At 34.8% G+C, this 45,419-nt stretch carries 39 protein-coding genes and 1 tRNA gene (1 of these 40 cut by a window edge); 22 read left to right on the top strand and 18 right to left on the bottom strand.

Annotated features, from left to right (window positions below; translation table 11 throughout):
* From ABJF08_RS10755 to ABJF08_RS10765, 3 genes are all read right to left on the bottom strand, one after another.
* Positions 1 to 1,594, bottom strand: partial view of a histidine kinase gene (locus ABJF08_RS10755; RefSeq protein WP_348116206.1) — the 5' portion only. 1,355 nt of this gene lie to the left of the window's left edge; only the first 1,594 of its 2,949 coding nucleotides appear in the window; the start codon lies at positions 1,592 to 1,594; its stop codon lies beyond the left edge, outside the window.
* The gene (locus ABJF08_RS10760) at positions 1,581 to 2,333 is read right to left on the bottom strand and encodes a LytTR family DNA-binding domain-containing protein (RefSeq protein ID WP_348116208.1); all 753 of its coding nucleotides are present in this window, start codon (positions 2,331 to 2,333) and stop codon (positions 1,581 to 1,583) included. Before ABJF08_RS10760 ends, ABJF08_RS10755 begins: the two co-directional genes overlap by 14 nt.
* A gap of 200 nt (positions 2,334 to 2,533) precedes the next feature.
* Entirely contained in the window at positions 2,534 to 2,944 is a 411-nt protein-coding gene (locus tag ABJF08_RS10765) for a DUF4293 domain-containing protein (RefSeq protein ID WP_104516039.1), read from the bottom strand.
* 199 nt (positions 2,945 to 3,143) lie between these two features.
* Between ABJF08_RS10765 and rho the strand changes: the two genes are divergently transcribed.
* The 4 genes from rho (at position 3,144) to ABJF08_RS10785 (ending at position 9,300) form a co-directional block, all read left to right on the top strand.
* The gene (gene rho / locus ABJF08_RS10770; RefSeq protein ID WP_348116209.1) at positions 3,144 to 4,889 is read left to right on the top strand and encodes a transcription termination factor Rho; all 1,746 of its coding nucleotides are present in this window, start codon (positions 3,144 to 3,146) and stop codon (positions 4,887 to 4,889) included.
* Between the two features lie 227 nt (positions 4,890 to 5,116).
* Positions 5,117 to 5,707 carry a hypothetical protein gene (locus ABJF08_RS10775; RefSeq protein ID WP_348116211.1) on the top strand — a complete coding sequence of 197 codons (591 nt, stop codon included), beginning with the start codon at positions 5,117 to 5,119 and terminating at the stop codon, positions 5,705 to 5,707.
* 169 nt (positions 5,708 to 5,876) lie between these two features.
* Positions 5,877 to 6,338, top strand: coding sequence for a PA2169 family four-helix-bundle protein (locus ABJF08_RS10780; RefSeq protein WP_348116212.1), 462 nt, complete (start codon positions 5,877 to 5,879; stop codon positions 6,336 to 6,338).
* A gap of 130 nt (positions 6,339 to 6,468) precedes the next feature.
* Entirely contained in the window at positions 6,469 to 9,300 is a 2,832-nt protein-coding gene (locus tag ABJF08_RS10785; protein ID WP_348116213.1) for a pitrilysin family protein, read from the top strand.
* 280 nt (positions 9,301 to 9,580) lie between these two features.
* Here the strand turns inward: ABJF08_RS10785 and ABJF08_RS10790 are convergent, their stop codons facing one another.
* Both ABJF08_RS10790 and ABJF08_RS10795 read right to left on the bottom strand, forming a co-directional pair.
* Positions 9,581 to 10,441, bottom strand: coding sequence for an OmpA family protein (locus ABJF08_RS10790; RefSeq protein WP_348116214.1), 861 nt, complete (start codon positions 10,439 to 10,441; stop codon positions 9,581 to 9,583).
* 279 nt (positions 10,442 to 10,720) lie between these two features.
* A complete protein-coding gene (locus tag ABJF08_RS10795; RefSeq protein ID WP_348116215.1) occupies positions 10,721 to 11,545 on the bottom strand; it encodes a hypothetical protein in 825 nt (274 codons plus the stop codon).
* 137 nt (positions 11,546 to 11,682) lie between these two features.
* Here ABJF08_RS10795 and acs point away from each other — a divergent pair, with 137 nt between their 5' ends.
* Together acs and ABJF08_RS10805 are read left to right on the top strand one after the other, a co-directional pair.
* Complete coding sequence (acs, locus tag ABJF08_RS10800; RefSeq protein WP_348116216.1) at positions 11,683 to 13,593, top strand: acetate--CoA ligase; 1,911 nt, start codon at positions 11,683 to 11,685, stop codon at positions 13,591 to 13,593.
* Between the two features lie 49 nt (positions 13,594 to 13,642).
* A complete protein-coding gene (locus ABJF08_RS10805) occupies positions 13,643 to 14,116 on the top strand; it encodes a nuclear transport factor 2 family protein (protein ID WP_348116217.1) in 474 nt (157 codons plus the stop codon).
* Between the two features lie 83 nt (positions 14,117 to 14,199).
* Here the strand turns inward: ABJF08_RS10805 and ABJF08_RS10810 are convergent, their stop codons facing one another.
* Complete coding sequence (locus tag ABJF08_RS10810; protein WP_348116218.1) at positions 14,200 to 15,120, bottom strand: mechanosensitive ion channel; 921 nt, start codon at positions 15,118 to 15,120, stop codon at positions 14,200 to 14,202.
* A 215-nt stretch (positions 15,121 to 15,335) separates the two neighbouring features.
* Between ABJF08_RS10810 and ABJF08_RS10815 the strand changes: the two genes are divergently transcribed.
* The 5 genes from ABJF08_RS10815 to ABJF08_RS10835 all read left to right on the top strand — a co-directional run bounded on the left by ABJF08_RS10815 (position 15,336) and on the right by ABJF08_RS10835 (position 19,545).
* Positions 15,336 to 15,968, top strand: coding sequence for a hypothetical protein (locus tag ABJF08_RS10815; protein ID WP_348116219.1), 633 nt, complete (start codon positions 15,336 to 15,338; stop codon positions 15,966 to 15,968).
* Between the two features lie 52 nt (positions 15,969 to 16,020).
* A complete protein-coding gene (gene era / locus ABJF08_RS10820) occupies positions 16,021 to 16,911 on the top strand; it encodes a GTPase Era (protein WP_348116220.1) in 891 nt (296 codons plus the stop codon).
* A gap of 182 nt (positions 16,912 to 17,093) precedes the next feature.
* Positions 17,094 to 17,654 (top strand): RNA polymerase sigma factor, encoded by a 561-nt coding sequence (locus ABJF08_RS10825; RefSeq protein ID WP_348116221.1) that lies wholly within the window; start codon positions 17,094 to 17,096, stop codon positions 17,652 to 17,654.
* A complete protein-coding gene (locus tag ABJF08_RS10830; protein ID WP_348116223.1) occupies positions 17,644 to 18,405 on the top strand; it encodes a hypothetical protein in 762 nt (253 codons plus the stop codon). Before ABJF08_RS10825 ends, ABJF08_RS10830 begins: the two co-directional genes overlap by 11 nt.
* Before the next feature lie 75 nt (positions 18,406 to 18,480).
* A complete protein-coding gene (locus tag ABJF08_RS10835) occupies positions 18,481 to 19,545 on the top strand; it encodes a hypothetical protein (RefSeq protein WP_348116225.1) in 1,065 nt (354 codons plus the stop codon).
* Positions 19,546 to 20,043: 498 nt separating this feature from the next.
* On the opposite strand, the gene rpsT is transcribed toward ABJF08_RS10835, so the two are convergent.
* The 3 genes from rpsT to proS all read right to left on the bottom strand — a co-directional run bounded on the left by rpsT (position 20,044) and on the right by proS (position 21,985).
* Positions 20,044 to 20,298 (bottom strand): 30S ribosomal protein S20, encoded by a 255-nt coding sequence (rpsT, locus tag ABJF08_RS10840; RefSeq protein ID WP_104516026.1) that lies wholly within the window; start codon positions 20,296 to 20,298, stop codon positions 20,044 to 20,046.
* 41 nt (positions 20,299 to 20,339) lie between these two features.
* Positions 20,340 to 20,411, bottom strand: a tRNA-Glu gene (locus ABJF08_RS10845).
* A 95-nt stretch (positions 20,412 to 20,506) separates the two neighbouring features.
* Complete coding sequence (gene proS / locus ABJF08_RS10850; RefSeq protein ID WP_348116227.1) at positions 20,507 to 21,985, bottom strand: proline--tRNA ligase; 1,479 nt, start codon at positions 21,983 to 21,985, stop codon at positions 20,507 to 20,509.
* Positions 21,986 to 22,093: 108 nt separating this feature from the next.
* On the opposite strand from proS, the gene ABJF08_RS10855 reads away from it, so the two are divergent.
* On the top strand, positions 22,094 to 23,200 hold the full coding sequence (locus ABJF08_RS10855; protein WP_348116229.1) for a hypothetical protein: 1,107 nt from the start codon (positions 22,094 to 22,096) through the stop codon (positions 23,198 to 23,200).
* 18 nt (positions 23,201 to 23,218) lie between these two features.
* Positions 23,219 to 24,748 carry an outer membrane protein transport protein gene (locus ABJF08_RS10860; protein ID WP_348116230.1) on the top strand — a complete coding sequence of 510 codons (1,530 nt, stop codon included), beginning with the start codon at positions 23,219 to 23,221 and terminating at the stop codon, positions 24,746 to 24,748.
* 396 nt (positions 24,749 to 25,144) lie between these two features.
* On the opposite strand, the gene ABJF08_RS10865 is transcribed toward ABJF08_RS10860, so the two are convergent.
* Positions 25,145 to 29,725, bottom strand: a complete 4,581-nt coding sequence (locus ABJF08_RS10865; protein ID WP_348116232.1) for a T9SS type B sorting domain-containing protein — start codon at positions 29,723 to 29,725, stop codon at positions 25,145 to 25,147.
* A 182-nt stretch (positions 29,726 to 29,907) separates the two neighbouring features.
* On the opposite strand from ABJF08_RS10865, the gene folE reads away from it, so the two are divergent.
* The 4 genes from folE (at position 29,908) to ABJF08_RS10885 (ending at position 34,119) form a co-directional block, all read left to right on the top strand.
* Positions 29,908 to 30,579 (top strand): GTP cyclohydrolase I FolE, encoded by a 672-nt coding sequence (folE, locus tag ABJF08_RS10870; protein ID WP_348116234.1) that lies wholly within the window; start codon positions 29,908 to 29,910, stop codon positions 30,577 to 30,579.
* Positions 30,580 to 30,729: 150 nt separating this feature from the next.
* The gene (cysS, locus tag ABJF08_RS10875) at positions 30,730 to 32,217 is read left to right on the top strand and encodes a cysteine--tRNA ligase (protein WP_348116235.1); all 1,488 of its coding nucleotides are present in this window, start codon (positions 30,730 to 30,732) and stop codon (positions 32,215 to 32,217) included.
* A gap of 104 nt (positions 32,218 to 32,321) precedes the next feature.
* On the top strand, positions 32,322 to 32,543 hold the full coding sequence (gene yidD / locus ABJF08_RS10880) for a membrane protein insertion efficiency factor YidD (protein WP_348116236.1): 222 nt from the start codon (positions 32,322 to 32,324) through the stop codon (positions 32,541 to 32,543).
* A 97-nt stretch (positions 32,544 to 32,640) separates the two neighbouring features.
* On the top strand, positions 32,641 to 34,119 hold the full coding sequence (locus ABJF08_RS10885; protein ID WP_348116238.1) for a sodium:solute symporter: 1,479 nt from the start codon (positions 32,641 to 32,643) through the stop codon (positions 34,117 to 34,119).
* Here ABJF08_RS10885 and ABJF08_RS10890 read toward each other — a convergent pair.
* The 3 genes from ABJF08_RS10890 to ABJF08_RS10900 all read right to left on the bottom strand — a co-directional run bounded on the left by ABJF08_RS10890 (position 34,094) and on the right by ABJF08_RS10900 (position 36,238).
* Positions 34,094 to 34,456: a CoA-binding protein gene (locus ABJF08_RS10890; protein WP_348116240.1), complete on the bottom strand. Its 363-nt coding sequence runs from the start codon at positions 34,454 to 34,456 to the stop codon at positions 34,094 to 34,096. The two genes, ABJF08_RS10885 and ABJF08_RS10890, sit on opposite strands and share 26 nt — an antisense overlap.
* 302 nt (positions 34,457 to 34,758) lie before the next feature.
* On the bottom strand, positions 34,759 to 35,040 hold the full coding sequence (locus tag ABJF08_RS10895) for a transposase (protein ID WP_348116242.1): 282 nt from the start codon (positions 35,038 to 35,040) through the stop codon (positions 34,759 to 34,761).
* A 190-nt stretch (positions 35,041 to 35,230) separates the two neighbouring features.
* Positions 35,231 to 36,238: a beta-ketoacyl-ACP synthase III gene (locus tag ABJF08_RS10900; RefSeq protein WP_104516016.1), complete on the bottom strand. Its 1,008-nt coding sequence runs from the start codon at positions 36,236 to 36,238 to the stop codon at positions 35,231 to 35,233.
* A gap of 71 nt (positions 36,239 to 36,309) precedes the next feature.
* Here ABJF08_RS10900 and ABJF08_RS10905 point away from each other — a divergent pair, with 71 nt between their 5' ends.
* The 5 genes from ABJF08_RS10905 to ABJF08_RS10925 all read left to right on the top strand — a co-directional run bounded on the left by ABJF08_RS10905 (position 36,310) and on the right by ABJF08_RS10925 (position 40,581).
* Positions 36,310 to 36,912: an alpha-ketoglutarate-dependent dioxygenase AlkB gene (locus tag ABJF08_RS10905; RefSeq protein ID WP_348116243.1), complete on the top strand. Its 603-nt coding sequence runs from the start codon at positions 36,310 to 36,312 to the stop codon at positions 36,910 to 36,912.
* A 125-nt stretch (positions 36,913 to 37,037) separates the two neighbouring features.
* Positions 37,038 to 37,337: a TIGR03643 family protein gene (locus ABJF08_RS10910; RefSeq protein WP_348116245.1), complete on the top strand. Its 300-nt coding sequence runs from the start codon at positions 37,038 to 37,040 to the stop codon at positions 37,335 to 37,337.
* Positions 37,338 to 37,417: 80 nt separating this feature from the next.
* Positions 37,418 to 38,368, top strand: a complete 951-nt coding sequence (locus ABJF08_RS10915) for an alpha/beta hydrolase (RefSeq protein WP_348116247.1) — start codon at positions 37,418 to 37,420, stop codon at positions 38,366 to 38,368.
* A 102-nt stretch (positions 38,369 to 38,470) separates the two neighbouring features.
* The gene (locus ABJF08_RS10920; protein WP_348116248.1) at positions 38,471 to 39,814 is read left to right on the top strand and encodes a DUF819 family protein; all 1,344 of its coding nucleotides are present in this window, start codon (positions 38,471 to 38,473) and stop codon (positions 39,812 to 39,814) included.
* A 56-nt stretch (positions 39,815 to 39,870) separates the two neighbouring features.
* Positions 39,871 to 40,581 carry a DUF4369 domain-containing protein gene (locus ABJF08_RS10925; RefSeq protein WP_348116250.1) on the top strand — a complete coding sequence of 237 codons (711 nt, stop codon included), beginning with the start codon at positions 39,871 to 39,873 and terminating at the stop codon, positions 40,579 to 40,581.
* On the opposite strand, the gene ABJF08_RS10930 is transcribed toward ABJF08_RS10925, so the two are convergent.
* The 5 genes from ABJF08_RS10930 to ABJF08_RS10950 all read right to left on the bottom strand — a co-directional run bounded on the left by ABJF08_RS10930 (position 40,576) and on the right by ABJF08_RS10950 (position 45,302).
* On the bottom strand, positions 40,576 to 40,839 hold the full coding sequence (locus ABJF08_RS10930) for a hypothetical protein (protein WP_348116251.1): 264 nt from the start codon (positions 40,837 to 40,839) through the stop codon (positions 40,576 to 40,578). The two genes, ABJF08_RS10925 and ABJF08_RS10930, sit on opposite strands and share 6 nt — an antisense overlap.
* Positions 40,840 to 40,985: 146 nt before the next feature.
* Positions 40,986 to 41,396, bottom strand: coding sequence for a 6-carboxytetrahydropterin synthase (locus tag ABJF08_RS10935; protein ID WP_348116253.1), 411 nt, complete (start codon positions 41,394 to 41,396; stop codon positions 40,986 to 40,988).
* The gene (gene idi, locus ABJF08_RS10940) at positions 41,393 to 41,905 is read right to left on the bottom strand and encodes an isopentenyl-diphosphate Delta-isomerase (RefSeq protein WP_348116261.1); all 513 of its coding nucleotides are present in this window, start codon (positions 41,903 to 41,905) and stop codon (positions 41,393 to 41,395) included. Before idi ends, ABJF08_RS10935 begins: the two co-directional genes overlap by 4 nt.
* Positions 41,906 to 42,057: 152 nt before the next feature.
* Positions 42,058 to 43,077: a LacI family DNA-binding transcriptional regulator gene (locus ABJF08_RS10945; RefSeq protein ID WP_348116255.1), complete on the bottom strand. Its 1,020-nt coding sequence runs from the start codon at positions 43,075 to 43,077 to the stop codon at positions 42,058 to 42,060.
* A 236-nt stretch (positions 43,078 to 43,313) separates the two neighbouring features.
* The gene (locus ABJF08_RS10950; RefSeq protein WP_348116256.1) at positions 43,314 to 45,302 is read right to left on the bottom strand and encodes an OmpA family protein; all 1,989 of its coding nucleotides are present in this window, start codon (positions 45,300 to 45,302) and stop codon (positions 43,314 to 43,316) included.
* Positions 45,303 to 45,419: the final 117 nt, after the last annotated feature.

Raw genomic sequence — 45,419 nt, forward strand, 5'->3', positions numbered from 1 at the left:
ATCTAGCATCACCTAATCTAGTTATATGTCGCAAGCGCTTTTCTTGCCACAACTCGTTTTTTACATAAGAGGTGAATACACCATTTTGATATGCATACAAGCCACTAAATATAGATGTGAAATAAGTTTTATCCTTTTGTTGTACGCTACCTACCACATGACCAGGGTTATTCACATCGGCCAGATTATCAAAATATGTGTACGATAACCGTTCTAACTTATCATAAACTCGTGAACCATGATAGAAATTAGTCTCTATTAAATTACCTGAATCTGTAAAATTAAATTCTAGAGTATGTAGTGGCATATACCTAACCAGCTCTGCCTTTTTATTAAACACATATAACCCAATAGAAGTATTTACCCAAACCTGTTCTTCACTCGTTTTTAAACCATAGAAAACAATGTTTGCAGCAGGTGTATCGTAATCTAATTCATAGAAAAAGTCTTTATGCTTAGGCAGTTGCTCTGGATGAGTTTTTGCAAATTCTGATTGCCATTCTTTAAACCTAGATGCTTCTATAGTAGTCTTTCCTATTTGTAAACCATCATTATACAGGTAAGCATTTTTTTCTTCTAGATGTGCTAGATCTATCACACTCTCGTGTGACACATTTTCAAAACGTAAGGCTTCATTTAAGTAAACTTCATACATTCCATGATCTAGTGTACCTATGAATAAGCGATCTACCTCTTGGTCATATTGTAAACTAGTTACTTGCGTGCTTTCGACTCCATAATCCTTGTTCTTATTATTAAAACTTCCGTTCTCCCATTTATATATCCCTCCATCGTTTTGATAAATACCCCATGCCGCTGCATAAAATAAATTATCAGCCACTGCATAATCCCAAAGGATAGAACTTTCTATTTCTAAGGCCTTGTTATAAACGCCTGGCTGTACAACGCTATCTAGACTTATTTTTTTATAGAATTCTTTACCGCTTAAAAACAATTGTCCACGATAGACTTGTGCCGCATAAAGCTGACTTTCATCTGTAATTTGAGACAGATTAAAGGTGGCACCATTTTCTTGAACCTTAAACACCCCTTGTAAATAACTTACCGCATACACCTCACTTTCTATCAAGAAAAAATCTTGAATTCTAAAACTATCCTCGCTGGATATTTTAGGTTTTAAGTTTTTAACTAGCTTACCGTTTTTAATATTTATAATCGCGATACCATCACTAGTTCCTACATACAAATAGGAGTCGTGAATCATTAATTGAGTCACCTCCAGATGTACTAATTGATCATTATATTCATACTCTTTAATGACACCTTTTCTATAAGTAGATAACCCTTTTCCATAACTACCTATCCACAAGGTACGATCCTTACTTTGTGCAACCGACCAAATGTTATTTTGTGCTAGTCCATCTTCTTTATAATAGGTTGTAAACTGATTATTATACTTGCGCACTAGCCCATTATCAGTACCTATCCACAAAGCACCGTCATCCGATTTAAAAAGGCAGCGCACCGCATTATTAGGCAACACATTTTGTTCTGTATAAGAAACAGATGGATGCCTTTGCCCTAAGACACTTATAGTAAAGAATAAAAAAATCAGACAATTAGATAGCTTCACTGATGCGGCTTAAGAATAATTTCAACTTACGTTCTGCTACTTTTAACGTGTCACCATTAATTAATGTTACCTCACGATCTGTTTTGGTAAATTTATGCACCGCGTTTAAATTAATAATGTGACCATGGTGGATTCTAAGAAAATAAGAATCTGGAAGACAATCTTCTATTCCTTTTAGCGAACTAGTAACCAACTTATTACTGCCATCTTTAAAGTACAACTGACTGTAATTACCTTCGGCAGCGATGTGTACTAACTCTTTAATAACTACAACTTCAAAACCTGTTGTAGTATTAAAAACAATACGTTTTTTCTCTTGTTGTCCTTCTATATACTCTGCAAAGACGTCAAATTTTTTGAGTATAGCTTTTTTATTCTCTTTAGACTTTTTATACCTCTCGATTGCCTCATGCAGCTGCACAGGGTCTACCGGTTTCAATAAATAATGTAACGCACTGCACTGAAAAGCTTTAATCGCATATTGATCAAAAGCAGTTACAAAAATGATTTCAAAATCTATATTCTCAAAATAATTAAACAATTCAAAACCGTCTTCTTCGGGCATTTGAATATCTAGAAACACTAGATCTACCTTATGCTCTCGTATAGCTTTAACACCTTCTTTTACAGAAGAGCAACTATCTTTAAGCTGGTATTGATCGCCCAGTTCTTTTTCTAATAAATTATGGAGCAATGACCTTCCGTGAGATTCGTCATCAATGATTATAACATTTATCATGCTTTAAATGTAGCAAAAAGAGGGATTAAACATTACTTATTACTGGTTGTTTATTTTAATCTAGAATCAGGATTCTTTAAAAAATGTTTATTTGAGATTCGCTTTCGCGAAAGCGGAACAGTAAAATTTACATGAAAAACAAAAACCTGCAAGGTGGCGCCCTGCAGGTTTTTTCACTAATATTACTAAGTTTATTGCGTTTATCTTAATCGATCAGCAGATTTTACAAGCTGTTCATCCTTTCTTATTGCCTTGTTAGCCAAGACAAGTAAAACGATAGATAGGATAGGAATGAACATCCCAATGCCTTTCTCAGAAACCGCCGTTTCTCCAGACATCATTAGCGCTCGATATACATAAACACCTAGTATAAAAAGGTTTAATAACAAATTTAAACGGTTAACCACTGTTTGTAACTGTCTGTTTTTAAATAAAAACATCGCAACTACCGACATTAACGCGCTCACTGTAAAGATACCAAAGTAAAGACTTTCATCCATACCTACAAACTCATTTCCTTCTCCATCATTAAAATGCTCTACTACCCAAATAAGTCCACCAGAGACTATTGCGGCTAAAAGTAAATAAATGGTCTGTATGCGTTGTATCATTACTGCTATTTTTCAAAAGCAAAGCAAAAATAGAACATAACAAGCAAAAAGAACAACAGATATTAATTTTTTAATGTATCATTGCAATGCTATTAAGGTAACTTACTCTTTATAGGTTATCTAGCAGTTTAAAATTTTTCTGATAAATTTTGAACTTTCTTTTCCCCCTGATAACAAATTATATATATCATAACGATACATGTTTCAAATAGCTGATTTAAAATCTAAAAAACTTCCTGAGTTACAGGAAATCGCAAAAGGATTAAACGTTCCTAAATTCAAACAACTACGTAAACTAGATCTGGTTTATAAAATACTAGATCTACAAGCAGCAAATCCAGACGTTGTAAAAAGCCTAGATATTGAAACAACACCAGCTCCTGTAAAAGAAGAAGCTAAAGAAAAGGTTGAAAAAGTTGTAAAGGAAAAGCCAGCTGCCAAAAAGCCTGCTGTAAAGAAAGAACGCAAACCTAGAGTCTCTAAGAAAGAAACAAAAAAAGAAACAAAATCTGAAGAAAAAGAAGATTTTGAAATAACTGAAGAAACTCTTAAAGGACGCAAAGATCCTAGCAAACCTAATCCTAGACCTAGGCCTAGAAAAACGGCTAAGAAAACTGTTAAGGAAACTAGCGATACTGCAAAAGACACTACAGACACATCTTCTAAAAAGACTGCAGATACTGCAGACTCTAAGAAAGATACTGCTGATACAAAAAACGACAACCGTAACAACGGTCGTCAAAAAAACACACGTAGCAATAACACTCAAAATAATGTTCCTAAAGGAAACAAAGACACTCGCAACCGTTACCGCGATCCTGACTTTGAATTTGATGGAATAATAGAGAGTGAAGGTGTTCTAGACATGATGCCTGACGGTTATGGTTTCCTACGTAGTAGTGACTATAATTACCTAGCCAGTCCAGATGATATTTATGTATCTCAGTCCCAAATTAGACTTTTTGGCCTTAAGACAGGTGATACAGTTTTAGGTATGGTACGCCCTCCTAAAGAAGGAGAAAAGTATTTCCCTCTTATAAAAATATCTCAAATTAATGGTCTAGACCCTAAAGTAGTGCGTGACCGTGTTTCTTTTGAGCATTTAACACCATTATTCCCTGAAGAAAAATTTAACCTAGCAGACAGACGCGCTAGTATTTCTACTCGTGTGATGGATCTTTTTGCTCCTATAGGTAAAGGACAGCGTGGTATGATCGTGGCGCAACCTAAAACAGGTAAAACCATGTTACTTAAGGATATTGCAAACGCTATTGCAGCAAATAATCCTGAGGTTTACCAGTTGATCTTATTAATAGATGAGCGCCCAGAAGAAGTAACAGACATGCAGCGCAATGTAGATGGAGAGGTAATCGCTTCTACATTTGACAAAGAAGCTCATGACCATGTAAAAGTGGCAAACATAGTTCTTGAAAAAGCAAAACGTATGGTAGAATGTGGTCACGATGTAGTGATCTTACTAGATTCTATAACACGTTTAGCACGTGCTTATAACACGGTACAACCAGCTAGTGGTAAAGTACTTTCTGGTGGTGTAGATGCAAATGCATTGCACAAGCCTAAACGTTTCTTCGGTGCGGCACGTAACATAGAAGGCGGTGGTTCTCTTTCTATTATAGCAACTGCTCTTACAGAGACTGGTTCTAAAATGGATGAGGTAATCTTTGAAGAATTTAAAGGAACTGGTAACATGGAACTGCAACTGGATAGAAACATTTCTAACCGTCGTGTATTCCCTGCTATCGACCTTACCTCTTCTTCTACACGTCGTGATGACTTATTGTTAGACGAGCAGACTATGAAACATATGTGGATCTTACGCAAGTATCTTGCAGACATGAACCCTGTAGAAGCTATGGAATTTATCTCTCAAAAAATGAAGCAAACTCGCAATAATGAAGAGTTTCTTGCAACTATGAATGAGTAATTCTAGAACATAATTCATGATGCCCTACTTTACGGTGGGGCTTTTTTTATACTCGCTTTCGCGAAAGCGGAATCCCTACAAATCTTACAGAAATATCTAACTTTGCGATTCTTATAACCCTTCAAAAATGACGGCTATAATTACTCTCACAAAGATTTAACATTATAAAATACGTTACTACACAATGAGCAACGATTCATCTCGTTTGCTCTTTTATATCCTATCAAATGAAATACATATTATTATCTCTAGTACTGGCAATAAGCTTTACTATACAAGCACAAGATTCTAACCAGGCAGAAACCTCTATAGACGCACAGTTTAAACAACTGTTAGATGATTCTAATAACTTTAAGGAATACAAAGTTGTTAAAGAGACCGACATCAATAAATTACGCAAAAATGCTAATGAAAGTATTCAAAAGCTTAATGAGAACATAACCTCTCTAGAGAGTTCTATAGTTACTAAGGATAATAGAATTACCACCTTAGAAAATGAACTTGCTGGAATTAACACAGAACTAAGCGAGGTAAATGCTGAAAAAGATTCTATGAATTTTTTAGGCATACAGACCAATAAAGGTTTTTATAATACTGTAGTATGGTCTATCGTAGGTTTACTTGCCTTCTTATTTATTTTTATGAGTCTACGTTTTAAAAACAGTAACGCTACTACAAAGGCTGCAAATAAACAGCTAGCTACTACTGAAGAAGAACTAGAAGACCTAAGACGTAAGTCTATAGAAAAAGAACAAAAACTAGGCAGACAGTTACAAGATGAACGTAATAAGTATGCTAAACTTAAAGGAGATAAATAATTTTATTTCCCTAATTCTAAATCCCCATTAAATTTATTTTTAATGGGGATTTAATTTTCAGAACATCTTTTACTTGCTCTTTATAAAGACGTTAAACCTTTCTCAACTCACAGTTTTTTAAGAAAAAGCACTTATTTCTATTTGTATCTTTAATAAAAAACTAACGACCATGGAAAATGTAAAAACAGAACAATACCTCAACTCTTTATTAGAAAAAACATATGATGCACAACGTGGGTATGCAAATGCCGCTGAAGTTACAGAGCACGTACAATTAAAGAGATGGCTAGCACAACAAGGTGCAAGACGTACAGAATTTGCAGCTGCACTTGCTGGAGAAATGAAGGGAATGAATGAAAACCCTAAAAATGACGGCTCTTTTGCTGGTGACATGCACAGAGGCTGGATGAATATTAAAGCCGCTTTAAGTCTTAATAAAGACGAGTCTGTATTAGAAGAATGTCTTACTGGTGAGAAATCTGCAATAGAAGAATATGATCAAGTGCTAGAACATAGAGGTGAATTACCTCCTACTATTGTTTCAGTTCTAGAAGCTCAAAAAGACGAAATACAAGCAACAGTTAATGAAGTAAAAACTTTAGAAGATTTTGCTCACGATCATAACTTATAGATGACACATACTTTAAGAAACCGCTCTACGAGCGGTTTTTTTTTGCTCTTAAAATTGAATTTAACTTATTTTAACAGTTGCTGATTTATTACTATAAGTACCTTGGTCACTTGAACCAATTCAATTACTTATGAAATTAACTAAATTTCTAGTACCAGCACTATTTCTAGCTGCCTTCATATCTTGTAAAAACGATACGCAAGAGAATAAAGAAGAACAAAGCGACACTAACGACATTTCCATACCTTTTGAAAGACACACTCTAGAAAACGGGCTTACCGTTATTTTTCATGAAGATAAATCTGATCCAGTAGTAGCAGTCGCACTTACTGCCCATGTAGGTAGCGCAAGAGAAAAAACAGGTAAAACAGGATTTGCCCATTTATTTGAACATCTATTATTCTTAGAATCAGAAAATTTAGGTAAAGGTGGACTCGATGAAATGAGTGCTAGAATAGGTGGCTCTGGAGCAAATGGTTCTACGAGTCGTGATGTGACTAACTATTTTCAGACTGTTCCTAAAGATGCTTTAGAAAAAATGATTTGGGCCGAAGCAGATAAACTAGGTTATTTCATAAACACAGTTACAGAACCTGTACTAGCCAAAGAAAAGCAAGTAGTAAAAAATGAAAAACGTCAGAGTGTTGATAACAATGCTTATGGACATGAATCTTATGTAATCGGTAAAAACCTATATCCAGAAGGACATCCATATAACTGGCAAGTGATAGGTTCTCTAGAAGACCTTCAAAATGCATCGTTACAGGATGTAAAAGATTTTTATAATGAATGGTACACACCTAATAATGCCGTACTAACTATTGCTGGAGATTTTGATAAAAAACAAGCTCTAGAATGGGTAGAAAAATACTTTGGCGAAATTAAGAGAGGTAAAACTGTAGAAAAAACGATTGTAGAACCAGTCGTATTAACTCAAACCAAGAAATTATATTTTGAAGATAATTTTGCCCAAACACCTAGACTGGCTATGACATGGCCTACTGTACCTAGTTATGACAAAGATTCCTATGCTTTAGATATTTTAGGGACTTACCTTTCTAACGGTAAGAAAGCTCCTTTGAACAAGGTAATAATAGAAGAAGATCAGGTTGCAGATCAAGCATATGCGTATAGCTATACTACAGAACTTGCTGGACAATTCGGCCTGGTGGCGAGAGCCTATGACGGTAAAGATCTAGACAGCGTTCTAAGTAGTGTAAACAAGGCAATGGCGTTATTTGAGAAAGATGGTATTTCCCAAAATGACTTAGATCGTATTAAGACAAGTCAAGAAACAGATTTCTATCAAGGTTTATCAAGTGTTTTAGGTAAAGGATTTCAACTTACACAATATGAAATTCTAGCTGGAGACGCTGGTTTCTTAACTCAAGATGTTAAGAACATGCAAGCAGTTACTATAGAAGATGTAAAGCGTGTATATGAAACTTATATAAAAGGTAAAAACTATGTAATGACCAGTTTTGTCCCTAAGGGAAGTATCGATCTTGCAGTAAACGAATCTACCCTTGCTCAAGTAGCTGAAGAAAAAATAGTAGATGGTGCCGAAGAAACCTTTGACGCTAGTATAATTGCTACTTATGAACGCACACCATCTAGCTTTGAAAGAACAGAGCCTAAATACGGTCCTGCACCTCAACTAGCTATTCCTGATGTTTACACAGAAACTTTATCTTCTGGTATTGAAGTATTAGGTATAGAAGACAATGAAGTACCTCTAGTACAATTACAGTTAGAAGTAAAAGGAGGCATGCTGTTAGAAGACATTAAAAAAATAGGTGTTTCAAATATGCTAGCAGACTTAATGAACAAAGGTACAGCAACCAAAACACCTGCTCAACTAGAAGAAACTATAGATCAACTAGGTGCAAACATTACCATCTATTCTGGCAACCAAAGTATAGCCGTAAACGCTAGCTCTTTATCGCGCAATTATAACGAGGTAATGAGTCTGATAAATGAAATGTTATTAGAGCCTCGATGGGATCCAAAAGAATTTGATTTAATTAAACAACAAACTCTCAGCCAGATACAACAACAAAAAGCAAGCCCAAGAGCTATCGCTGCAAATGAGTTTGATAAATTAATCTATGGAGAAGATCACATTCTGGCGCAAAACAATTTAGGCTCTAAAGCAAGCGTAGAAAATATAAGTCTTGATGACTTAAAAGAATACTACAACAGTTACTTATCGCCACAACTGGCCAGTTTTAAGATAGTAGGAGATGTTAATAAGGATCAGGTAACTACTTCTTTAAGTACTTTAAATAGTAAGTGGACTAAGAAAGAAGTAACCTTTCCAGAATTAGCGACAGTAAAAACACCAGAAAAATCTAGCATTTATTTTTATGATGTTCCTAATGCAAAACAATCTATTCTTAGTTTCGGATATCCAGCGATACCATCTACCGATCAAGATTTTTATAAAGTACAAGTTCTAAATTACCGTTTGGGCGGTGGCGGATTTGCATCTCAACTTACACAACAGTTGCGTGAGGGCAAAGGATACACTTATGGGATAAGATCAAGTTATAGTGGCTCACCATTATCAGGTATATTTAGTGTGAATAGTGGCGTTAGATCTAATGTAACTTATGAATCTACAGCACTCGTAAAAGACATTTTAAATAATTACGGTAATAATTTCAATGATGAAGACCTACAAGTAACTAAAAGTTATATGATTAAATCTAGCGCTAGATCATTTGAATCTCAAGGTGCAAAATTAAGCATGCTTTCCAATATTCAAGAAGATGGACTGCCAGTGGACTACGCTCTTAAACGTCAAGAAGTGGTAAAAAACTTAACCTTAAAAGACATTAAAAAACTTGCTAATAAATATATCACACCAGATCATATGATTTATTTAATAGTCGGTGATAAAGCAACCCAATTTGATAAACTAGAAAAACTAGGTTACGGAAAACCTATTTTGATTAACTAGCAAACATTATTTAACTAACAAAAGGCTCTCTAAATTAATTAGAGAGCCTTTTTTAATGCTTTAGATTGAGAAATAAAGCTCAAATAGAATCAGCATTACCGCTATAATAACTTTTTAAAGACTGTGAAAGAATTGCATTAATAAAACATGCACGTAGCTCTAGCTTAAATAAACAACGCGGGCTAGTTCGTATTTTAAAGGTCTATTAAAATCTATTGCATAAAAAAGTCCCAATCTACTATGTCGATTGGGACTTAACTTATTCATAAAGAATCACTTCTTATTTTTCGTTTTCACTTAGTACGGCAACATCATTACCTAACATAGCAAAGAACTTATCAAGATTAGGCATGATGATAATTTGAGTTCTACGGTTTTTTGCCATGTTCTCTTTATTATCATTTGCTACTATAGGATCATAACTTGCTCTACCGGCAACTATTAATTGATCTGGAGCAACACCAAATTTCTTCTCTAATCTTCTAACAATAGCAGCACTTCTTTCAGTACTTAAATCCCAGTTATCTTTAATATAACTACCACCTTTTACCGTACGGCTATCTGTATGTCCTTCTACTAGTACCTCAAGAGATGGTTCTGACTTCACAACATTTGCGATACGTGCAAGAATATCATCTGCGTCATTACCTACTCTATAACTACTATCCTTAAAAAGAAGGTCGTCATCTATGTTAATCATCACTACAGTTTCTTCGATAGAAACTTTTAAATCATCACTGTCTTGTGCCCCTATGTTTTTTGAGATATTATGAGCAATAGCAATATTTAAAGAATCTTTTAAAGTTGTTGCACCAGCTAGTTTTGAAGCAGGAACATCTTTAAGAGTCTTGCGCATCGCATTTTTATTATTCTCAGACAGTACCAGTTCTCCGTTAGGAGTGCTCACCATCATACCATCTTTTTCTGTTTTAAGAGAAGCGATTTTTGTATTGTATCGTTCTACACGCATTTCTATTTGCGCCATTTTACCTTCTAGATCTTCTTTTTCTACTTGCGTTTTTTGTAGTTCAGATCTTGTGTTGTTGTAATTAGCTTCTAATTCTGTGTATTTCTTTTTTGATACACAACTCGCAAGAATAGTTGCAGCAGTTACTGCGAGGATTAAGTTTGACTTTTTCATAATAGGATATTTGATTATTTGTTGCGGCTAAGTAACGGAACTACTTTTCACCACAGTCTTTTTAATATCCTATGCTTTTGTTAAAGAGTGTAAGCATTATGTTAATAGAACTGATAAACAGATACTTACAAATAAAAATAATGTTTTTAGTTATGTTAAAAAATTATGACTTGTTAAGATAATTTATAGAAACACTTACTTTTTTATATAATAATACTCTTTTTAACAAGAATATATTTTTAGTAAATCCGCTTTCGCGAAAGCGAAACAGAAATAAATCTAAAACACCTTAAATCTAGCACCGAAAACCATATTTACCTGATAGAACCAGAAACTCTGACTAGCAGAATCTGCCTCATCCATAGTAGTTCTAACATCTGGCAAATTGATATAACCACCTTTTAATTCACTTTGTACAAAGAAATATTTTAAAAAGGTCAACTGTATACCACCTACCGCATTAACACCATACCCAGAAACATGAAACTGATCGTAACGTTGTTTGTCTAATAGTCTGGTATTAGTTTTAGGAACTAAAACTCCTGTTTCTAAACCGAATAAAGTATTCAATTCAAAATTTCTGTATTGAAAAAGATCGTCGTGACGTCTTAATCCAACATTCACATAATTTAAACCATCTGTGTGTTCAAAGGTTAAGAAAGTAGGTTCTAAAACTATAGCCTCATTATTATATACACCATTATATAAGGAATTGGTATCGTTGATAAAACCGTTAATATTAACCGTCTGGTTCTCTGCAACCACATATTTCATATGATCTATACCTAAGGAAATACTATAATTCTCTCTCACGTAGTACCCTATCCTAAAGTTATATTGAGGTATCGTAATAGATTCAGGGTTTAAATATTTACCAGGGTCAAAATCACTTTGCCTGTCGTATGCTTGGACATTATCTAGAGTAAAATCATATCCATCTCCTTTAAAAGTGATATCACTATCACTGTAACCAGAAAGGTTCCAACCCCAGTATACATAAAAGTCACCTTTTTTAACTCGTGAGTTATTAGTTTTTAAAGAATCTTGAGCATTAACGCTACCAACTACAGTTAATAAAAATAAAATACGGACTAGGTTATTCACTATGTATATTTTGAGATTACAAAAGTAATTCTAATTCTATGCATAGATTAATTTTCACATAGAATATTAATATACTGTTATAAAAAACTAAATCGAGAATTATTTTCTATATTTTTAATCATCCAAAATTCAAAGTTATGAGTAATTATCACATAAAACATTTAGAAGAATACTGGCAGGTATATAGAAAATCGGTGAGGCACCCAGAACATTTTTGGGAAGAAGTGGCTGAAGAACATTTTTTATGGCGCAAGCGATGGGACAAAGTTCTAGAATGGGATTTTAATACACCTATCGTAAAATGGTATGATGGCGCACAACTTAATATAACAGAAAACTGTCTAGACAGACATCTAACTACTCGCGGTAATAAAACTGCTATTCTCTTTGAACCAAATGATCCTAACGAACCTGCACAACACATCACTTATACGGAGTTGCATGAACGCGTATGTAAATTTGCAAATGTTTTAAAATCTCAAGGTGTTCAAAAGGGAGATAGAGTATGTATTTATCTACCGATGATACCAGAATTAACGGTCGCATTACTAGCGTGTGCGAGAATAGGCGCTGTACACTCGGTAATATTTGCTGGATTTAGTGCAACCGCAATAGCATCGCGTATTAACGATTGTGATTGTAAACTAGTTATATGTAGTGATGGTAGTTATCGCGGTAAGAAAGTACTAGATCTTAAATCACTAGTGGATAAAGCGTTGGAAAATTGTGATGTTGACACGGTACTTGTGGTTAACAGAACTAATAATGATGTTAATATGAAGGAAGGACGTGACCAATGGATCGCTCCTTTACTAGAAAACGCTAGTGCAGACTGTCCAGTAGAGATTATGGAAGCCGAAGATCCTCTTTTTATTCTCTACACTTCAGGATCTACCGGTAGACCTAAAGGTATGTTACATACTACGGCAGGCTATATGGTGTACACTGCTTATACTTTTAAGAATGTATTTCAATATAGAGAAAATGATGTTTACTGGTGTACGGCAGATATAGGCTGGATAACTGGGCACAGTTATATAGTATATGGACCATTATGTAATGGTGCAACTTCTGTAATGTTTGAAGGAGTACCTTCTTACCCAGATTATGGTAGGTTCTGGAATATAGTAGAAAAACATAAGGTAACTCAGTTTTATACAGCTCCTACAGCAATAAGAGCACTAGCCAAAGAAAAAATAGAATTCACCTCTCAATATGATTTGAGCTCACTTAAAGTTTTAGGTACCGTAGGAGAACCTATTAATGAAGAAGCATGGCACTGGTATAATGAAAATATAGGGAAGAAAAAAAGTCCTATAGCCGACACATGGTTCCAGACAGAAACTGGAGGTATCATGATAAGCCCTATTCCCTACTCTACTCCTACTATCCCAACATTTGCAACATTACCATTACCTGGTGTACAACTAGCATTAATGGATGATAATCGTGAAGAGATTAAAGGAAACCAAGTAGAAGGTAAATTGTGTATTAAATTTCCATGGCCATCTATGGCACGTACTATATATGGTGATCATAACCGTTATAGAGAGACCTACTTCAGCGCATATGATAATATGTATTTTACTGGTGATGGTGCTTTAAGAGATGCGGTAGGTTATTATAGAATCACTGGTCGCGTAGATGACGTGATTATAGTAAGTGGTCATAATCTAGGTACCGCTCCTATAGAAGATGCTATAAATGAACATCCAGCTGTTGCAGAAAGTGCTATAGTAGGTTACCCACACGATGTTAAAGGAAATGCTCTTTATGGTTATATCACCTTAAAAGAGACAGGTGAAAAAAGGAATCAAGAAAATCTTTACAAAGAGATCAACGATATGATTACTTCTAGAATAGGTCCTATTGCAAAATTAGACCTCATACAGTTTACTGTGGGACTTCCTAAAACACGTAGTGGTAAGATTATGCGACGCATTTTAAGGAAAATTGCACATCAAGAATCGGATCAATTAGGTGATATTTCTACTTTAATAAATCCAGAAGTAGTAGAGAGTTTAATTGAAGGCTGTCTGGTTAAATAAATCACTCGCCATTTAAACATGGATCCTGTTATAGAGCAAAACATAAATTATGAGAAAAATCTTTACAGCTATAATCATCGCTATATTTATATCTAGCTGCGTTCAAATTAAAACTAACGATACATCTATTTCTAGTTCACAAGATGTGGAAGAGGTAGAAGTTTTAATACAGAATATATTTGACGACATATGGTCAGACCATAAAGCAGAAGTTATTTCAAAATATCATACAGATGATTTTCTACTATTAGAACATGGAGAAGTATGGAATAATGATACGATTGCTAACTGGTGTAAAATGGCTGCAATGAGAGACAATGGTTCTAAACGTATCAACAACTTTGAGCGTATAAGTGCAAAGCAAGATGGTAATAAAATATGGCTGGCTTATCACAACTATGCTACTATAACAAAGGACTCCATGGAGAGAAATCTGAGCTGGTTAGAAAGTGTAGTTGCTGTAAAAAAAGATAGTATTTGGCAGTTAGAACTTATGCATTCTACTCGCAATACTAAAAATTAAAAGTGTACTTTAAACAAAATTTTAAAAACCAAAAAGCCCCAAGAGATTCAACTCTTGGGGCTTTTAAATATTTTAAAAAATCATTATTGTTTTATATCTGTAACATCTTTCATTTGTAAATTATTATTAAACTCTAACGTTCTTATCGGGAACGGTATGTTAATACCATCTTTATCAAATGCTTTCTTAATACCTATTACAGCATCACTTAAAGCAATATGCTTTTGTTTAGCTTTTTTTGCATCTACCCAAAAACGCAACATAAAGTTGATGCTACTATCACCAAATTCATTATAGAAAAACTCTACCTCTTCATTGCCTTGTTGTTTAAACATGCCATCTATAGTATCTGTAGCTAGTTTTTTCACTGCCTCTAAATCACTTTCATAACCTACTCCACACTCGAGAGTTATTCTCATACGCGGTGTAAGTGTCCAGTTTTTCATGGGATTATCTATAATCGTTTTATTAGGAATAATAACTAGATTATTATCTGCCTGTTTGATCATAAATTTATCTAACTGTATTTCCATAACCTCACCAGAAAAATCTGTAGTTTCTATCCAGTCACCTACTTTAACTTGCTTACGGAATGAAAGCACAATACCACTTATAATATTGGACAAAGATCCTTGCAACGCGAGACCTATAACCAGTCCAGAAATACCAGCACCAGCAATTATACCTTGTACCGCATCATTTAACTGCAATACACTCATAGCTATAAAAATACCTCCTAATACAACGATAATTGCTACCGCTTTACCTGCAAGTCTTTTTACACTTTTTTGTGCCTTGTTGCCTAAAAGTTTGCGTACTCCTTTATCTACATATTTAGAAATAAAATAAGAAATTATAAGTACAATGATTGCAATTCCTAAATTAGGTAGCAATCGTACAAAAGAATTGTACCAGCCTGTTAACTGTCCCCATATTAAGGCACCGCTATCTTTTAATTCTGGTAAATTCTTTGCTGCTTCTTCGGTCTGTTGTAATAATATCATAGATTCAAATCTAGCACTATAATAAAACTAACCCATATCTATTAACATGGTTTAACTACTTTATATCATTTTTAAGATCGTTTTTGTAATTATTATTACATTTATTTAACTTTTAAATAAGAAAACCGCAATAATCATTCTTTCCTATAATATTTTACTAACCTAGATAGCTAGATATTGCACTCTCACTTTTTAATAACTTGTATCTTTATCACATGAAAAACATTATAATTACTCTTATCATATCTTTATCTTTCTTCTCTTGTAAAAACAAAGAGGTTTTAGAATCATTCTCCACCATAAGTGAAAATCAGCTATTAGAGAATGACACTTTATTAGCATCTAACCTATCGTTAATGTCACAAATCGAAAATAAAGCGATGGCACAACCAGATAAATTTGCTCAAATCTACAGTCAGTCTTTAGAATTTCATGATAAGGTTACTACGCTGGATAGCCAGCTAAAAGAGGTGATCAATACCATTCATGACTATATAGGTGAAAAAGAAGATTATTCAAAAATGAGTAAAAACTTAAATGACTTATTATTTAATAAAGACGGTACACCAGCTGCAACAGGCGATAAATTAATGAATGCATTAACTGATTTCAACACGACTACACAAGACCAACTTTTCTTTTATCCGAAGGCAGAAAAACTAATGCAACAACATTTTACTACTGCAACTGTAAATAATCATGAAGGAAAAGAAATCTCTTACCTAGACTATCATTTTAAAGGGTATCCAGCTATTGCTTCTATCGCAAAAATAACAACCCTTCAAAATGACGCCTTACAGACAGAAAATCAATTCTTAAGAGAATTAATAGAAAATCTAGAACACTAAAAAACACCAGCTTTAAAATCATCTATAATTCCCTAAAGACTATCTTTGCAAAATGGAACATAAAGCAGGATTTGTAAACATAGTAGGTAACCCTAACGTAGGTAAAAGTACGTTAATGAATTCACTGGTAGGTGAACGTCTATCTATTATCACATCAAAAGCACAGACCACACGTCACCGTATTTTAGGTATTGTAAATGGAGAAGATTTTCAGGCCGTAATTAGTGATACACCAGGTATTATAAAACCAGCATATAAACTTCAGGAGAGTATGATGGAGTTTGTAAAAAATGCTTTTGAAGATGCTGATTGTATTCTTTATATGGTAGAACTGGGCGAAAAAGAATTAAAAAATGAGGCTTTTGAAAAAAGACTCACCTTTGCTGAGGTTCCTGTGTTTGTTATTATTAACAAAATAGATCAAGGAGACCCAGAATCACTCGCTGCTGCTTTAGAACACTGGAAAGAAAGACTACCCAATGCAGAGATTTTTGCCATCAGTGCATTAAAAAACTTTGGTGTTCCAGAATTACTTACTCGCATTGTAGAAACACTTCCTGCTTCTCCAGCATTTTACCCTAAAGACGCTTTAACTGATAAACCAGAACGCTTCTTTGTTAATGAGAGCATCAGAGAGAAAATCTTGATTCACTATAAAAAGGAAATTCCTTATTCTGTAGAAATTGATACAGAAGAGTTTTTTGAAGATGAAAAAATCATCAGAATACGCTCTGTAATCATGGTAGAACGCGAGACACAGAAAGGAATCATCATCGGCCATAAAGGGACTGCTATTAAACGTGTAGGTACTGAGGCTAGAAAAGATTTACAGAAATTCTTCGGTAAACAAGTACATATCGAGTTGTATGTAAAAGTGAATAAAAACTGGCGTAGCAACGAGAAACAGTTGAGACGTTTTGGATATAAAGGTGATAATAAATAAACAATCACACTTTACAATCTCATTAATAAATCCCTTACAGCAGTAGTTGTGAGGGATTTTTTTGTCTTGTTCCGCTTTCGCGAAAGCGGAATTCCAACAAAATAATAAAAAAGTTCCAACTCTTAGACAACCTTTTTAAAACACTCTCGTCTTTATAAGTAGAAAGCATGTAAATTGTGAAAGTGATCCAACTATATACCAACGAGAAAAAGCTGATTCAAAAAGCTGCTCGAGGAGACAGAAAGTCCCAAAAGCATCTTTTTGATAAACACGCACCTAAGATGCTGAGTGTGTGCCGTCAGTATATCTCGCAAGTGGAGACTGCTGAAGAAATCATGTTAAATGGCTTTTTCAAAATCTTTACAAAATTAGACAGCTTTTCTCACGAAGGCAGCTTTGAAGGCTGGGTGCGTAGGATTATGGTTAGAGAGTGTATCGATCACTTGAGAAAGAAAGATCCATTTAAATTTAAGGACGAGATCGATGAAGAAAAAATAGGTTGTGAAGATAATAACGAAGAAGAATCTAACCTACCTCTAGACCTTATACAAGAATGTGTAGATAACCTTCCTCATGGATATAAGAGCGTTTTTATAATGTATGCCATTGATGGTTTTAAACATAAAGAGATCGCACAGACTTTAAACATAAGTGAAAACACCAGCAAAACACAATACCGCAAAGCAAGATTAATGCTGCAGGTAGAAGTACAACAAATAAGAAAGCAACGCTATGAAGCTTAATAATATAAAGAATTCTTTTAATAATCGCGAGATAGAACCTAGCGCTAGCGCCTGGGATCAACTTGCATCACGATTAGATCAAGAAGAAAAGAAAAATAAAAGACCAGTCATTTTTTATCTCAGTGTTATTGCGGCTATCTTAATTTTAGGATTGGTTTTATATCCGTTTTTTAATGGCAACACGTCAACTCCTGACAGTAATGAAAACACGATAGTTTTAGAAGATGTAAATTCTATTAATGAAACTAACTTTAAGAATAACGAGCTAGCTATAGAAAGCAAACTGAATCTTGAAGAAAATACAGAGAACTCTCCAGTGAAAAGTGTAATCAACAACACTACCCCTACTACTGAGTCAGAAAAAAGAAAACAAAAAAGATCTTCTCTAGTTGCTAGCGTTTCTAAACCAAGTGAAAATACGCAGTCAATAACTAAAGAATCTAATATAAAGGAAATAAGAACAAATTCCACCATTGAAGACAGTAGCATCAATCCTTTATTATCAAATCCTATAGCACAAATAACACCTAAGAAACTTACTGCCGAAGAAGAAATGGAATTGCTTTTAAATGAAGCGATGCAAAATACTCCCAAGACAGTAATTGCAACTAAAGAATACAATATAGACCAACTGGTGCGAGAAAGTGAATGGGATCTAGAGGCAGATAAACGCAATAAAGTTAACAACGCCATCTTTAACCAACTAGGCAAACTTAAAAACGAAGCTCTTACACTTATTAGTAAGAAATAATAATCCCTTTTTAAAATTTAAAAAACAGCTGTTTTAAACAACGGACAGCCACACTTATATCTAAAAACCACTATTATGAAAACAAATCAACTATTATTCATCACAGTGATACTCATGATTATCACGACCTCCATCTCTTATGCTCAAGAAAACGCAAATGAAAATTATGTTCCCATTGAAAAGAGACTGGACGCCGAAATACTTAAAATGAGAGAACAAGCGATTGAACATGAAGAAAAGCAAAAAGAAAAGCTTAAAAATAAAATTGAAGAAATAAATAAACTATTAGATAAAAATGAAATATCTAACGGAGAAGCTAAAATACAGAAAAAAGAAGCTGCCGAAAATGCAGCTCAAGGTATCATTGCATACCAACAATTAATGGAAGCTAAAATAGACTACATGAGAGCAAGAAATGTAGTAGAAAAAAGCGGCCAATGGGTAGAACTAAACCCTATAGACTACGAGGTAAAGATTTTTAACAAGCGCAATAGAAAGTATAAAAAATATCACCGAACAGATTTTAATCTTATAACGGGATTTGGATACAATTACTGGAAAGGTGATGAAATAGGAATTAATGATTTTAGTTATAAAAACAATAATTTTTTTCAGGTAGGTCTTCAATTTTCTACACGATTAAATAAAGACAAAGGTTTATTAAGAGTGCAGTATGGACTAGATATGATCTTTCATTCTACCGAATTAAATGGCAACAGAGCAGTTACCATCGGCGGTTCTAACACAAACATCGAACCTATAGGTTTTGATGTTAAAAAGGCTCAATTCACTCAACTACAATTTGTAGCTCCATTTCACTTAGTAATAGGAGGAAGTAATCGTAAAGACTATGAAGATGGTCGTGTAAGATTTGATTATTACGACAATTGGGAATTCGGATTAGGTGGATTTGCAGGATTTAATGTTTCCTCAACTTTGAATTATAAATTTAAGCAAGACGGAAGAACGGTACGACAGGAAACTACAAATGCTTTTGACACTAATCCTTTTGTTTACGGACTTGATGCCTATGTTAGTAAAGGTTCCATCTCCTTGTTCGGTCGTATGAATTTAAATGATGTGTTTAAATCCGGATCTGTAGATGCGCAGTATGTGAGTTTCGGTATACGATTCCAATAGATTTTTTTTAATCTAGCCAGTAAAGTCCTTGCGTTAAATCGTAAGGGCTATTTTTAGTTTAAAACATATTAAATTTCAAATACATCTCTACCTATTATTAAGCGTCACTATACGTAACGCTTACTTTCAACTGCTGGCTCATTCTTTGTTGAATTTATAGAAGAAGATCTACTGTTACCATAATCAACTGATATTTTAGTACTAGTATCAACCTTGCTGTAAAGAAGAAGAAGAAGAAGAAGAAAGACTACGACAGAACTTTAGTTTTAAACTTTCACTCTACGTTGTGATATCAAGAAAGGCTAAATCATATTATTTAAAATATAAAAGAGCGTCGTTTTGATACCATCAATCACTGTATAGAAATATCCTCATAGATGGTTATCAGTTCTGCTTTCGCGAAAGCGGAACTTTCATAAAGTTAAACCATAAAATAAGACATAAAAAAAAACCTTTCAGAAAACTGAAAGGCTTTTAGATAATGATGTTGCTTTACAATTAAGCCATAGCATTCACTTGCTTTGTAAGCTTAGACTTAAGATTACCTGCTTTGTTAGCATGTATAACGTTATTCTTAGCTAACTTATCAAGCATAGAAGTTACTTCTGTAAGAAGCTTTTGAGCAGCTGTCTTATCTTCTGTTTCTTTTAATGCTTTGATTGCATTACGCGTAGTTTTGTGCTGATACTTATTTCTAAGTCTAGCTACTTCATTTCTACGAATTCTTTTTAAAGCACTTTTGTGATTTGCCATATCTTGTAAAACTTGATCCTTTTATAGATCGATTTAATTTGTAGCCCGTAGGGGAATCGAACCCCTCTTACATGGATGAAAACCATGCGTCCTAGCCGATAGACGAACGGGCCATTGCGTTTGCTCGTTTAAGCGGTTGCAAAGATAGTCCCTTTTTTTAATTGCGCAATAGAAAAATGAAAAAAAATCATTTTTTTTTTCATTTTAATTAATACGCCTTTGCAAAAAGCACTCTTTTATTAGACTTCTCCCCAGTAAACACGCACTCTCCAGGCTCTTCTACAGCATCTAAAGGTATACATCTAATAGTTGCCTTAGTAAGATCTTTTATTTTATCCTCTGTCTCCATAGTTCCATCCCAGTGTGCAGAAATAAATCCACCTTTAGTTTCTAGAACCTCTTTAAACTCATCAAAACTATTTACCTCAGTAATATGAGAGTCTCTATAATTCATTGCCTTATCATGAAGTGCTTGCTGTATTTCGGCTAATAAGTCTTTAACTTTAGTAGCGATTCCATCTATAGAAGTAGTTTCCTTAGATAATGTATCTCTACGAGCTAACTCTACTGTACCGTTTTCTAAATCTCTAGAACCTATAGCTATTCTTAGAGGAACACCTTGTAACTCATGTTGTGCAAATTTTGCTCCAGGCCTTAAAGTATCTCTAGAATCAAATTTAACCGTTACGCCTAAAGATCTTAACTCTTTAACAATACCGTTTACTACCTCTGAAATAGCTTCTAATTGTTCTTCATTTTTAAAAATAGGAACAATCACCACCTGATTAGGTGCTAAGTTAGGAGGCAAAACTAATCCTTGATCATCACTATGTGTCATAATAAGAGCACCCATTAATCTAGTGGATACACCCCATGATGTTGCCCAAACGTGTTCTTGCTTTCCTTCCTTAGAAGTAAACTTAACATCAAACGCTTTAGCAAAATTCTGACCTAAGAAATGACTTGTACCAGCCTGTAGAGCTTTACCATCTTGCATTAAAGCTTCTATACAATAAGTTTCATCTGCTCCAGCAAAACGTTCACTTTCTGTTTTCAATCCTTTAATAACTGGAATAGCCATAAAGTTTTCTGCAAAGTCAGCATAGATGTTATTCATTTGTTCTGCCTCAGCAATAGCTTCTTTTTTTGTTGCATGAGCTGTATGACCTTCTTGCCATAAAAACTCAGCAGTACGGAGAAACAATCTAGTCCTCATCTCCCATCTCATGACATTTGCCCACTGATTAATTAGCAACGGCAAATCTCTATACGATTGAATCCACCCTTTATATGTGTTCCAGATGATAGCCTCACTAGTAGGTCTTACTACAAGTTCTTCTTCTAGCTTTGCATTAGGATCTACTCTTAATTTCCCTGGATTATCAGGATCGTTCTCTAGTCGATAATGTGTTACAACAGCACATTCCTTAGCAAATCCTTCAGCATTTTTCTCCTCGGCTTCAAAAAGACTTTTCGGAACTAATAATGGGAAATAAGCATTTTGATGGCCTGTTTCTTTAAACATACGATCTAATTCTGCTTGCATTTTCTCCCAAATAGCATAACCATACGGCTTAATTACCATACAACCTCTTACGGCGCTATTTTCTGCTAGATCTGCTTGAACAACAAGTTCATTATACCATTTGGAGTAGTCTTCGCTACGAGTCGTAAGGTTTTTGCCCATAATATTTGTTTTGGCACAAAACTTGTGCTATTATTAGAAGTTTGTTAATTGCTTTTTATGCTTGACAAAACTACTTATTTTTATCAAATGCTATCAAATAAATACGTCATGAAAAAACTTAACTTAAGAAATACTGCTTTTTACAACATAGCAGCACTGATTTTACTAGCTGCAGTAGTCACATCTTGCGGTTCTTACCAAAGTGTTTCATACAATGATGGAATTTATGGTGATAATAATTACAATACTACTACAGAAAATCCTGAACCAGTAGGATATGAGGATAATTCATCTGCCTATTATGAATCTTTATTTCAAGAAGGTGCTGATAGTCATGGAAATAATTTTTCTGAAGAAGCAGTTTTTACAAATGTAGAAGATTACTCATCAAGCAGTTATGACGAATCTAATCCAGACTATACTGCTAGTTATGGCGGTGGTGAGCCTGGATGGGGTACTAACCCTTCAGAGGTTACTGTTAATTATTATAACAATGGCTGGAATAATGGATTCGGTTATGGAAATGGTTTTTACGGGAACGGTTTTGGATACAACAACTGGGGTTGGAATGGTGGTTTTTACGGTTTCAATAGTTTTGGTTGGAACAACTTTGGTTATGGAGGCTTTTACGGTAATAGATTTGGTTATGGATGGAATAACTATGGGTATAATGGGTTTTACGGCAATTACTATGGAGGTTATTACGGAAGCTACTTTGGTAACGGATATAATAGATACTACAGAAACTACAGACGCAATAATGTAAGTGGATATGCTTATCAAAATTCTAGTAGAGGATCAAGAGGACAATTATTAAATTCAAGAGGCCGTTCTACTTATAATGGAAGAAGCGCCACTTACGGAAGAAGCAATAACACAAGTGGTCGCTCTACTGCCACCACTAGAAGCAGTAACAACTCTAGAAGCGCTACTACTAGGAGAAACCGTTCTACTAGAGCTAGTAATACCAGATCTACAACTACAAGAAGAAGTACTACAACACGTAGATCATCTTCTACAGTAAGAAGAACTACCCCTACGAGAAGCTCTACTGGCACAGTAAGATCTTCTGGATCTTCGAGAAGTAACAGAGGAACAATGAGATCTTCAGGATCTTCTAGCCGTTCATCTAGTGGAGCAAGATCATCTAGCTCTAGCTCAAGATCTTCAAGCGGTTCTAGATCAAGTGGTAGATCTTCTGGTAGAAGAGGTTAATATTCAAACATTTAAAACATGAAAAATATTTTAATTTTAAGCGCGCTATTTGCTAGCGCGTTTTTTAGTAATGCCCAGACCGTAAGCGATGGATTGCTTTATACAGGTCAGGATTTAAAAGGAACAGCTCGTTACAGAGGCCTGAGTGGTGCTTTTGGTGCTTTAGGTGGCGACCTTAGTGCCATAGGATCTAATCCTGCAAGTTCCGTAGTATTTGCAAATAATTACGCAGGTGTTTCTTTAAATTTTACTGGTAGTGATAACACTTCAAATTATTTTGGAACAACAGCATTTTCTGATGAATCTGACATAGACATAAATCAGGCTGGTGGTGTATTAGTTTTTCAAACGCCTGAGAATAGAACGGTGACTAAATTTGCGATGAGTCTTAACTACGATACGACTAGAAATTTCGATAATTCATTAAGTGTTGTCGGAAGAAGCCCTATTTCGGTTTCAAGATATTTCTTAAATAATGCTTCTGGTATAGAAGTAGACAATTTTACTGTTAGAACTGCTGAAGGTGAAACAACAAGTGATCTGTATCGATTTTTAGGACAAGATTTAGGATTCGGCGCACAACAAGGATTCTTGGGCTATGAGTCTTTTTTAATTAACTCTACCACGGACAGTCCTAACGGAAACACAGATCTAACCAATACAGTTTACACAAGTGCAACTGGAACAGGTAGTTTTGATCAAGATTACCTAGTAGAGACAACTGGTTACAACAGTAAATTAAGTTTTAACGGAGCTCTAGAATTGAATAAAAAATGGAATCTAGGTATCAACCTCAACTCTCACATTATAAGTTCAGAAAGGTTTACAAGTATAGAAGAAAGAAATTCTAATGCAGACGCTACCGTGACTGATGTAAGATTTGACAACCGTCTCTCTACCGAAGGAAACGGATTTTCTTTTCAACTAGGATTGATAGGTAAAGTAACTAACAATATAAGAATAGGTGCTACTTATGAATCACCTACGTGGTATACTATAGAAGAAACACAGATTCAAGAAATCACCACCATAAGTAGTGATGGCACAAGAGCAACAGTATCACCTAATGTACTAAACGTATTTGCTCCGTATGAATTAAGATCACCAGGAAGTGTTACCGGTAGTATTGCATATATATTTGGTAAAAAAGGATTATTAAGTCTCGATTACACTTCTAGAGATTACAGTCAGCTTAAATTTAGCCCTGATGACAGCGATCTATTCGTAAATAACAATGCCTTTATTGATAACAATCTTTCTAGAGCATCTAGTGTAAGAATAGGTGGCGAATACCGTATAGCTAACTGGACGCTAAGAGGTGGATATCGCATAGAAGAGTCTCCTTATGATAATAAAGCCATTATGGACAATCTTACAGGTTATAGTTTAGGCCTTGGGTACTCATGGGGTAAAACTATTTTAGACATTTCTTACGACCATTCTGAAAGAGATTACAGCCAGCAATTATTTGATAGCGGTCTAGACACTACAGCTGGTGTTCTTAACGAGCTTGATAATATTGTAGTGACCTTAGGGTTTAATTTATAAAATACATCTCGCTTTTCATAGAGCAGATTCATACATATAGCACCTACTATAAAGTAGGTGCTTTTTTTATGCATTTATGACAAGTAGTACCGTATTTACAAAAGTTAAGATTATCCTGATATATAGCAACTTATCACAATATCTTATTCAGTCCACAGTGGAAGCAAAACACGCATTAGATTATTACAATACAAAGACAAGCATGTCCTTGAAGATTATTGAAACTCATACATAAGTAAGATTATAACAGTAAAGATGGATATAGTCCCGCTTTCGCGAAAGCGGAACAATGATCTAACTTAAAACACATGACTTACTTTTAGAATACCATAAATGCTTTAAATAAAAAAAGCACATCGATTAAGATGTGCTTTTCTATTTATGAATTAAGATCTATTACCTTTTCATTGCAAAGTGACCAGAAGCCTCTCTTTGTTGTCCATCAAATGCATACTCGATTTTAAACCAATAATCGGTGCTAGGTAAAGGCTGTCCATTATAATTTCCATCCCATCCTGGACCAGCTACATCTAGTTGCTTTATAAGTTTTCCATACCTATCAAAGATATAAAGAACCGTCCCTGGTAGGCGATCTCCACCTACTATGTTCCAGGTGTCATGTATTCCGTCTGCATTAGGTGTAAAATAATCTGGATAACCGAAGACAAAAATATCCACCACTATCTCACCACAACCACTTCTCTCTGCTATGGTTACCGTATGCGGCCCTGGCTCTACATTATTAAATGTACCATTGTTTACATAAGGGCCATCATCTAATCTAAACCAGTATTGATCTGGACCTTCGGCAGTTACTACTACTTGGTGATCTTTATCAAAAGGACCTGTCGTAATATCGATGTCAAATACATCTGGAACGCTAGAAATACGCACATTAGTCGTCTCATTATTAGAACAACCAGTAACAACATTAGTTGCTATTACTTCATAATCACCACCATCAGACACATCTATAGATGATGTATTCGCAACTATTACTGTACCATCTAGTGACCACTCAAACGAGTAGTCTGCATTATTTAAACCTGTGTCTAAGGTTACTGGCCCATTTACAAGGTTACCAACTTCATCAAGACAAAGTACATACTGATCTAATAAAGATGGAGCAGGAAGCTCATTAAAAATAAGATCTAGAGTTGTGAAACTGAAACAGTCGGTATTATCGTCATCTACTCTAACTATTAAAGTAGTATTTGAAGAGTAATCAAAGTTTCCAGTAACTCCATTTACTTGGCTATCTGCATCTGCTTGATTTAAGTAATAAACCACCGTAGAACCTACTTGTCCTGTTGTTACCTCAGCACTTGCTAGACTAACATCTACCGTAGCAGTTCCATTACCGTCATCACAAGATTCTAATGCGGTAGGCACAATAGCTATAGGAGCGTCTACTGCCTCTATAGTAAAATCGCCCATAGCAAAACAGCCTGTCGCCGTAAATTCTATTCTATAATAGATGGTTTGTGGGCTACTTGTATTATCATAGCTAGTGTCATTTAAAGCATTCAGTCCAGAAAAAGCATCTGCTTGAGCATCGTGAAATGTAACTAGCGTACCTACTTGCCCATTTGTTATTTGAGTAGTTGTCTCACTTAGGTTAAATGTTGCAGCTCCATCACCGTCTTCATCACATTCTTCTATTAAGAAAGTAGGAATAGTGACTGGCACTTCACCTACTATTAAATCGAATGTAGTTGTATCAGAACAGCCAGTTACATTATTCTCTACAGTTACCGTTATCGTTTCAGGACTAGAAACATTTACATAAGGAGAAGTAATTGCACCAGATACATTACTATAAGTAATCGTATAGTCTGCAGGATTTAACCCATTTAAAATAGTTGCGTCATTTTGCGTTAAATCAAAAGACTCTACTCCATCACCACTAGGGTCGTCACATAAAGTAAGGTCTGTAGCACTGGTTATAGCTGGTGATTCATTGATTATTAAATCAAATGAAGTAGAAGCAATACATAATACATTTGCAAGATTCTCTACACGCACATATATCGTTTGTGGATTTGAGATATTTGTATAAGAAGTGGTAGATAATGGATTTGCTCCACTATCAGCTTCTGCTTGTGATTCATGATATGAAACTATAAACATTAAAGGATCTTGCGCTTGCAACACTTGTGATGTATAAGAATCAAATTGAAAACCTCCTAAGCCATCGTTACTTGGATCATCACACACCTCAACATCTGGTAAAGGGTTTGCGATAGGTAATGCATTTACCACTAATTGGAATGAACCTGTGCTATCATCACATAATGAATTCACACTATTAATCATTCTAACGTATATAGTTTGAGGGTTAGCTATATTTTGATAATTTGTTTCATTTACAATAGCATTAGTTCCTGACTGAGCATCTGCTAGTGTTTCAAAAAACTCAACATCAAACAAAGCAGGGTCTTGTCCATTTAGAATACCTACCTCCTGACTGTTAAGGTCAAATATCTCTACACCATCATTGGTAACATCATCACAAACTACCATGTCATCTACCACATTGTAAACTGGCTGAGCAACAAGAGCTATTTCAAAACTCATGTCTGCATTAAAACAATTTGATGTAAGATCACTTTCTATCCTCACAAAAATAATCTGTGGAGAAGATGTATTCCCATAAGCTGTAGGATTCGTAATAGGATTTGCTCCTGTTAAAGCATCTGCTTGAGAAGTATGATAAGTTATTACATAATTTAAAGGAGCAGCCGGAGTTCCCTGAGCCTGACCTGCTATAATAACAGGTTCATTAACCGTTAAATCAAAAAGTTCTACACCATCATTAGCAAAATCACATAATTCTAGATCTTGTAAAACAACAGTTTGTGGTGCTGGAGCAACAATTATATCAAATATTCCTGTAGCATTACAAGTAGCATCTGTACTGTTTTCTATTCTCACATATATAGTTTCTACAGGAGAAATTACATTTGTGTAAGCATCAGGATTAACGATAGCATTTACATTATTATCAGCATCTGTTTGTGATGTATGAAAAGTAACAATATTATCTGCAGGATCTTGTCCGTTTAAAATCCCAGCAGACTGAGAAGTAAGATCAAAAACTTCAAAACCATCATTTGTAGAGTCATCACAAAGAACCAGATCATCCACAGGTGTAAAAACAACATTTCCTATTCTTATCTCAAAAGAATCTAGGTTATTACAGCCACTCGCTCCTTCTGTAATTCTAGTATAAATAGTTTGAGGATTCGATATATTGGTATAAGCAGTAGGGTTAGTAATAGGGTTGGTATTATTTTCTGCATCGGTAGGAGTTTCAAAATAGCTAACTACATGGTTCGAACCACTGAGACCATTTAAAATAGGAGCATCATTAACCGTTAAATCTACCACCGCGGTAGAACCAGTAGGATCGCAAATAACAATGTCGTTAGGCGCACCTGACGGTATAGGAGCAACAACATCTATACATACTTGCTCTGTATAAGAACAACCGTGATTATCTGTAAACACATAATCATAACAGTTTAAACCCTGCATTGAAGGTGTTACCGTAACAATACTGCCTGTATTCATTGCAATATCTGGATTTGCTTGCCATGCTGCGGTACTCTCTAAAGGTGTAAAAGAAAGCTCTGAAGGAATAATCGCTGGGTCGAAATTAAGACCCCAATAGAAAATATTACCATTGTCAGATGTTAAATTATCTGTAATAGTAATACACCACGACCCATTTAATGGAGAGCCTATAAAAGTACTATATGGATCTACAGGTAAATAATCGCCAGCCGGTATAGTCGTATTACTACCAGCAGCTTGCAGCCACGTTTGTGTTGCACTTTCTGTGAAAACATAATCAAAACCTGTCCCTGCAGTAAGATCTGAATCATTATCAATAGGTATACCCAAGAAAGTACTACCACCACCACTTGCATGAAGATCTACCGATGTACCATTAGGAGCACTAACGGTTACTTGGAGGTCGCCTAGGTAAGAATGTTCCATATTAAGGAATATATCTACGATGTCGCTAGCACTAGTGACTAATGCTCCAGGAGCAAATAAATCTACTTCTATGCAAGTTACATAACTCACACCGCTACCATCAGGTAAAAATGTCAAACCTGTTACTGGTGGAGAAACTGGTATAGCAAACTCCTGCGCAGTAACAACACCTCTAAGAGTGGTCGATTCTCCAAAACACAGTACGGTATCGTCTGCCATGGTACCTGTAAAATCAGGATCTGTAGAGACCTGAACTATTAAATCTATTTCATCTCTATCTGTACAACCATCTCTGTCAGTAACAACAAATTTTGTTTGATAAATACCAGATGCTGTATATGTTTCTGTTTGAACTTGCCCCATATTTAACCCATTACCATTTGCTAGGTCCCATTCATATGTTGCACCAGTACCATCGATACTAAAAGTAGCAGACCCATCAAAGGTAACCGTATCACCTTGACATATTCTTAGTATTCCATCTGCATCAATCGCTGGTGTAGTAGTTATAGAGGTAGTAATCGTCTGACATGGATCAAAACAAGTTCTAACAGCTCGCCATCCAGAACTCACTCCAGAACCATTAGAAACAAATCTTACCGTAAGACATCCCGTAGGGTTAGCTGCACTAGCCTCAAACAAACCTGCTGCTGCAGTAGTGTTAGTAATAGTACCTATAACGGCTGACGCTGTAGAGTCTCCATCGTATATAGTTACCACATCACCTGCTAATAAACCGACTTGTACAAAATCTAATTGCATTCTATCTGTATCTATAGCAGGACAGAAAACAGAAATATTATCTTCATTATTAAGGTAATTCTGATTACCCTGACTATCATTAAAAACAGTTAAACCACAGCCTACAAAACGAAATCCATTACCGCCATTAGTACCTTGAGGCATATTTATATTAGTCTGTGCTACAGAAAAATAAGAGCTAATTAGGATTAAAAAAAATAAGATTCTTTTCATCATTTACAGTTTTGAATATGAGTGGGCTTTTTTCTAAACAACAAATATGAGAAATATTGTTAACTATTACTTAACGTAACATAGTTAATCTTAGTCTAAATCTAACAAAACAATGTACTTATGCCTTTCAATGTGTAAATTTGCATTAAAAATAAATTGCCGCTATTAATTGCAGTACCTATATGAAAATTGACGACCTATTAGATAATATTGAAGATCACGATCACCTTTCTTCAAACGAGCAAACCCCTTTACGTCCAGATGCATTTGAATTAAGCGATGCAGATAAAATAGAATCTATAAAAAAAGATGTCTATAATATCCTAGAAACTCTAGGTATGGATATGACAGACGACAGCATTAAAGGAACACCTAATCGTGTTGCAAAAATGTTTGTGAATGAAATTTTTGGTGGTTTACGTCCAGATAAAAAACCTAACGCTAGTACTTTTGATAATAAGTATAAGTATAATGAGATGCTAGTAGAAAAAGACATAGTCGTTTACTCTACATGTGAGCACCATTTATTACCTATAGTAGGTCGTGCTCACGTCGCCTATATTTCTAACGGTAGCGTAGTAGGGCTCTCTAAAATGAATCGTATAGTAGATTATTATGCAAAACGTCCACAAGTTCAAGAACGTCTTAACATACAAATTGTACGTGAATTACAAAAAGTAATGAATACAGAAGACGTAGCGTGTATTATAGATGCAAAACACCTTTGTGTTAACAGTCGTGGAATAAGAGATATCGAGAGCAGTACCGTTACAGGAGAATTCGGTGGTAAATTTAAAGATCCAGAAGTAAAAAGGGAATTTCTAGATTACATTAAAATGGAGACCAAATTTTAAATTACCCATTTACTTAGAATAAATTTAAAATCTAATCTAGCAATTAAGCCTGATTAGATTTTTACTGTTATTTTTGAGATTAAATTAGTATTGAGATTCCGCTTTCGCGAAAGCGAGATCAACACCATCAACATCACATAAAAACAAGTCATGGCGCTTTATCAAGACAATGAATTAAGGATTTACAATTCCATCAAAGGCGAGAAAGAGGTTTTCAAATCGATTACCGAAGGTCGCATAGGAATGTACGTTTGTGGACCTACCGTTTACAGTAATGTACATTTAGGAAATTGCCGTACGTTTATCAGTTTTGACATGGTGTTTAGATATCTTAAACACTTAGGATATAAAACACGTTATGTACGTAACATTACAGATGCCGGCCATTTAACTGACGATGCTGATGAAGGTGAAGATAAAATATCTAAAAAAGCAAGGCTAGAAAAAATAGAACCTATGGAAGTAGTACAGCAATACACGCTGGACTTTCATAATGTAATGAAACAATTTAATGCCTATCCACCTAGTATAGAACCTACGGCAACAGGTCACATAGTGGAGCAAATAGAGATTATTAAAACTATCATGGAAAATGGATATGCCTATGAAAAAAATGGCTCTATCTATTTTAATGTAGTTAAATTTAATGAAGACCATGAATATGGTAAATTAAGTGGTCGTAATCTAGACGACATGATGGCTAACTCTCGCGAGCTAGCTGCTCAAAGTGATAAAGAAAATCCAGCAGACTTTGCTCTGTGGAAAAAAGCAAGCCCAGCGCACATTATGAGATGGCCTAGTCCATGGGGTGATGGTTTTCCTGGCTGGCACTTAGAGTGCACGGTCATGAGTTCTAAATATTTAGGAAACAAATTTGACATACACGGTGGTGGAATGGATCTTAAATTCCCACATCATGAGTGCGAGATAGCACAAGGTGAGGCTGCACATGGCTGTAGCCCAGTAAATTACTGGATGCATGCAAATATGCTCACTCTTAACGGTCAGAAAATGTCTAAATCTACCGGAAACAGCATTTTACCAGTAGAACTTTTTACTGGAGAAAATGATTTCATGCAAAAAGCATTTGCACCTAGTGTAGTGCGTTTTTTCATGATGCAAGCTCATTATAGATCTATTCTTGATTTTAGTAACGATGCCATTCTTGCTGCCGAAAAAGGTTTCAATAGACTTACAGAAGCAATGAAGGTAATGGATAAATTATCTGTTTCTAAAACCTCTTCAATAGATCTTTCTTCATGGAAAGCAAAATGTTATGCTGCCATGAATGATGATTTCAATACTCCTATTCTTATTGCAGAACTTTTTGATGCAGTAAAAATGATTCATTCTATCAATGATGGAAATGCAACAATCACAGCAAGTGATCTGGCTGACCTTCAAGAAACAATAAATGCATTTTTCTTTGATGTCTTAGGTTTACAAGATAACAAAGAAGAAGGAAGCGCATCCCTCAATAAAGGAATGGATGGTGCGATGAAATTAATCATCGATCTGCGAGCTACTGCGAGAGCAAATAAAGACTGGAGCACTAGCGATAAAATAAGAGACGAACTAGCTGCAGCTGGAATCGCTTTAAAAGATGGTGCTGACGGGACTAGTTATAGTGTTGATTAAGGATTAACGATTGGAGATTTTTGAATTCCTCGAAATTTTCCCCAAACCATAAATGATAATATTTTTAGCAGGTAATTTCTGGAATTAAGGAATCTACTTAACTTATGAAAAAAATACTAGCATATCCGTTTTTGTTGATTATCCGATTTTATCAGTCGATGATATCGCCTTTTACACCTGCTAGTTGTCGCTACTCTCCTACTTGCTCTCAATATTCTAAAGAAGCACTGATCAAACACGGTGCTTTTAAAGGCGGCTGGCTAGCGATTAAAAGAATATCTAGCTGCCATCCCTGGGGTGGAAAAGGATATGATCCGGTACCTTAAAATTCTCCTATTTTCATTCTTCCCTTTTAAAGTTTAAATTTCAACTTAGATTTAAATTTAAAGAGCTTTCATACCTTAGCATTAAAAATCAAAAGCCTTGACTTCTACTCAAATACTTATTACCATAGCTTGTTACTTTGCAGTTCTTGTTGCTATTTCGTTTATAGTAGGTCGTAAAAGTGATAATGCCACTTTCTTTAGAGGTAATCGATCGTCGCCTTGGTTTATTGTCGCTTTTGGGATGATAGGTGCGTCGCTTAGTGGTGTGACCTTTATCTCAGTTCCTGGTGCGGTAGAAGAAGGTGCCATGAATTATTTTCAAGTAGTATTGGGTTACATCGTCGGCTATCTAGTCATAGGTACTGTGCTATTACCACTGTATTATAAAATGAATCTTACTTCTATATACAGTTACCTCAACGATAGATATGGAAGTGCTGCTCAATTTACTGGTTCTAGCTTCTTCATACTTTCTCGTGTGGTAGGTGCTAGTTTTAGATTATACCTCGTTGCTGGAGTATTACAAGAATTTGTTTTTGATGACATGGGAGTAGAATTTTGGCAAACGGTAACTTTTACCGTAATTCTTATATGGTTGTATACATTTAAATCTGGAATCAAAACCATTGTCTGGACGGACACATTACAAACTCTATTTATGTTGCTAGCCGTAGGGGTTGCCATTTATTACATATCTGACAGTTTAAACTTAAATGGTATAGGAGAAATAACAAGCTTTATTTCTGATAGTGATTTATCTCAAATTTTCTTCTTTGATGACTGGAAAAGCGGTTCTTATTTCTTTAAACAATTCTTTGCCGGTGCTTTTATAGCAATAGTAATGACTGGACTCGATCAGGATATGATGCAAAAAAACTTAACCTGTCGCAGTCTCAAAGATGCTCAAAAGAACATGTTCTGGTTTACGCTTGTATTAACCTTTGTAAACCTAGTATTCTTAGGCTTAGGCGTTCTACTTACTGCTTTTGCAAAAGCAGAACAACTAACAGCTACTAAGGATAAATTATTTGCAGCTATAGCACTAGACAATAATCTAGGAATAGGCATAGGACTGGTTTTTATTCTAGGACTGGTTGCCGCAGCATATTCTAGTGCAGACAGTGCACTTACTTCACTCACCACATCTTTCTCTGTGGATATCTTACGATTAGAAAAAAACTATGATAAGAAAAAACAAAACTGGATACGTAAAATAGTACACGTAGCATTCTCCGTATTGTTAATCTTAGTAATCGTAAGTTTTGAGTATCTAATAAAAGACGCTAGTGTAATTAATAAACTATTTGTTTTTGCTGGATATACCTACGGACCTTTATTGGGATTATTCAGTTTTGGTATTCTAACCAGACTTAGAGTAAATCACAAAATAACTCCTATTATAGCTGTGCTATCTCCATTTATAGCATTTGGCACAAGCAGCGCAGCGAGTTATTGGTTTGGTTTTGAATTTGGTTTCTTCATACTATTACTTAATGGATTCATCACCTTTTTAGGTTTATTGATCGCATCAATATTTAGTAATCAAAAAGTTAGTATTGATGTGTCCCTAGCATAACTAGTGTACATGCCACTTCATGTTCAATATTATTATCTGTCAGCATTTGATAAAATTCAGGATTTTCTGTGCCTGGATTAAAAATTACACGCTCTGGTTTTAGACTAATGATATAATCATAGTATTGAGGTTGCCTTTGCGCATTTAAATATAACGTTACTGTATTGATACCTTGAAAAGGAATAAGCTCCTTATGAATCTTTACATCATCTACCAGTCCTTCACGCAATCCTATAGCAACAGTTTCTATATTAAACTTGCGCAATCTATAAATAGCTATGTTAGAATAACGCTCTTCTTTAAGCGACGCACCTAGTACTAGAGTTTTTTTAGACATTTTTATGATTTAATATGTAACAATATACAAAATAGATCGTCTTTTATAAAGAAGGACGTGATAAACCCTTTTGATTTATTTGGTTAATTGAATTTTATTGAGAAAGAAGAATTCAAAGGTTAATGTCTTTTACGTTTAAGACTTAAATTTAAAAGACACACATAATCGTATAATTCATAATTAATGGTTAGTGTTATTATACGATTTAGAAATCCCGAGCTTGCAGGCTCGGGATTTTGTATTTATATCATTTTCTATCCATAGGTGCGGACTTAAGTCCGCACCTATGAATGAAACATGGTTTAAAGCTCGAGATTTCCAATAATAGAACCTTCCCCATGATGATCCTTTTGATTTTTGACATAATCTGCGACCTGAGATACCTGACTTGAGCTAACGGAAAACGCACCATAGCCGCGCTGCCATTCAAAGCCGTTTAAAAATGAGTAATTCTCATTAAGGAATCTAGAGCTTTTACCTTTAATGAATCTCATCAAATCAGATAATGAAACTTTTGAGTCCATTTTTAATAATATATGGACATGGTCTGGCATACCATTAATCATTAAAAGGAGTACAATCATTATCTTCTATAACAGACCAGATAAATGGGTATAACTTTTTCTCTATTGTATCAGAAATTAACACACCTCGATTCTTTGTACAAAATACAATGTGAATATAAACTTGAAGATTATTTTTGGACATCTTTAAAAATAATCAATTTGCTCAATATTCATAAGTGCGGACTTAAGTCCGCACCTATGAATGTTGTTACCATTTAATTATAGCACTACCCCAAGTAAACCCACTACCGAAAGCAGCAAGAACCACCGTATCACCTTCTTTTACTTTACCTTCTTCCCATGCTTCACAAAGAGCAATAGGAATAGATGCAGCTGTAGTGTTACCGTATTTCTGGATATTGTTATAAACCTTATCGTCTGTTAGTTGAAATTTCTTCTGTATGAATTGAGATATACGCAAGTTAGCCTGGTGTGGCACCAGCATATCTATATCACCTACTTCTAGATTATTCTTTTGAAGACCTTCCATAATCACCTCACTAAAACGTCTTACTGCATTTTTAAATACAAACTGACCATTCATGTAAGGATAATAAGGAATATCTTCTTGCGGATTCTCCTCTATTAATTGAGGTACCCAATGCATGGTAGATGGTCCTTTTAGAGATAATTCTAGCGCATGTTTTCCCTCACTATGCAAGTGGGTAGAAAGGATACCCTGACCTTCATTTTCTGATCTAGTAAGAACTGCTGCTCCTGCTCCATCTCCAAATATTACCGTCACACCGCGACCACGTGTAGAAAAATCTAAACCACCACTGTGGTTCTCAGATCCTATTACGAGTACATTTTTATACATTCCTGTTTTAATAAACTGGTCTGCAACAGACAGTCCATAAATAAAACCACTACACTGGTTTCTTACATCCAGAGCTGGACAGGTATGAATACCCATCATTTCTTGTACTTGCACACCACAACCAGGGAAGTAATAATCTGGAGATAGAGTTGCAAACACGATCATGTCGATGTCGTCCTTAGATATTTTTGCTCTTTCTAGAGCTATTTCTGCAGCTTTAACACCCATGGTAGCTGTAGAATTTCCATCGCCTTTCTTAATGTGACGACGTTCTTGGATTCCTGTACGCTCCTGTATCCAGGCATCGTTAGTATCCATTACTTTAGAAAGATCATCGTTAGTAACCACATTTTCAGGGACAAATTTCCCCATTCCGGCTATGCGAGAAGTATACATAAATTTGTTTTAAATCTTTCGCAAGATACGTGACAGTCTCATTATCTTGCTAGTTTGAACCTATTTTTTATATGCATAACAAGTTATTTTCAGATACTTTTCCCGAGATTCCAGATGCATCGGTGCGTTATGATGGTTCTTTTTACGCTTTCGCGAAAGCGGAACTATTAAAAAACACTTTATTAACTGAAACACCGTGGCGACAAAATAAAATACAGCTATTCGGTAAAACACATGACGAGCCAAGACTAACGCAATTATATGGAGATGCTGACATAGCCTATGGATACAGCGGTATAGAATTTAACGCGTTACCATGGACAGAGACCTTAAAACAAATTAAAGCAGATGTAGAAAAAGCTGCCGGCACGACCTTTAATATATGCCTCATAAATCAGTACCGTAACGGCCAGGATTCTAACGGCTGGCATTCAGATAATGAAAAAGAACTGGGCACTAACCCCACTATAGCCTCTATAAGTCTAGGACAAGAAAGATTTTTCCATCTCAAACATAATGAGAATAAAGACTGGCGTTTTAAATTCCCTCTAGAAAACGGCAGCCTTCTTATTATGGAAAAACAAACACAGCATACTTATAAACACCAGATTGCCAAAACGAAAAGAAAGGTGGATCTACGCATCAATCTTACATTTAGAAAAGTGGTGAAATAATTTAAGAGTCTTCATGAAATATTGTGGGAATAATGGCAAATTTTATGATTTGTTAATTGAATTATAAAACAACATTTAATTGATGAAAATCTGTAATTTTTAGAAAAAACAACGACTTTAAATTTATGGCAAGAATTCGAGCAAAAGACATTTTAGAAAATTTAAACGACCGTCAGATAGACCGCATTATAGAAATGGGCTGGGAAGATCGCACCCCATTTGATGCTATCGAGGCGCAATTCGGCGTGACAGAAAAAGAAGTGATCATGATCATGCGCAGTGAGATGAAGGAAAGCAGCTTTAGAATGTGGCGCCAGCGAGTTCAAGGTCGTGCGACTAAGCACCGCGCTCAGCGAGATCCAGAAATGAATCGTTTTAAATGTAGTATGCAACGTAGTACTGGTAATAAAATTGCAAAACGATAAACATATTTTTTTAATAGAATATATGCAATGGCATACCTATTGCCTAGATTTGGACGTTATTAATAGAGAACAGCCAAATCATGAAAAAGTCATTATTCCTTTTACTTCTTTTACCTCTTGTGACTACCGCGCAAGATGCTTTTTCTAAAAAAAATGCACAAAGACCTACCGAAGATCTTACTGAAGTAAACATTAATAAAAATATTCAAGGGACATTACTCACACCAGATACTTATGAAAAAGTACCTCTGGTCATTATTATAGGTGATCAAGGTGCTGTAGATCGCAATGGTAATGAACGTAGAACAAAGAGTAACGCTTATTTACAACTTGCAGACTCTCTACTCGCTCAAGGAATTGCTACTTATAGATATGATAAGCGCATTTTAACTCAAATAAAAAATCGCAAACCTAGTGACAAGACGCTATTTAGTGATTTTATAATCGATGCAAAAGAGTCTGTTTATTTCTTTAAAAATGATAGTAGATTCTCAAAAATATACCTAGCCGGTCATGGTCAGGGATCTCTAGTGGCTATGCTAGCGGTTAATAAAGATGTAGCTGGTTTTATATCTATTAACGGAGCAGGGCAGTCTATTGATGATGTAATCGTACAACAAATAGCACAACAACAGCCAGGGCTAGATAAGGTAGCTGCAGAGACCTTTGATAGAGTCAAGAAATCTGAGAAACCAGTGGTAGATATAGAACGCGATCTGTATGTGATTATAGGTCCACAAGTACAGCCTTTTATGAAATCGTGGATGCAATACAATCCTGCTACTGAGTTAAAAAACATCTCTGCTCCTGTTCTTATTGTTAACGGAACTAAGAATAGACAGGTAGACGCTACCGAAGCGCAACTTTTAAAAGACGCCGCTCCTACTGCTACATTTGAGATTATAGAAAATATGAATCATGTTCTTAAAACTGTAGGAAATGATGAGATAGAAGCTTCTAAAAGCTACATAAACCCTAACTTCCCTATAAATAAAAGACTGTTAGAACTAATCACTGAATTTGTAAAATAGTTTTATAATTAAACTATTTTACATATCGCTTTCGCGAAAGCGAAACTATCCTAAACAACTTCGTATAAAGTCGTATTTTGCAGCTATTCAAAATACGACTTTATGATTTTAGGAGATAGAATTTTCACAGAAGTAGAAACCGCAGAACCATTTATAACCAACGATGCTATTGTTTTTGGTTTACTCATGATTTCTCTTGCATTTGTATTTGCCACCTCTTCTAAAAAAGAAGGCTCATGGGCAAAATTCTACAAATACGTACCGGCTCTTTTAATGTGTTATTTCATACCTAGTATTTTAAGTTCTACCGGACTTATTGCCGCAGAGTGGCAAACTGAAGCTGACGATGGCAAAATAATCGAACATGGAACTAGTGTTTACTTTGTTGCATCAAGATACCTACTTCCCGCAGCTCTTGTTCTCATGACGCTTTCTATAGACCTTAAAGCTGTATTTAATCTAGGTTCTAAAGCACTGATTATGTTTCTTACAGGAACAGTAGGAATTATCATAGGTGGACCTATTGCCATCTTAATAGTAGGAAGTATATCGCCAGAGACAGTAGGAGGCGAAGGTATCCAGGCGGTATGGAGAGGACTTTCTACTCTTGCAGGCAGCTGGATAGGTGGCGGTGCAAATCAAACAGCTATGTTAGAAGTGTATAACTATGATCAAACCTTATATGGTAATATGGTACTAGTAGATATTATAGTAGCCAATATCTGGATGGGACTTTTATTGCTAGGCATAGGAAAAGCCGCAAAATTTGACAAATGGTTTGGTGCAGATTCTAGTTCTATTGAAAAATTAAAAGAAAGGGTAACGACTTATCAAAAAAGCATTAAAAGAGAAGCAACCTTAACTGACATGATGGTTATGCTAGGAATAGGTTTTGGATCAATGGGAATAGCACACTTTATCGCAGATTTCTTATCCGATTTTCTTCCTAAAAATTTTAGTTGGATTGCAGACCCAAAATCTTATTTTAGTTTTTTAGGTGGGCAATTCTTTTGGCTTATCGCTATTGTAACTATAATAGGTATTATCCTTTCTTATACACCGCTTAAAAAATACGAAGGTGCTGGGGCTAGTAGAATAGGAACAATTTTCATTTATGTTTTAGTTGCAACTATAGGTATGAAAATGAATCTTGCAGGAATTGTTCATAATCCAGGACTCATCCTTGTGGGAATTATATGGATGGCTATTCATGCAGGACTTCTTATTTTAATGGCAAAATTAATAAAAGCACCTTATTTTTTCCTTGCCGTGGGCAGCCAAGCAAATGTAGGAGGAGCAGCGAGTGCTCCCGTGGTAGCGGCAGAATTTCACCCATCTCTGTCTACAGTTGGTGTTTTATTAGCTGTTTTCGGTTATGTAGTAGGAACCGTAGGAGCTTTAGCTTGTACCACATTAATGCGTATGATTGCTGAATCTAGCATGTAATAACATTATAATAATTAAAACTTATAGTGCATATTTGCAGGCATTAAAAATTTACCATGAAAAAAGTATTCTTCCTTCTTATCGCTATAACTTCTATAGCATCTTGTAGTGATTCTAACTCTAGCAACTTTTCTATTTCTGGAACTATAGATGGGATTAAAGTGGGAAAAATATACTTACAACGCCTACAAGACTCAACTCTAGTAGATGTAGACTCGGTGGTTTTTGATGGAGAATCTGACTATAGTCTAAAAGCATCTTTGAGTGAACCAGAGATTATGTATTTGCATCTAGATGTAAAAGATGGGACAGAGTTTAATGACCGTCTTATGTTCTTTGCAGAGGACACAACGATGACCATGAATTCTACTTGGGATAATTTTGTAAACGATGCTGTATTTACTGGTTCTAAAAACCAAGATCTTTATGCTACTTATTCAAAAAACAACAAGAGATTAAATGAAGTTTATACTGATCTAGTAAAAAGAAGCTTATCACTTACTGACCAGACTAGAACCGTAGAAGTTACAGATTCTATCAATACTGCTTATGAGAAGTACTTAAGAAAAAAGATTTTGTACACTATTAACTATTCACAATTACATAATGATAAAGAGGTTGCCCCATATTTACTGGTAAGTGAGGCTAGTGAAGCAAATCCTATTTTACTAGATAGCGTATATAGAAGTATGCCAAAAAAAATTCAGACAACTGTTTATGGAAAACAACTGTCTGAATTAATAAATAACGCTAAGGATAATTTATAGAGCGTTAACTCTATCGATAAGTCCTTTTCCTTGAGTTTCTAAGTCAGCACGTACTGCAGTAAGATGAGCCTTGCGGTTCTCTACTTTGCGGTCGTTTACTCTAGCGATTAAACCGTCGAATACTTCGATAGAATCATCTACGATTTTTTCAGATTCTGCAGTTTTTTCTGGGCTTAATGCCTGTGTAATAAGTGCTGCTTCTATGATATCTCCTAATACGTAATTGATGTCTTGCTTAAGATTTTTTATACTTGCCATAATAATTTAATTTGTTGCAAAAATAGTGAATAAAAGAGTTACACAATAGCATAGAAACGTAATAGTAACTATCTACCTTTTCACTATTAATTTCCTGATAATTAGTCCGCTTTCGCGAAAGCGGAACATTTAAAATTTAATATAATTTACAATCCTTTATAGACTACAAAGTTGCGCTCTGTCTCATAAAGCTTTATTTCTAGATCAAATTTAGGATCTAATTTTGCTTTAATTTTATTGTAAACTACAAAGGCTATATTTTCTGCAGTTGGGTTTAAGTTAGCAAACTCTGGCACTTGCTCATTAAGATTTTTATGATCTAAGGCGTCTTCTACCTCTTCTTTAATGATGTCTTTAAGAACTTTAAGATCTATTAAATATCCAGTCTCTGGATCTACCTCTCCTGTCACTCCTACCTCTATATTATAATTGTGACCATGGTAGTGTTTATTACTACATAGTCCAAAAACTTGAGCATTTTTTTCTTCACTCCAGTCTTTGCGGTATAAACGATGTGCTGCGTTAAAATGAGCTTTGCGGTAGGCAGTTAATATCATGAAATATGGGAATAATATTTTTCGAAAATAATTTTAAACCACTCGGTATAAATCTCTGGTTGCTGTGCTATATCTTCTTTAATGGCTTGTGCTGTCATCCATTTATAAGCAGCCGCTTCTTCTGGATTAATTTGAGGAGCGTCGTTATAATGACCTATCATCACATGGTCTAATTCATGCTCTGTTAATCCATTATCAAATGGAGCAATGTAAATGAAATGAAATAGCTCTTCAAGATCTGTTACAAAACCCATTTCTTCCATGAGTCTTCTTTTACCTGCATCTATATTAGATTCTCCCTCACGTTGATGACTACAACATGTGTTAGTCCATAAACCAGGTGAGTGATATTTATCTAGTGCTCGCTGTTGCAGCATGATTTCATTCTTATCATTTACTACAAAGACAGAAAAAGCTCTATGCAATAGTGCTTTTTCATGAGCTTCGATTTTTTCCATTAGACCGATTTGCTCATCGTTCTCGTTTACTAAGATTACTTGTTCTATGATTTCTAATAATTTATTTAACAAAAATACAAAAGGAAACTCTTTTGATTCCTTAAACATTTACTAAGTAGTCGAGGGTAGTTATTCATTACAAAATGAATGATTGATCTCTTGCTTTTTTGTCATTTAAAGGATGCACTAAAATAAATGACTCATTAGTTTTTTAAGGTAGACCCTCTTAATTCTATGGTAAAATCTACCGTTGCGGTAGATGTCGGTATGACCTTTTCTTTACTTTCTAAACGGGCTACTAACATACGCACAGATTGTTGTCCTATCTCTTCGGCATGCTGTGTAATGGTAGAAAGATGTGGATAAGATAGGTGTGAAATATCATCTGAAGCAAACCCTATAACAGATAGCTCTTCTGGAACTTTTTTACCTATACGTTTTGCAATGTTTACAGACATTACTCCAGAGACATTATCAATACAGAATAAACCATCCATATCTTTATGTTCTCTTATAATGTTTTCTATCTGATCATTAAGAATTGCTTTATCATCCTCTATATCTATAACTATTGGATCTCCTTTATAAGACTCATGTTTTTCCAAAGCTTTTTTGTAACCTAAGATTCTCAGTTTTCCAACACTTAAGTCTCCTAATGTGTTTACTAAAATAATTTTCTTGCGCCCTTCTTTGATCAATATCTCTGTACCTCTAAAAGCTGCATTAAAGTCATCTATAATTACTTTATCACAATCTACATCATTCGCTACACGATCGAACATCACGATAGGCACATCCTGATTAATGGTGTCTTTGAGATGTTTTACCTCACCATTAGTTTGTGTTTCTTGTGCGACAGACATGATAAATCCATCTACACTACCGTTTGCCAATAGGTTAAGGCTATTGTTCTCTTTTTCAAAAGATTCATTTGAAAGACAAGTAATAATATTATAACCTAGAGCATTAGATTCCTGCTCTATACCGTACAGTATTCGTGCAAAAAACACATTCAAGATATCTGGAATAATAACACCTATGGTCTTAGTTTTTCTATTCTTAAGACTAAGTGCTAAAGTATTAGGTCTGTAATTGAGTTCTTTTGCTATTTCTTTTACACGAGCAATTGTGTCTTTACTTATTTCTGGACTATCCTTTAAAGCTTTAGAAACAGTCGAAACTGAAACTCCTAAGGTGGCAGCCAGATCTTTAAGGGTTATCATATTTTACTTATTTAGAAATGAATCAAATATATAGAATTCACAAACATACGTTTCAAATTCTAACTATAGCAATAAAGATGATAATTACTGTTCCATTTTAAAGAAACTTGCTATAAGCTTGTTGATCTCTTATCCATAAATCAACAAGCTTATTTACAAGTTATGTAATATGATTTTCTTAATTTAAAATAGACTTTGTTTTAAATCTAAGTCTAAATAGAATATTATGTTAGATCTTATCTTTTAGTTACTATAAATTCAGATCGTCTATTTAATTGATGTTCTTCTTCAGTACACTCTACACCATTAGAACATTCATTCACTAATTGGAATTCTCCATAACCTCTAGCTGTAAGTCTGTCTGCAGATACTCCTTTCATTATTAAATAAGCTCTAGTAGATTTTGCTCTTCTATCACTCAATTTAATGTTATAACCATCTGGCGCTCTACTATCTGTATGAGAACGTATATCTATACTAACCGTAGGATATGCTTTCATGTAACGTAGCACTTTTTGCAATTCTAACTCAGCGTCTGGACGTATGTTATGCTTGTCAAAATCAAAGTAGATCATGTTAATATCTAGTATATCGTTAAGATCATCTCCCTCTTTTACATCTTTTATCCTATCATCTATAGACTTGCTTATTTGTAGTGGCAAATCAATAGTTGCAACCGTATTAGGCGTTGTAGTGTTAGCCTCGGCAGGAGCATAACCTTCTTTTAAAGCCCTAATAGAATAATCACTAGAGCAGTTTACATTAAATTTATAAGCAGCACCTTTACCGACTACAACAGATTCTATCACTTTATTATCTGAATCAAGTAAATTTACCTGTGTATCTGGCATTAACAATCCTGTTTTCTCATTGGTGACCACACCTTGTATAATATCATTACATAAAAGAGGCTTATTTTGTATGAATCTATAGATATCATCTAACCCTTTACCTTCTGGTCTATTAGAACTGAAATACCCCATTTGAGTGCTATCATTAATGATAAATGAAAAATCATCGTACTGACCATTAACAGGCTTCCCTATGTTAGTAACAGTTACTTCTTGCTCATTGTAAGTTTCATTTAACGGTGTTACAAAAATATCTAGTCCTCCTAGTCCCATATGACCAGTTGAAGAAAAATATAAATCTCCTTTATCAGAAATAAATGGGAACAATTCATTACCAGCTGTGTTAATAGAAGAAACATTTACAGGTTCTGAAAGCTCACCTTCTTCATTTAAATCTACATACCATATATCAGAAAGTACTCGACCTTGTAAACCTACTTTACTACCAGGTCGGTCACTTGCAAAATACAGTCTCGATTCATCAACATTTAAAGCAGGATGCGCTGTGGAAAACTCATCACTATTGATTTTTAATTCAGTGATATTACCCCAACCATCTGAAGTTTTTTGAGCTCTAAATATTTTAAGTTTATTCACATCGTCAGAACTCTTTTTAAAATTCTTATTAAAATAATTATTACTAGAATAGTAAACAGTCTGTCCATCTTTGGTAAAAACAGCATTACTCTCGTGGAACTTAGTGTTTAACTTCTCATCTCCTCCTTCACCAAATTTAGCAACATTACTTAACTCTCCAGTAAGACTATCCATGTCTGCTTCATAAAGATCTAAAAACTGTCTTTCATTCCATTTATGTTTTCTACTCACTAAAGAAGCACTGTCTTTTGCACTTGCAAAAACTACTTTATTAGTCCCACGATAATAGGCAGTCCCAAAATCTTGACTTTTGGTATTGATAGCTTCATTTACGATAGAAAACCTATAAGACTGTAATTCAATTAATTCTAAATAATTAACATCACTAGCATATTCTTTAATATAATTATCATCACCATTTATCTTTCTATACTTAGCAAGTAAATCGTTTGCTTTGGCATAATCACCTACCGCTTTTAATGATTGTATATACCTGAAATAGTATTCTTTAGATATAGTATCTTGATTGTATTCAAAAAGTCTAGAATACCATTTATGGGCATTTTTATAATCGTTATTAAAATAGTAAGTATCTCCTAATTTCTGGAAGAGCTCTACACTTTCATAACCACTATTTACAATCTCAAGGTACATTTTTTGAGCTTCAATAAATGCATAGTTATCATAGTTTTCGTTAGAAGAACTAATTTTATTTTCTTGAGAAAAAGATAAAGTCGAACTGAAAACAATCAGTAGTATGGATAGTTTTTTAAACATAATATATGCTGTGTTTATTTTTCTTAGAAGAAACGAGGTGTAATGATACGGTCGTAGCTGTTAAATAATTCAAATCTCATAAAAAGTTCATAACTACCGTCATTAAAAACGGCGTTT

The organism is Nonlabens sp. (genome assembly GCF_039941875.1).
Classification (GTDB): domain Bacteria; phylum Bacteroidota; class Bacteroidia; order Flavobacteriales; family Flavobacteriaceae; genus Nonlabens.

What these genes read in the sequence shown, in the direction of transcription:
- era (WP_348116220.1), top strand. Translation starts at nt 16,021, where the DNA reads ATGGAACATAAAGCAGGATTTGTAAACATAGTAGGTAACCCTAACGTA.
- rho (WP_348116209.1), top strand. Translation starts at nt 3,144, where the DNA reads ATGTTTCAAATAGCTGATTTAAAATCTAAAAAACTTCCTGAGTTACAG.
- ABJF08_RS10760 (WP_348116208.1), bottom strand. Translation starts at nt 2,333, where the DNA reads ATGATAAATGTTATAATCATTGATGACGAATCTCACGGAAGGTCATTG.
- acs (WP_348116216.1), top strand. Translation starts at nt 11,683, where the DNA reads ATGAGTAATTATCACATAAAACATTTAGAAGAATACTGGCAGGTATAT.
- ABJF08_RS10775 (WP_348116211.1), top strand. Translation starts at nt 5,117, where the DNA reads ATGAAATACATATTATTATCTCTAGTACTGGCAATAAGCTTTACTATA.
- ABJF08_RS10925 (WP_348116250.1), top strand. Translation starts at nt 39,871, where the DNA reads ATGAAAAAAGTATTCTTCCTTCTTATCGCTATAACTTCTATAGCATCT.
- ABJF08_RS10805 (WP_348116217.1), top strand. Translation starts at nt 13,643, where the DNA reads ATGAGAAAAATCTTTACAGCTATAATCATCGCTATATTTATATCTAGC.
- folE (WP_348116234.1), top strand. Translation starts at nt 29,908, where the DNA reads ATGAAAATTGACGACCTATTAGATAATATTGAAGATCACGATCACCTT.
- ABJF08_RS10815 (WP_348116219.1), top strand. Translation starts at nt 15,336, where the DNA reads ATGAAAAACATTATAATTACTCTTATCATATCTTTATCTTTCTTCTCT.
- ABJF08_RS10765 (WP_104516039.1), bottom strand. Translation starts at nt 2,944, where the DNA reads ATGATACAACGCATACAGACCATTTATTTACTTTTAGCCGCAATAGTC.
- ABJF08_RS10890 (WP_348116240.1), bottom strand. Translation starts at nt 34,456, where the DNA reads ATGTCTAAAAAAACTCTAGTACTAGGTGCGTCGCTTAAAGAAGAGCGT.
- rpsT (WP_104516026.1), bottom strand. Translation starts at nt 20,298, where the DNA reads ATGGCAAATCACAAAAGTGCTTTAAAAAGAATTCGTAGAAATGAAGTA.
- ABJF08_RS10905 (WP_348116243.1), top strand. Translation starts at nt 36,310, where the DNA reads ATGCATAACAAGTTATTTTCAGATACTTTTCCCGAGATTCCAGATGCA.
- ABJF08_RS10935 (WP_348116253.1), bottom strand. Translation starts at nt 41,396, where the DNA reads ATGATATTAACTGCCTACCGCAAAGCTCATTTTAACGCAGCACATCGT.
- ABJF08_RS10790 (WP_348116214.1), bottom strand. Translation starts at nt 10,441, where the DNA reads ATGAAAAAGTCAAACTTAATCCTCGCAGTAACTGCTGCAACTATTCTT.
- ABJF08_RS10945 (WP_348116255.1), bottom strand. Translation starts at nt 43,077, where the DNA reads ATGATAACCCTTAAAGATCTGGCTGCCACCTTAGGAGTTTCAGTTTCG.
- ABJF08_RS10865 (WP_348116232.1), bottom strand. Translation starts at nt 29,725, where the DNA reads ATGAAAAGAATCTTATTTTTTTTAATCCTAATTAGCTCTTATTTTTCT.
- cysS (WP_348116235.1), top strand. Translation starts at nt 30,730, where the DNA reads ATGGCGCTTTATCAAGACAATGAATTAAGGATTTACAATTCCATCAAA.
- ABJF08_RS10785 (WP_348116213.1), top strand. Translation starts at nt 6,469, where the DNA reads ATGAAATTAACTAAATTTCTAGTACCAGCACTATTTCTAGCTGCCTTC.
- ABJF08_RS10830 (WP_348116223.1), top strand. Translation starts at nt 17,644, where the DNA reads ATGAAGCTTAATAATATAAAGAATTCTTTTAATAATCGCGAGATAGAA.
- ABJF08_RS10860 (WP_348116230.1), top strand. Translation starts at nt 23,219, where the DNA reads ATGAAAAATATTTTAATTTTAAGCGCGCTATTTGCTAGCGCGTTTTTT.
- ABJF08_RS10855 (WP_348116229.1), top strand. Translation starts at nt 22,094, where the DNA reads ATGAAAAAACTTAACTTAAGAAATACTGCTTTTTACAACATAGCAGCA.
- ABJF08_RS10915 (WP_348116247.1), top strand. Translation starts at nt 37,418, where the DNA reads ATGAAAAAGTCATTATTCCTTTTACTTCTTTTACCTCTTGTGACTACC.
- ABJF08_RS10920 (WP_348116248.1), top strand. Translation starts at nt 38,471, where the DNA reads ATGATTTTAGGAGATAGAATTTTCACAGAAGTAGAAACCGCAGAACCA.
- ABJF08_RS10810 (WP_348116218.1), bottom strand. Translation starts at nt 15,120, where the DNA reads ATGATATTATTACAACAGACCGAAGAAGCAGCAAAGAATTTACCAGAA.
- ABJF08_RS10895 (WP_348116242.1), bottom strand. Translation starts at nt 35,040, where the DNA reads ATGATTGTACTCCTTTTAATGATTAATGGTATGCCAGACCATGTCCAT.
- ABJF08_RS10780 (WP_348116212.1), top strand. Translation starts at nt 5,877, where the DNA reads ATGGAAAATGTAAAAACAGAACAATACCTCAACTCTTTATTAGAAAAA.
- ABJF08_RS10930 (WP_348116251.1), bottom strand. Translation starts at nt 40,839, where the DNA reads ATGGCAAGTATAAAAAATCTTAAGCAAGACATCAATTACGTATTAGGA.
- proS (WP_348116227.1), bottom strand. Translation starts at nt 21,985, where the DNA reads ATGGGCAAAAACCTTACGACTCGTAGCGAAGACTACTCCAAATGGTAT.
- yidD (WP_348116236.1), top strand. Translation starts at nt 32,322, where the DNA reads ATGAAAAAAATACTAGCATATCCGTTTTTGTTGATTATCCGATTTTAT.
- ABJF08_RS10950 (WP_348116256.1), bottom strand. Translation starts at nt 45,302, where the DNA reads ATGTTTAAAAAACTATCCATACTACTGATTGTTTTCAGTTCGACTTTA.
- ABJF08_RS10900 (WP_104516016.1), bottom strand. Translation starts at nt 36,238, where the DNA reads ATGTATACTTCTCGCATAGCCGGAATGGGGAAATTTGTCCCTGAAAAT.
- ABJF08_RS10910 (WP_348116245.1), top strand. Translation starts at nt 37,038, where the DNA reads ATGGCAAGAATTCGAGCAAAAGACATTTTAGAAAATTTAAACGACCGT.
- ABJF08_RS10835 (WP_348116225.1), top strand. Translation starts at nt 18,481, where the DNA reads ATGAAAACAAATCAACTATTATTCATCACAGTGATACTCATGATTATC.